At 73.0% G+C, this 55866-nt stretch carries 55 protein-coding genes (1 of these 55 only partly in view); 29 read left to right on the top strand and 26 right to left on the bottom strand.

All coding sequences use genetic code 11. The features are described 5' to 3' along the window. The 7 genes from ABZ815_RS33450 to ABZ815_RS33420 form a co-directional block, all read right to left on the bottom strand. Positions 1-1978 carry the 5' portion of a dynamin family protein gene (locus ABZ815_RS33450; RefSeq protein ID WP_357705082.1) on the bottom strand. The gene continues 830 nt to the left of window position 1, outside the view, so only the first 1978 of its 2808 coding nucleotides appear in the window; its start codon is at positions 1976-1978; the stop codon falls past the left edge of the window. A gap of 218 nt (positions 1979-2196) precedes the next feature. Then, positions 2197-3429 carry a uroporphyrinogen-III C-methyltransferase gene (gene cobA, locus ABZ815_RS33445; protein ID WP_357705080.1) on the bottom strand — a complete coding sequence of 411 codons (1233 nt, stop codon included), beginning with the start codon at positions 3427-3429 and terminating at the stop codon, positions 2197-2199. Between the two features lie 79 nt (positions 3430-3508). After that, entirely contained in the window at positions 3509-4522 is a 1014-nt protein-coding gene (speB, locus tag ABZ815_RS33440; protein ID WP_357705078.1) for an agmatinase, read from the bottom strand. A gap of 37 nt (positions 4523-4559) precedes the next feature. Further along, positions 4560-5627: a nicotinate-nucleotide--dimethylbenzimidazole phosphoribosyltransferase gene (gene cobT, locus ABZ815_RS33435; protein WP_357705076.1), complete on the bottom strand. Its 1068-nt coding sequence runs from the start codon at positions 5625-5627 to the stop codon at positions 4560-4562. A 13-nt stretch (positions 5628-5640) separates the two neighbouring features. Further along, complete coding sequence (locus ABZ815_RS33430) at positions 5641-6486, bottom strand: sirohydrochlorin chelatase (RefSeq protein ID WP_357705073.1); 846 nt, start codon at positions 6484-6486, stop codon at positions 5641-5643. Between the two features lie 67 nt (positions 6487-6553). Continuing rightward, a complete protein-coding gene (locus ABZ815_RS33425; RefSeq protein WP_357705071.1) occupies positions 6554-7729 on the bottom strand; it encodes an SAM-dependent methyltransferase in 1176 nt (391 codons plus the stop codon). An 81-nt stretch (positions 7730-7810) separates the two neighbouring features. Next, positions 7811-8914, bottom strand: coding sequence for a GNAT family N-acetyltransferase (locus tag ABZ815_RS33420; RefSeq protein WP_357705068.1), 1104 nt, complete (start codon positions 8912-8914; stop codon positions 7811-7813). Positions 8915-8989: 75 nt separating this feature from the next. On the opposite strand from ABZ815_RS33420, the gene ABZ815_RS33415 reads away from it, so the two are divergent. Further along, positions 8990-9397, top strand: coding sequence for a DUF2795 domain-containing protein (locus ABZ815_RS33415; protein ID WP_357705065.1), 408 nt, complete (start codon positions 8990-8992; stop codon positions 9395-9397). Between the two features lie 3 nt (positions 9398-9400). Further along, positions 9401-10411, top strand: coding sequence for a Vms1/Ankzf1 family peptidyl-tRNA hydrolase (locus ABZ815_RS33410; protein ID WP_357705064.1), 1011 nt, complete (start codon positions 9401-9403; stop codon positions 10409-10411). A 20-nt stretch (positions 10412-10431) separates the two neighbouring features. Here ABZ815_RS33410 and ABZ815_RS33405 read toward each other — a convergent pair whose 3' ends face one another. Genes ABZ815_RS33405 through ABZ815_RS33395 form a run of 3 tightly spaced genes read right to left on the bottom strand, consistent with a single transcriptional unit; the run spans position 10432 to position 13131 of the window. Then, complete coding sequence (locus ABZ815_RS33405) at positions 10432-11019, bottom strand: LUD domain-containing protein (RefSeq protein WP_357705062.1); 588 nt, start codon at positions 11017-11019, stop codon at positions 10432-10434. Then, positions 11006-12403, bottom strand: a complete 1398-nt coding sequence (locus ABZ815_RS33400; protein ID WP_357705060.1) for a lactate utilization protein B — start codon at positions 12401-12403, stop codon at positions 11006-11008. Before ABZ815_RS33400 ends, ABZ815_RS33405 begins: the two co-directional genes overlap by 14 nt. Next, on the bottom strand, positions 12400-13131 hold the full coding sequence (locus ABZ815_RS33395) for a (Fe-S)-binding protein (protein WP_357705058.1): 732 nt from the start codon (positions 13129-13131) through the stop codon (positions 12400-12402). The genes ABZ815_RS33400 and ABZ815_RS33395 overlap by 4 nt, the downstream gene beginning before the upstream one ends. A gap of 84 nt (positions 13132-13215) precedes the next feature. Here ABZ815_RS33395 and ABZ815_RS33390 point away from each other — a divergent pair, with 84 nt between their 5' ends. Continuing rightward, a complete protein-coding gene (locus tag ABZ815_RS33390) occupies positions 13216-13896 on the top strand; it encodes an FCD domain-containing protein (RefSeq protein WP_357705056.1) in 681 nt (226 codons plus the stop codon). Here the strand turns inward: ABZ815_RS33390 and ABZ815_RS33385 are convergent. Beyond that, on the bottom strand, positions 13890-15320 hold the full coding sequence (locus tag ABZ815_RS33385) for a sulfatase (protein ID WP_357705054.1): 1431 nt from the start codon (positions 15318-15320) through the stop codon (positions 13890-13892). The genes ABZ815_RS33390 and ABZ815_RS33385 overlap by 7 nt on opposite strands. A 74-nt stretch (positions 15321-15394) precedes the next feature. Between ABZ815_RS33385 and ABZ815_RS33380 the strand changes: the two genes are divergently transcribed. Next, the gene (locus ABZ815_RS33380; protein ID WP_357705051.1) at positions 15395-16396 is read left to right on the top strand and encodes an LLM class F420-dependent oxidoreductase; all 1002 of its coding nucleotides are present in this window, start codon (positions 15395-15397) and stop codon (positions 16394-16396) included. A gap of 30 nt (positions 16397-16426) precedes the next feature. On the opposite strand, the gene ABZ815_RS33375 is transcribed toward ABZ815_RS33380, so the two are convergent. Both ABZ815_RS33375 and ABZ815_RS33370 read right to left on the bottom strand, forming a co-directional pair. Further along, a complete protein-coding gene (locus ABZ815_RS33375; protein ID WP_357705049.1) occupies positions 16427-18367 on the bottom strand; it encodes an FtsX-like permease family protein in 1941 nt (646 codons plus the stop codon). After that, positions 18364-19041, bottom strand: a complete 678-nt coding sequence (locus ABZ815_RS33370) for an ABC transporter ATP-binding protein (RefSeq protein WP_357705046.1) — start codon at positions 19039-19041, stop codon at positions 18364-18366. The genes ABZ815_RS33375 and ABZ815_RS33370 overlap by 4 nt, the downstream gene beginning before the upstream one ends. Before the next feature lie 91 nt (positions 19042-19132). Between ABZ815_RS33370 and ABZ815_RS33365 the strand changes: the two genes are divergently transcribed. Beyond that, the gene (locus ABZ815_RS33365; RefSeq protein ID WP_357705044.1) at positions 19133-19780 is read left to right on the top strand and encodes a response regulator transcription factor; all 648 of its coding nucleotides are present in this window, start codon (positions 19133-19135) and stop codon (positions 19778-19780) included. Positions 19781-19826: 46 nt separating this feature from the next. Further along, positions 19827-20567, top strand: a complete 741-nt coding sequence (locus ABZ815_RS33360) for a DUF4328 domain-containing protein (protein ID WP_357705042.1) — start codon at positions 19827-19829, stop codon at positions 20565-20567. A 43-nt stretch (positions 20568-20610) separates the two neighbouring features. On the opposite strand, the gene dnaE is transcribed toward ABZ815_RS33360, so the two are convergent. From dnaE to ABZ815_RS33345, 3 genes are all read right to left on the bottom strand, one after another. Beyond that, complete coding sequence (gene dnaE, locus ABZ815_RS33355; protein WP_357705040.1) at positions 20611-24252, bottom strand: DNA polymerase III subunit alpha; 3642 nt, start codon at positions 24250-24252, stop codon at positions 20611-20613. Continuing rightward, complete coding sequence (locus ABZ815_RS33350; protein ID WP_357705037.1) at positions 24252-24518, bottom strand: DUF6504 family protein; 267 nt, start codon at positions 24516-24518, stop codon at positions 24252-24254. Before ABZ815_RS33350 ends, dnaE begins: the two co-directional genes overlap by 1 nt. An 81-nt stretch (positions 24519-24599) precedes the next feature. Beyond that, entirely contained in the window at positions 24600-25358 is a 759-nt protein-coding gene (locus ABZ815_RS33345; RefSeq protein ID WP_357705034.1) for a GntR family transcriptional regulator, read from the bottom strand. 112 nt (positions 25359-25470) lie between these two features. Here ABZ815_RS33345 and ABZ815_RS33340 point away from each other — a divergent pair, with 112 nt between their 5' ends. From ABZ815_RS33340 to ABZ815_RS33305, 8 genes are read left to right on the top strand one after another with little or no spacing between them, the layout of a single operon-like run. Next, positions 25471-26625: an ABC transporter substrate-binding protein gene (locus tag ABZ815_RS33340; protein ID WP_357705032.1), complete on the top strand. Its 1155-nt coding sequence runs from the start codon at positions 25471-25473 to the stop codon at positions 26623-26625. Continuing rightward, positions 26622-27446 carry an ABC transporter permease subunit gene (locus ABZ815_RS33335; RefSeq protein ID WP_357705030.1) on the top strand — a complete coding sequence of 275 codons (825 nt, stop codon included), beginning with the start codon at positions 26622-26624 and terminating at the stop codon, positions 27444-27446. Before ABZ815_RS33340 ends, ABZ815_RS33335 begins: the two co-directional genes overlap by 4 nt. After that, entirely contained in the window at positions 27434-28288 is an 855-nt protein-coding gene (locus ABZ815_RS33330; protein ID WP_357705028.1) for an ABC transporter permease subunit, read from the top strand. Before ABZ815_RS33335 ends, ABZ815_RS33330 begins: the two co-directional genes overlap by 13 nt. Further along, complete coding sequence (locus ABZ815_RS33325; protein WP_357705026.1) at positions 28285-29355, top strand: ABC transporter ATP-binding protein; 1071 nt, start codon at positions 28285-28287, stop codon at positions 29353-29355. The genes ABZ815_RS33330 and ABZ815_RS33325 overlap by 4 nt, the downstream gene beginning before the upstream one ends. Next, positions 29348-30043, top strand: a complete 696-nt coding sequence (locus ABZ815_RS33320) for an HAD family phosphatase (RefSeq protein WP_357705024.1) — start codon at positions 29348-29350, stop codon at positions 30041-30043. Before ABZ815_RS33325 ends, ABZ815_RS33320 begins: the two co-directional genes overlap by 8 nt. Before the next feature lie 54 nt (positions 30044-30097). Beyond that, positions 30098-31042: a hypothetical protein gene (locus tag ABZ815_RS33315; protein ID WP_357705021.1), complete on the top strand. Its 945-nt coding sequence runs from the start codon at positions 30098-30100 to the stop codon at positions 31040-31042. A 25-nt stretch (positions 31043-31067) separates the two neighbouring features. After that, positions 31068-32732 carry a serine/threonine-protein kinase gene (locus ABZ815_RS33310; RefSeq protein WP_357705020.1) on the top strand — a complete coding sequence of 555 codons (1665 nt, stop codon included), beginning with the start codon at positions 31068-31070 and terminating at the stop codon, positions 32730-32732. Between the two features lie 24 nt (positions 32733-32756). Then, positions 32757-32906: a hypothetical protein gene (locus ABZ815_RS33305; RefSeq protein ID WP_357705018.1), complete on the top strand. Its 150-nt coding sequence runs from the start codon at positions 32757-32759 to the stop codon at positions 32904-32906. A 141-nt stretch (positions 32907-33047) separates the two neighbouring features. On the opposite strand, the gene ABZ815_RS33300 is transcribed toward ABZ815_RS33305, so the two are convergent. Next, complete coding sequence (locus ABZ815_RS33300) at positions 33048-33635, bottom strand: TetR/AcrR family transcriptional regulator (protein ID WP_357705015.1); 588 nt, start codon at positions 33633-33635, stop codon at positions 33048-33050. A gap of 119 nt (positions 33636-33754) precedes the next feature. Here ABZ815_RS33300 and ABZ815_RS33295 point away from each other — a divergent pair, with 119 nt between their 5' ends. The 7 genes from ABZ815_RS33295 (at position 33755) to ABZ815_RS33265 (ending at position 40523) form a co-directional block, all read left to right on the top strand. After that, positions 33755-35272: an ABC-F family ATP-binding cassette domain-containing protein gene (locus ABZ815_RS33295; RefSeq protein ID WP_357705012.1), complete on the top strand. Its 1518-nt coding sequence runs from the start codon at positions 33755-33757 to the stop codon at positions 35270-35272. Continuing rightward, the gene (locus tag ABZ815_RS33290; protein WP_357705010.1) at positions 35266-36183 is read left to right on the top strand and encodes a virginiamycin B lyase; all 918 of its coding nucleotides are present in this window, start codon (positions 35266-35268) and stop codon (positions 36181-36183) included. Before ABZ815_RS33295 ends, ABZ815_RS33290 begins: the two co-directional genes overlap by 7 nt. A gap of 197 nt (positions 36184-36380) precedes the next feature. After that, complete coding sequence (locus tag ABZ815_RS33285; RefSeq protein WP_357705008.1) at positions 36381-37328, top strand: quinone oxidoreductase; 948 nt, start codon at positions 36381-36383, stop codon at positions 37326-37328. A gap of 17 nt (positions 37329-37345) precedes the next feature. After that, positions 37346-37966: a LysE family translocator gene (locus tag ABZ815_RS33280; RefSeq protein WP_357705006.1), complete on the top strand. Its 621-nt coding sequence runs from the start codon at positions 37346-37348 to the stop codon at positions 37964-37966. Between the two features lie 158 nt (positions 37967-38124). After that, on the top strand, positions 38125-38499 hold the full coding sequence (locus tag ABZ815_RS33275) for a hypothetical protein (RefSeq protein ID WP_357705004.1): 375 nt from the start codon (positions 38125-38127) through the stop codon (positions 38497-38499). A gap of 58 nt (positions 38500-38557) precedes the next feature. Then, complete coding sequence (locus tag ABZ815_RS33270; RefSeq protein ID WP_357705002.1) at positions 38558-39370, top strand: patatin-like phospholipase family protein; 813 nt, start codon at positions 38558-38560, stop codon at positions 39368-39370. Between the two features lie 40 nt (positions 39371-39410). After that, positions 39411-40523 carry a 1-acyl-sn-glycerol-3-phosphate acyltransferase gene (locus tag ABZ815_RS33265; protein ID WP_357704999.1) on the top strand — a complete coding sequence of 371 codons (1113 nt, stop codon included), beginning with the start codon at positions 39411-39413 and terminating at the stop codon, positions 40521-40523. Here the strand turns inward: ABZ815_RS33265 and ABZ815_RS33260 are convergent. After that, positions 40493-41992, bottom strand: a complete 1500-nt coding sequence (locus ABZ815_RS33260; RefSeq protein WP_357704997.1) for a cobyric acid synthase — start codon at positions 41990-41992, stop codon at positions 40493-40495. The genes ABZ815_RS33265 and ABZ815_RS33260 overlap by 31 nt on opposite strands. A gap of 136 nt (positions 41993-42128) precedes the next feature. Here ABZ815_RS33260 and ABZ815_RS33255 point away from each other — a divergent pair, with 136 nt between their 5' ends. After that, positions 42129-43451 carry an MFS transporter gene (locus ABZ815_RS33255; protein WP_357704995.1) on the top strand — a complete coding sequence of 441 codons (1323 nt, stop codon included), beginning with the start codon at positions 42129-42131 and terminating at the stop codon, positions 43449-43451. On the opposite strand, the gene ABZ815_RS33250 is transcribed toward ABZ815_RS33255, so the two are convergent. Continuing rightward, positions 43448-44323 carry a diacylglycerol kinase family protein gene (locus ABZ815_RS33250; RefSeq protein ID WP_357704992.1) on the bottom strand — a complete coding sequence of 292 codons (876 nt, stop codon included), beginning with the start codon at positions 44321-44323 and terminating at the stop codon, positions 43448-43450. The two genes, ABZ815_RS33255 and ABZ815_RS33250, sit on opposite strands and share 4 nt — an antisense overlap. Positions 44324-44387: 64 nt before the next feature. On the opposite strand from ABZ815_RS33250, the gene ABZ815_RS33245 reads away from it, so the two are divergent. Genes ABZ815_RS33245 through ABZ815_RS33235 form a run of 3 tightly spaced genes read left to right on the top strand, consistent with a single transcriptional unit; the run spans position 44388 to position 47357 of the window. Then, positions 44388-45950 (top strand): phospholipase D-like domain-containing protein, encoded by a 1563-nt coding sequence (locus ABZ815_RS33245; protein ID WP_357704989.1) that lies wholly within the window; start codon positions 44388-44390, stop codon positions 45948-45950. Continuing rightward, the gene (locus ABZ815_RS33240) at positions 45947-46672 is read left to right on the top strand and encodes a phosphatase PAP2 family protein (protein ID WP_357704987.1); all 726 of its coding nucleotides are present in this window, start codon (positions 45947-45949) and stop codon (positions 46670-46672) included. The genes ABZ815_RS33245 and ABZ815_RS33240 overlap by 4 nt, the downstream gene beginning before the upstream one ends. After that, positions 46659-47357 carry a phosphatase PAP2 family protein gene (locus ABZ815_RS33235; protein ID WP_357704985.1) on the top strand — a complete coding sequence of 233 codons (699 nt, stop codon included), beginning with the start codon at positions 46659-46661 and terminating at the stop codon, positions 47355-47357. Before ABZ815_RS33240 ends, ABZ815_RS33235 begins: the two co-directional genes overlap by 14 nt. Before the next feature lie 23 nt (positions 47358-47380). Here ABZ815_RS33235 and ABZ815_RS33230 read toward each other — a convergent pair whose 3' ends face one another. Continuing rightward, entirely contained in the window at positions 47381-48556 is a 1176-nt protein-coding gene (locus tag ABZ815_RS33230; RefSeq protein WP_357704983.1) for an acyl-CoA dehydrogenase family protein, read from the bottom strand. 116 nt (positions 48557-48672) lie between these two features. Here ABZ815_RS33230 and ABZ815_RS33225 point away from each other — a divergent pair, with 116 nt between their 5' ends. Further along, entirely contained in the window at positions 48673-49554 is an 882-nt protein-coding gene (locus ABZ815_RS33225) for a hypothetical protein (protein ID WP_357704981.1), read from the top strand. 25 nt (positions 49555-49579) lie between these two features. Here ABZ815_RS33225 and ABZ815_RS33220 read toward each other — a convergent pair whose 3' ends face one another. Continuing rightward, entirely contained in the window at positions 49580-50503 is a 924-nt protein-coding gene (locus ABZ815_RS33220) for a TIGR03620 family F420-dependent LLM class oxidoreductase (RefSeq protein ID WP_357704978.1), read from the bottom strand. 94 nt (positions 50504-50597) lie between these two features. Between ABZ815_RS33220 and ABZ815_RS33215 the strand changes: the two genes are divergently transcribed. Beyond that, the gene (locus tag ABZ815_RS33215; protein ID WP_357704975.1) at positions 50598-51143 is read left to right on the top strand and encodes a helix-turn-helix domain-containing protein; all 546 of its coding nucleotides are present in this window, start codon (positions 50598-50600) and stop codon (positions 51141-51143) included. Positions 51144-51198: 55 nt separating this feature from the next. On the opposite strand, the gene ABZ815_RS33210 is transcribed toward ABZ815_RS33215, so the two are convergent. Both ABZ815_RS33210 and ABZ815_RS33205 read right to left on the bottom strand, forming a co-directional pair. After that, positions 51199-51753 (bottom strand): TetR/AcrR family transcriptional regulator, encoded by a 555-nt coding sequence (locus ABZ815_RS33210; RefSeq protein ID WP_357704972.1) that lies wholly within the window; start codon positions 51751-51753, stop codon positions 51199-51201. Continuing rightward, a complete protein-coding gene (locus ABZ815_RS33205; RefSeq protein ID WP_357704970.1) occupies positions 51746-52084 on the bottom strand; it encodes a hypothetical protein in 339 nt (112 codons plus the stop codon). Before ABZ815_RS33205 ends, ABZ815_RS33210 begins: the two co-directional genes overlap by 8 nt. Positions 52085-52164: 80 nt before the next feature. Between ABZ815_RS33205 and ABZ815_RS33200 the strand changes: the two genes are divergently transcribed. Next, positions 52165-52629: an ATP-binding protein gene (locus ABZ815_RS33200; RefSeq protein WP_357704967.1), complete on the top strand. Its 465-nt coding sequence runs from the start codon at positions 52165-52167 to the stop codon at positions 52627-52629. A gap of 76 nt (positions 52630-52705) precedes the next feature. Here the strand turns inward: ABZ815_RS33200 and ABZ815_RS33195 are convergent, their stop codons facing one another. Together ABZ815_RS33195 and ABZ815_RS33190 are read right to left on the bottom strand one after the other, a co-directional pair. Then, positions 52706-53464, bottom strand: a complete 759-nt coding sequence (locus tag ABZ815_RS33195) for an SDR family oxidoreductase (protein WP_357704964.1) — start codon at positions 53462-53464, stop codon at positions 52706-52708. Further along, positions 53461-53913: a MarR family transcriptional regulator gene (locus ABZ815_RS33190; RefSeq protein ID WP_357704961.1), complete on the bottom strand. Its 453-nt coding sequence runs from the start codon at positions 53911-53913 to the stop codon at positions 53461-53463. The genes ABZ815_RS33195 and ABZ815_RS33190 overlap by 4 nt, the downstream gene beginning before the upstream one ends. A gap of 90 nt (positions 53914-54003) precedes the next feature. Between ABZ815_RS33190 and ABZ815_RS33185 the strand changes: the two genes are divergently transcribed. Beyond that, on the top strand, positions 54004-54978 hold the full coding sequence (locus ABZ815_RS33185; RefSeq protein ID WP_357704958.1) for a hypothetical protein: 975 nt from the start codon (positions 54004-54006) through the stop codon (positions 54976-54978). Here ABZ815_RS33185 and ABZ815_RS33180 read toward each other — a convergent pair. Beyond that, the coding region (locus ABZ815_RS33180; RefSeq protein ID WP_357704955.1) for a HupE/UreJ family protein at positions 54935-55866 on the bottom strand (932 nt) is incomplete at its 5' end. The genes ABZ815_RS33185 and ABZ815_RS33180 overlap by 44 nt on opposite strands.

Genomic DNA, 55866 nt, shown 5'->3' with positions numbered 1-55866 from the left:
GGCGCGCCTCGTCGACGGAGAGCTCGGCCAGCCAGAGGCGCAGGTCGGTGACCTCGCTGTCGGGCAGCCTGCCGTCGGTCACCGTCGCCTCGTGGATCACGAACCTGTCGATGTCGCCCAGGCCGTATTCGGTCAACATGCGGACGAAGTGCTTGAGCACGACGTCGGCCGAGCGCGGCTGCACCCGCGACAGCACGATGGCCAGGCGGGCGCCGCGCTCCTTGGCCAGGCGCAGGAGGTTCCAGGCGGGGGCGTCGGCGTAGCGGGCGGCGGTGGTCACGAAGATCCACAGGTCGGCGGCGTCGAGCATGCGGTGCGCGATCTCGTGGTGCTCCTCGACGACCGAGTCGATGTCGGGGGTGTCGAGCAGCGCTACGCCCTGCGGGAGCTTCTCGGTGGACACGACGACCAGGCCGTCCGTGCCGCTGTCGGGCGACGGCCGCTCCAGCCGTTCGAGGCCGGCGAGCAGCTCGCCCTCGGCGAACCAGCTCCTGTCGTCGGGGTGGCAGGCGAGGATCGGGGTGCCGGTGGTCGGGCGGCGCACTCCGGTGCGGGAGATGTTCCGCTCGGCCATGGAGTTGACCAGGGTGGACTTGCCCGCGCCGGTGGAGCCCGCGATCACGATCAGCGCGGGGGCGGTGTTGGTGCGCACCCTGGGCAGGACGTAGTTCTCCAGCTGGGCGAGCAGGTCGGCCCGTGCCTGCCTGGCCTCCTCGGCTCCTGGCAGGTCGAGGCTGAAGCGCAGGTCGGACACGCTTTCGCGCAACGCGCGCAGTGCCGCCGTCATGGCCTCGACGACCTCGGCGGGCAACTCCTCGACCCGCTGCCCTGCTTCCGCGCCCTGCGGATCTTCCGGCTCCGGCACGGCGTCCGCGTCGGCCGCCTCGTCGGTGTCGCTGTCGGTGTCGGCCTCGACGTCGAACTCCTCTTCCGCCAGGTCTCCCGGGTCGGTGGGGTAGTCGGCGTCGGCGGGGACATCGGTGGCGGCAGTGGCTTCGGTGGTGGCGGTGTCGCTGGGTTCGTCGTCGGCGGGGGTGTCGTCGAGGTCGCCGTCGTTGTCGTCAAGGGCGATCGCCTCGACGGGGACGTCCTCGCCTTCCGTAGAAGGCGCCGCTTCGGCTTCGGGAGCGGGGTCGGATCCCGCGTCGGCCTGAGTGGCGGGACCGGCGTCGGCGTCCTCGCCTTCGAGGTCGGTCGCCTCGGCGAGGGCGCCGGTGTCCACGTCAGCGTCGGGAGCGGTGTCGAGGTCGGGGTCGCTGTCAGAAGCAGCGCTCACCTCGGAGGGGACGGCCGCGTCGGGGACGGGGGCGACGTGGGGAAGGGGGTCGTCCGTGGTGGGCGGGCGGTCGTCGCCTGTGGTGTCCGTCTCGTCGTGCGTATCCCGTGGTGAGAACTCTTCGGGGTGTGGGTCGAGCGGAGCGTCGTTCGGGGGTGCGTCGTCGTCGCCAGAAGCCGCGTCGGCCGGGACGTGCTCGGGCTCGATGTCGGAAGGGGTGGCTCCGGTGTCATCCGCGTCGGCGTTCGGGCTCGCGGCCACCGGGTCAGGCTCCGCGTCCGGGGTCGGCTCGGGGGAGGCGGGCTGGTGGGAGGGGGCGGCGGGTTCTTGGGCGGCGCGTTCCCAGAAGGCGGGCGGCCTCGGGCGCGGGTCGTTGCCCTCGCGCGGCTCGGCAGGGCGGGCCGGGGTGAACAGGCTGGGCCGTTCGGCGGGACGCGCCGGAGTGAAGAGGCTGGGGCCGGTGGGCTGGCCGGTCTCCGTCTCGGCGGACGGCCGTTGCGGCGCCGAGGGCACCTGCCGCGTGAAGGGCCGCTGCGGCGCGGCCGGCTCCTGCGACGCCGAGGCCGGCGGCCCGGACGGGTGAGGCGGGGCGGCGGGCTCGTCGGCACGCGGCGGCCGCTGGAAGAGCGAGGGCCGGCCAGCGGAGGACGACGGCTCGTCCGCAGCGGACGGCAGCCGTTCGGCAGAGGACCGCGACGGCAACCCGGAGGAGGACCGCTCAGCGGAAGACCGCGACGGCAAACCCGAAGAGGACGACGGCCCTTCGGTGGGGGGAGGCGGCGGGGCCGCAGGAGGTTGGGGGGCCTCGGGGGACGAAGGGGCCGGGTTTCCGGGGTCGGGCAGGTCGTCGTCCGTCACCGGACGGAAGCTCAACGTCTGCTCCCCCAACGACTCGTGCCGCCCGTCATCCATGGCGGTGTTCACGGCAATCGCTCCGCTCGAACCATCTCGACCTCCTGGCCGACCCGCACGACGTCGCCGACGATGACGATCGCCGGAGGCCGTATCCCAGCCGCGGACACGCGGTCGGCCACGGTGGAAAGCGGTGCGATTACCGCCCGCTGGGTCGGAAGGGTACCGTCCTGTACCACCATTACGGGAGTCTCCGGCGCACGTCCGTCTCGAAGGAGCGCCTCGGCCACCTTCGGCAGCCGCTCGACGGCCATCATCAGCACCAGTGTGCCCTGGGAACGGGCCAGGCCGGGCCAGTCGACGGTGGAGGCCGGGTCGTCGGGCGCGACGTGCACGGAGATGACGTGGAACTCCTGGCTGACCCCGCGATGCGTCACCGGCACCCCGGCAGCGGCCGGGACCGCGACGGCGCTGGTGATGCCGGGCACGACGAGCACGGGGATGCCGGCCCGGGCGCAGGCGATCATCTCCTCGCCGCCGCGCCCGAACACGAACGGGTCGCCGCCCTTGAGCCGGACGACGAACTTGCCCTGCCTCGCCCGGTCGACCAGCAGCTCGTTGATCTTCTCCTGGGACAGCGACCTGCCGTAGGGCACCTTGGCGGCGTCGATCAGCTCGACGTCGGGGGCGAGCTCGTCGAGCAGCGCCCGGGGCGCGAGCCGGTCGGCGATGACCACGTCGGCCTGGGCGAGGAGCTGCCGCCCGCGCACGGTGATCAGGCCGGGGTCGCCGGGACCGCCGCCGACCAGGGCCACGCCGACGGGCTTGGTGCGGTTGCGCCGGGCGTCGACCGTGCCGTCGCGCAGCGCGTCGACGACCGCGTCGCGGATGCCCGCGGCCCTGCGCGGGTCGCCGCCCGCGGTGACGGCCACGCTGATCTCGTCGACCCGGCCGGAGGCCGGGGTCCAGGCGGCGGAGGCATCTTTGTCGTCGGCGCGCACGCACCACACGCGCTTGGCCTCCGCCTCGGCGGCGACCGCGGTGTTGACGGCCCTGTCGTCGGTGCACGCCTGCACGAGCCAGGCGCCGTCGCAGTCGCCGACCTCGTACGGCCGCGGGTGCCAGGTGACCCGGCCCGCCGCGATCAGGTCGTCGAGGGCAGGCGTGACGCCCGGGGACACGACGGTGACCTCCGCACCGGCCTCTAGCAGCGCGGGAACACGCCGCTGGGCGACGCGGCCGCCGCCCACGACGAGGACCCGGCGGCCGGAAAGCCGCAGGCCGAGGAGGTAGGGACCCATGGGGGGAATCTCCCGTTCGCGAAGGTTGTGTTCGGAGGTAAACCTACCGGCTCACCGTGCGTCGTTCGCTGCACACGGCTCAACGGCCGTCAAGAAGAGGCTGCGACGGGTCCCAGCGTGGCCCGCCCTGAGCGTCTTTGCGGCGTCTGGCCATGGCCGAGAGTGCCTCAAGAATAACGCGGTTCCCGAGGAACGCGGTGATGTCGGCGTGGTCGTACGGCGGCGAGACCTCCACCACCTCCATCCCGGCCACGGGCAGCTCGTAACAGATCCTGCGCACGGCGTCGAGGAGCTGCCTGGCCGACAGGCCACCGGGCTCGGGCGTGCCGGTGCCGGGGGCGTGCCCGGGGTCGCAGACGTCGATGTCCACGGACAGGAAGACCTGGTCGCACTCGTCGAGCGCGATCGTGAACGACTCCGTCAGGCACTCCTCCAGCCCGCGCGTCACGATCTCGGTCATCTCGTACGAGCGCATGCGCTGCGCCGCCATCCAGTCGAGCGTCTCGGGCTCGGGCCAGTAGCCGCGCAGCCCGATCTGCAGGAACCTGTCGCCCCGGATGGCGCCGGACTCGATGAGCCTCCGCATCGGCTGGCCGTGTCCGTGCAGGTGGCCGAACTCGATGTCGCCGGTGTCGGCGTGAGCGTCGAAGTGGATCATGGACGTGCGGCCCGGCTCGTACGCCCTGGCGGTGCCCCGGGCGTCCGGCAGCGCGACGGTGTGGTCGCCGCCGAGCACCACGGGCACGGCCCCGGAGGAGGCGATCCGGTGGACCGCGTCCTCGATGGCGGCCAGCGAGCCCTCGACGTCGCCGGAGTAGCACTCGACGTCGCCCGCGTCGAACACCCTCAGGTCGCGCAGGGCGTCGACGCGCAGGGCCAGGCTCGGACGGGACCCGTTGTGCGGCAGGTAGCAGGTCTGGCGCAGCGCCATCGGCCCGAACCTGGCGCCCGGCCGGTTGGAGGTGCCCCCGTCGAAGGGGGCGCCGATGATCACGACGTCGGCGCCGGCATGACTGGCCGGGTCCGCGAGGTCGCAGCGCTCGACGCCGAGGAACGTGATGTCGGGGCCGAACATGGGACCGTACCGGGACACTGCTCACCTCACGTGCTGTCTGACGTGTCCCCCATCATCACACGGGTTTCTCGGTGACCCCCGCCGAGTCGAACGTCGCCACGTCGTGCATCACCCGTACGGCCGCGCACACCAGCGGATGCGCGAGCAGGCCGCCGGTGCCCTCGCCGAGCCGCAGCTCCAGGTCCACCAGAGGGCGCAGCCCGAGGTGGTCGAGCGCGGCGGCGTGGCCGGGCTCGGCCGAGCGGTGACCGGCCACGCAGTGACCGCTGACGTGGGGGTCGAGCGCGGCGGCGGCCAGGGCGGCCGAGCCGGCGATGACGCCGTCGAGGATCACCGGCACCCGGTTCGCCGCGCCGCACAGCACGAAGCCCGCGATGGCCGCGTGCTCGAACCCGCCCACGGCGGCCAGCGCGCGCAGGGCGTCGCTCGGCCCGGTGCCGCCCGGCAGGCCGTTGACGCGCAGCGCCTCGCGGACGATGTCCACCTTGTGCGCGTACGTCTCGTCGTCGATCCCGGTGCCCCTGCCGGTCACCTCGGCCGGGTCCTTGCCGGTGAACACGGAGATCAGCGCGGCCGAGGCGGTGGTGTTGGCGATGCCCATGTCGCCGGTGATCAGGCAGCGGGCGCCCTTGTCGATCAGCTGCTGGGCCACCGCGATGCCCGCCTCCAGCGCCCTGACGGCCTGGTCGACGCTCATGGCGGGGCCGCGGGACAGGTCGGCGGTGCCGTACGCGACCTTGCGCTTGATCAGGTCGGGGGCGTCGGGCAGGTCGGCGGCGACGCCGACGTCCACGACCGTCACGGAGGCGCCCACCTGGGCGGCGAAGGCGTTGGCGACCGCGCCCCCGGCCAGGAAGTTGGCGACCATCTGCGTGGTGACCTCCTGCGGCCACGGGCTGACGCCGCGCGCGTGCACGCCGTGGTCGGCCGCGAAGATGGCCAGGGCGGCCGGCTCGGGCACGGGCGGCGGGCAGACGCCGGAGGCGCCCGCAAGGCGTACGGCCACCTCCTCCAGAGCCCCGAGCGCGCCGCGCGGCTTGGTGAGCCGGTCCTGGTGGGCACGGGCCTCGGCGAGCGCCTCGGGGTCGGCGGGACGGATGGCTGCCAGGGTCTCGGCGAGCACGGGACACCTCCACTTAGTGAACGAGCTGGAGCGCTTCCTCGTAGCGGTCGATCACGACGTCGGCCAGCGTCTCGCAGTCGCCGATCACCTCGGCGCAGCGGATGTCGAGGTCGGGGTGGCCCGCGCCGTAGGCCAGGGCCTGCGCCCACACGCGCTCCAGCAGACCGCCCGCGAACAGCAGGTACGGCACCACGATCACGCGCTTGGCGCCCAGCCGCCGGCAACGTTCGAGCCCGCCGGGCACGCCGGGCGGCGTCACGGAGACGAACGCGGTCTCGACGGTCATGTAGTCGTAGGCGTGCGTCTCCCAGAACAGCCGCGACACCCGGTGGACCTCGGCGTTGGCGACGGCGTCGGTCGAGCCCTCGCCGACCAGCACGACCGCAGTCTCACCCGGCTCGACCTGCCCGGGGGCTTCGTCGAAGGCCGGCGTGTCCACGGCGCGCAGCCGGGGCCGGGCGCCGACCAGCTCCAGGGGGCGCGGTCTGGCCATCTCGGCGGCGGCCTCGCCGAGCCGGTCGGCCAGCAGCGCCAGCACGCGCGGGTCGGGGCCGAGGGGACGGCCGTAGTCGTACATGAGGGTGGGGTGGCGCTGCTGTTCGAGCGCCATCGCGGCCGGGAACTCCTCGCCCACCCTGCTGAGACTGAGCGGCAGCGCGACGAGACGGTGGTGGCCGCGCGCCATCAGGGACGCCACGGAGTCGCTCAGGCGCGGCGTGGCGCGTTCCAGGTAGCCACCGGAGACGTCGACGGCCGTCTGGTCGAGGCGGCAGCGGAGCCGGTGGACGAACCTGCCGAACTCCGCGGCGTAGGCGTCATCGTTCGAGCCCTGCCCGATCAGCAGGAGCGGCGGCTTCATTGAGGGAATCTCCGGTGCGTAGACAAAGTCACGCGAGGATAACCGATACGTGCCCGTGGGGGACAGGTCACGCTGCGTGCACGGGCCTGGCGTGCACCACGAAGACGGGGTCGGCGGAGGTCAGGCGGTGCGACCCGGCGGCGCCGAGCGTCAGCCCGGACGCCTGGATCCGCGTGCCCTCGGCGCGGTAGCCGTGCTCGCGCAGCAGGGCGAGCACGGCCACGGCCCGCTCGACCGTGCCGAGCGCGCACACCAGCGCGCGGGGCCCGCGGGCGGCGCAGGCCGCGAGCACGTCGGCGCCGCCGCCGCCGACGTAGACGGCGTCGGGGTCGGGCAGCGGTTCGAGCGCGGCCGGCGCCTGTCCCCTGGTCAGAGCCACTTTGACGCCGTGGGCCAGCACGTTGGAACGCAGGCGGGCGCAGGCGGACTGGTCGCGTTCGACCGCCACGACGGCCGCGCCCAGCCTGGCGCACTCGACGGCGATCTCACCCTCGCCTGCGCCGACGTCCCAGACCAGGTCGCCGAGCCGGGGACCGAGCTTGGCCAGGACGAACGCCCGCACCTCGGCGGGCAGCCCCTTCCCGGACGGCAGCGCCCACTCCGGCGGCCCCGGCTGCGCCCCGGCCAGCCAGCCGGGCTCTCCCGGCCGGTGCAGCGGGTCGATGACGAGCACCACGTCGGGGTCCTTCCAGGGCCGGGTGGTGGCCTCGCCCATGCGGCTGTGCGTGACGCGCTGCTCGGGGCCGCCGAGGTCCTCGCAGACGATCAGGGCGCGCGGCGTGGTCGGCGCCAGCTCCCTGGCGATCTCGGCGGGGCCGACGCCGGGCGCGACGAGCAGCGCGACCTTGGGGTGGGCGCGGCAGGCGTTGACCACGCGGGCGAGCTGGCCTGGGCCGGAGGGGGCGACGACGAGGGCGTCCTCCCAGTTGAGCCCGGCGCAGGCGAAGGCGCGGCTGATCAGCGAGGTGGCCGGGAGCACGTCCGGCCGGAGGCCGTGCGCCCGTAACGTGCGGACGACTCCGAAGAAGCCGGGATCGCCCTCGGCGACCACGACGGCCGGCCCGCGGCCCTGTCCGAGGTGGCCGTCGAGGGCTTGCAGCAGGTCGCCGTCGTTCGCGGCCCGTCCTTCGACCCTGAGCCGGCCGAGAATGGCGGCGGGGCCGACGACGAGCTCCGCCTCACGCAGCCTGTCCGCGGCCCTGGCCGGCAGCTCGACCCCGTCCCAGCCGACAACCGTGATCATTCAGCCTCACCGTCCTCATCCCCAGGGTGACGGTTCACGCCGGGTTTCACCATGGGTCGGCGGGGCCAGTCCGCCGTGCCCTCAGGCCAGGTCGGACGGGAGGAGGCTGTAGACGACCAGGTCCTCGCCGCCGAGCGCGGCGCGGGCGACGCCCTCGCGGGTGAAGCCGGCCTTCTCCGCCACGCGCTGTGAGCCCGGGTTCGACACCGCCGCCCGCAGTTGCAGCCGGCGGAAGCCGTGGCGCTCGAACAGCCAGCGGGCGATGCCGGTCACGGCCTCGCCCGCGTAGCCGTGGCCGCGGGCCCAGGGGGCGGTCATGTAGCCGACCTCGGCCGTACGGTTGTGCCAGTCGAGGTCCCTGAGGTCCACGTTGGCCACGAAACGGGTGGTCGTGAACTCCTCCACGGCGAACGCGATGCCCGCGCCCCTCATCCGCATACGTTCGCAGATGTCGATGAAGCCGCGGGCGTGGTCCTCGGTGTAGTCGCGGGGGACGCCGGTCCTGGCCTGGGTGAGCGGGTCGGCGGCGGTGGCGGTCAGGTCGGGGACGTCGGCGAGATTGGGCTGCCTGAGCAGCAGCCGGGGCGTGCGCAGCTCGGTCTTCGGCAGGGCGGGCGCGGGCTCGCCGGAGTCCTCGCGCAGCCGTCCGAGGACGACCAGGTCGTGCGGGCCGTCCTCCTCCAGCACGGCGGCGCGCAGCACGCCTTCCCAGGTGAAGCCCGCTTTGAACGCGACGCGCAGGGAGGCCGGATTGTCCAGGTTCGCGGTCAGGTCGACCCTGCGCAGGGCGGTGGTGGCGAACACCCAGGCGGTCAGGGCGCGTACGGCCTCGGTCGCGTAGCCGCGGCCCCGGTACAGCGGGTGTACGCCGTAGCCGACCTCGGTCGTGCCCGCCGTCCAGGAGGTCTTGAACAGGCTGATGGCGCCCACGATGCGGTCGTCGGCCTCGGTCATGGCCAGGTGCAGGCCCTGCTGCGAGCGGTACAGCTCGTGCACGCCGTGCGTGAGCCACTGGCCGACGCCGGAGGGGTGGACGGGCGCGCCCGGCGGGAGGAAGCGGTCCCCGGGGCCGGACGCGGCCTCGACTGCGGCCTCGACCACGGACCTCACACGGTCGGCGTCACGGGGACCGAACGGCCGCAGCACGAGCCGTCCGGCGGCTATGCGCGCATCGGGATCGAACACGTGCGCACCCTACACACCCACGATGTTTGCCCACGAAAGCGGGGGTAGGGGCCGATCGAGAGGAGTGAGGGAACTATGGAACGTGGGAGCGACAAGCACGGTCCGCGCCTGGACGATCAGCAGAAACACGAGACCGAGGGCATGGTCCGCGGCGGCGGCAGCACGCACGCCGAGGAGTGGAAGGAGACCGAGTCCATGCCCGGGCCCGGCGAGGAGTCATTGCAGTCGTACCCCCCCGGACACGAGCCCGGCACCCCCCAAGGCATCACCCGGCGGGGCGTCGACATCCGCAGCGACCTGGCCAAGTGGCTCAGCGACACCCATTGGCCCGCGTCCAAGGACGATCTGGTCCAGCACGCCCAGGAGGTGGACGCGCCTGACCAGGTGACCGACATGGTGCAATCCCTTCCCGACCGCCGTTTTGTGAACATCGCCGACGTGGCCAAGGCCCTCGGGCTCGGCCTGGAAGAGCGGAGGTGGTGACCGGTGCGCCTCGACTTCATCCGGCCGCTGTACGAGCGGCGCGGCCCGTACGCCTCGGTCTATCTGGGCGCGCTCACCGAGCCGCAGCGGGAGACGCACTGGCACAGCGTGCGTGACCAGCTCGACGGGACCGACCCCGCCACCATCGACGCCCTGGAGGTGGCCGCCAACCGGCCGGCCCCCGGCCAGGCGCTGTTCGCCACGCACGGGGCCGTGGTGCTGGCCGAGCCGCTGGCGCGGCCGCCGTACGAGCTGGCGACCGTGTCGCCGCTGCCGCACGTCACGCCGATGCTGATGCAGCGCGGCGAGAACGTGCCGCACCTGCGGGTCATCGTGGACCACGCGGGGGCCGAGCTGTCGGTCTTCGGCGGCGGCGCGGCGCGCACGACCACCGTGGAGGCGGCCGACTGGCCGCTGCAGAAGACCGCCCAGGGCGGCTGGTCGCAGAAGCGGTACGAGCGGGGCGCCGAGGAGACGTGGGAGAAGAACGCGGTCGCCGTCGCCCGCGAGATCGACGAGCAGGTCCGCAGGATCGGCGCCGAGCTGATCATCGTGGCCGGCGAGCCGAAGTCGCGCTCCTACCTGCTGCAGCACCTCAGCACCAAGTCCGCCGACCGGGTGATGATGGTCGAGCACGGCAGCCGCTCCGACCACGGCCAGTTCGAGGAGGACGTCGAGCGCGCGCTGGACGACTGGCTCGACCGCCGCCGCGCCGAGCTGCTCGACCGCCACCGCGAGTCCTCGGGGCCGGCGGGCCTGTCCCAGGTCGCGCACGCCCTGCGCGAGGGCAGGGTGCACGCGGTGCTCATGCCCGGCCCGCTCGACCGGAACGTGTGGACCGGCGACGGCGGCACCCAGCTCGCCACCGACCCGGCCGAGCTGCGGCGCTGGGGCGTGGAGCACCCCGTCGAGGAGCGCGCCGACTCGGCCGTGGTCAGGGCGGCCGCCATGACGGACGCCGAGCTGTGGTTCACCGACGACGTGCACGACGTGGCGGCCGTGCTCAGATACTGACGATTTGCGAGGGCGGCCGCTCAGGTGCTGATGATCACTTCGAGCGTCCTGGGGCCGTGCACGCCCTCGACGCGGTTCAGCTCGATGTCGCTGGTCGCCGACGGGCCGCTGATCCAGGTGAGCGGGCGGGCCGGGTCGAGCCTGGCCACCGCCTCGGGCACGCCCGCCACGATCTGATCGGCGCGCACCACGCACACGTGGTGGTCGGGGACCAGCGTCTGCGCCCTGGCGCCCTGGCCCGGCCCGTGGTCGAGGACGATGGTCCCGGTCTCGGCGACGGCCACCGCGCAGGCGGTGAACACCCCGTCGGCGGCGTCCAGCGCGTCCCAGCGCCGGTCGGTCCCGGCCTCCGGGCTGCTCGGCGCCGCCCAGGCGAAGCCGTCCGGGACGATCATCCGGCGGCCCTCGGCCAGCTCGGCCAGCTTGCCGGGCACCTCCTCGTCGGGGAGCACGTGCACGACGGCCCGGTAGTCGCGCACCCGCTCGGCGAACAGGCCCACCACGTCGTCCACCTGCGGGCGGGTCCGGTAGTGCCGGGCGACCTCCACCTCGGGCGCGCCCGCGACCGCCTTCCTGACCTTGGCCAGGATCTCCTCACGCGCGCCCATCGTCACGCTCCCACCAGTCTCTAAAGGATTCTTCAGGGATGTCCGGCACGTCCCGGGTGTCGGTCCAGGCCGACAGCGGGCCGGGGAGCCGCCGTCTGGGAACCAGCCGGCGCAGCCGGCCGGCCAGCCGCTGCGCCCTGGCCAGCCGCGCCTGGTCGCCCAGCACCCAGCCGGCGACCTTCATGCCCGCGCGCTCGGCCGCCGCGTGCGGCGCCTTGGCCCGCAGGTCCACCAGCACCTCCGGGATGTCGATGGCCACCGGGCAGACCTCCAGGCAGGCCCCGCACAGGCTGGAGGCGAACGGCAGCGAGGCGTCCAGGTCCGAGGACATGCCCCTGAGCTGCGGGGTGAGGATGGCCCCGATCGGCCCGGGATAGACCGAGCCGTACGCGTGGCCGCCCGCGCGTTCGTAGACCGGGCAGACGTTCAGGCAGGCCGAGCAGCGGATGCAGCGCAGCGCCTGGCGGCCGACCTCGTCGGCGAGCACGTCGGTGCGGCCGTTGTCGAGCAGCACCAGGTGGAAGTCCTGGCCCTCGGTGGCACCGGTCCACGTGCTGGTGTACGGATTCATCCGCTCACCTGTGGAGCTGCGCGGAAGAAGCTGGAGGAAGACCTCCAGATCCTGCCAGGACGGCAGGAGCTTCTCGATGCCGACGACGCTGATGAGCGTCTCGGGGAGGGTCAGGCACATGCGGCCGTTGCCCTCCGACTCCAGCACGACCAGCGTGCCGGTTTCGGCGATCATGAAGTTGGCGCCGGAGACGGCGACCTTGCTCTTGAGGAAGCGTTCGCGCAGGTGGAGCCGGGCGGCCTCGGCCAGGGCGGGCGGCTCGTCGGTGAGGCCGGGGGGCGCGCCGGGCATGTGGTCGAGGAAGATCTCGCGGATCTCCGACCTGTTGCGGTGGATCGCGGGGACCAGGATGTGGCTGGGGAAGTCGTCCCCGAGCTGCACGATCAGCTCGGCCAGGTCCGTCTCGTACGCGGTGATCCCGCGCCGGGCCAGCGCCTCGTTGAGCCCGATCTCCTGGGTGGCCATCGACTTGACCTTGACCACCTCGGTCTCGCCGGTGGCCGCGACAAGGTCGCCGACGATGCGGTTGGCCTCGTCGGCGTCCCTGGCCCAGTGGACGGTGCCGCCCGCCCGCCGGACGGCCTCCTCAAGCTGGAGCAGGTAGCGGTCGAGGTGGCGGAGGGTGTGGTCCTTGACGGCCTTGCCGGCGGCGCGCAGCTCGGCCCAGTCGGGCAGCTCGCCGACGACGGCGGCGCGCTTGCCGCGAATGGTGTGAGTGGCTTTCCGGAGGTTGAACCGGAGTTGCGAGTCCTCCACGGCTTTCGCCGCATTTTTCGGGAAATTTCCGGGCATGCCGAGGAATGTTGCGCTCATGGGGTCTCTTCCGTGGCTGCGAGGATTTCCGCCAGGTGCATCGTCCTGACTCCCGTCTTCTGGCGGCTCAGGGTGCCGCCGATGTGCATCAGGCACGAGTTGTCGGCCGCGCAGATCACCTCGGCGCCCGTGTCGAGGATGCCGCGCACCTTGTCGGCCCCCATGGCGGCCGACACCGCCGGGTTCTTGACCGCGAACGTGCCGCCGAAGCCGCAGCACTCCTCCGCGCCGGGCAGCGGCACGAGCTCCAGGCCCCGGACCTTCCGCAGGAGCCGGGTGGGCCGATCGCCGAGATGCAGCCCGCGCAGCGAATGGCACGTCGGGTGATATGTCACCCGGTGCGGGAAATATGCGCCAACGTCGTCGACTTTCAGGACGTCCAGCAGGAACTCGCTCAGCTCGTACACCTTGGGCACGACCTCGGCCACGGCCGCCGCGCCCCTGCTGCCCGGCCGCACCAGCTTCGGGTACTGCTCGCGCACCATGGCCGCGCACGACCCGGACGGCGCCACGACGGCGTCGTACCCGGCGAACACCTCGGTGAACTTCCTGGCCAGCCGCACGCCCTCCGCCCGGTAACCGGTGTTGACGTGCATCTGCCCGCAGCACGTCTGGGCGACGGGGAAGTCCACGTCGCAGCCCAGCCTGCGCAGCAGCGACACGACGGCCTTGCCGGTGCCCGGGAAGAGCGTGTCGTTCACGCAGGTGATGAACAGGGCGACTCGCACGACTCTCCCAATGAATGGTCTGACCACTGTATGGTCAGACCATACCCAACCACACTGTTCCGGGCCAGCACCGGGGAGGCATCGGTGAAACGCACACGGGCGTTCGAGGACGTGCTCGCCCAGATCGAACGGCGCATCGCCGAGGACGGCCTGACCGTGGGCGACCGGCTGCCGGGCGAACGCCGGCTGGCCGAGCAACTGGGCGTCGGCCGCTCGTCCGTACGCGAGGCGCTGCGCGTCCTGGAGACCCTGGGCGTGGTGTCCTCGCAGGTGGGACGGGGACCGGACGCGGGGGCCGTGCTGACCTCGCGGCCCGACACCGCGCTGACCGACCTGCTCCGGCTCAACCTGGGCCTGGCCACCCTGGAGCAGCGCGAGGTCGTGGACGCCCGGCTGATGATCGAACGCTGGTCGGCCGCGCACGCGGCGGCGACCCGGGCCGGCACCCCGGCGCTGGACGCCGCGATCGAGGGCATGGACCGGGCGGGCACGGCCGAGGAGTTCGTGGAGCACGACACGGCCTTCCACTGCGCGATCGCGGACGCCTCGGGCAACCGGCTCATCGCCGCCATCATGCGCTCACTCCGGGACGCGATGCGCAGGAACGCCATAGAGGCGGTCGAACGCCTCGGCGACCCGTCCGTCCTGCGCGCCGACCACGAGCGCATCCGCGCGGCCATCGCGGCCGGCGACCCGGACGAGGCCCAGCAGGCGGTCACCGACCACCTGGCGCACGCCTACCCCGCCCTGTTCCCCGGTCACTGACGCAGGTCGGCCTCCCGGCACCCGGCGCCCGAGCAGGCCCGCATCGCCTGGAGCCGGGTGTCGAGCCCGAGCAGCAGCGCCGGGTCGGCGGTGGCCGCGAGGTTGTCGAGCTGGTACGGGTCGGCGGTCAGGTCGTAGAGCTGCCGCTCCCCCGTGTCGTACCTGACGTAGGTGTAGCGGTCGGTGCGCAGCGCCTGGTAGGAGGGCACCGGCGTCTGGGCCGCCGACGACCGGTTGACCGGCCTGTTGAACTCGACCAGCACGTTCCTGCGCCACTGGGCGGGCGGGCTGCCGCGCAGCAGCGGCACCAGCGAGCGCCCCTCGGTGAACGACGGCACGGCGGCCCCGCCCAGCGCGGCGATCGTCGGCGCGATGTCGACGGTCGCGCCGAGCTGCCCGATCGTCGAGCCCGGCTTGATCCCCGGCCCGCGCACCACGAACGGGACCTTGATCGCCTCCTCGAACGGCGTCGTCTTGCCCTGGGTGAGCCGATGCGTGCCGAGATGGAAGCCGTTGTCGGAGGTGAAGACGATGTAGGTGTTGTCGAGCTTGCCGGACGCGCGCAGCGTCTCGACCACCGATCGGACCAGGTCGTCCACGCCGAGCATCGAGCGCAGCCTCCGGCGGTGGCGCTCGTCGACCCGGTCGATGTCCTCCTGGCTCAGCGGGGGCAGGGAGCGCAGCCACAGCGGCTCCTTGCTCACGTCGACCTGGTTGAACGACGGCGTGCGCGGCGCGCCGACCTCGGGGAGGTCGGCGACGTGCCGGACCGCCGGGTTGGCCGGGTTGTGCGGGCCGATGGGCGTCAGGTAGAGGAAGAACGGGTCGTCGGAGCCGGTGATGAAGTCGCTCGCCTTGGCCGCCAGCACGTCGGACAGGTAGTCCTGCTCCGACCAGCCGTAGTCGTACAGGTCGCCGTTCTCGTTGAGACGGTAGCCGTACTCCTCGTAGAGCTTGCGGACCGGGACGTCCCATTCGTCCCAGCCGGGCGGCACGTACGCGGCGTCGGCGGTCGCGCCGGGATAGTGGTTCAGGAACTTGCCCATCAGCGCGGTGCGGTAGCCGGCCTGCTGCATCCACGTGCCGATCGTGGAACGTTCCAGATCCAGCGAATGGAAGCGGTCGAACCCCCCTTCGGGGGCGGTGTTGGTCAGGACGCCATGGCTGTGGACGTACTGGGACCGCAGGATCGACGTGCGCGAAGGGCAGCACCAGGAGTTCGTCACGAAGAAGTGGTCGAAGGAGGCGCCCTTGGCGACCAGCTCCGAGGTGATGGTCGGAAAGTAGGGCAGCACGCCGCTCTCCAGGTCGTCGGCCATCACGAACACGATGTTCGGCCGCGCGGCGCTCACGGCCATCGTCGGCTCGGCCGCCGGCGACAGCAGGAGCAGCAGGCAGAAGAGACGACAGAGACTCTTGAGCACAATGTCTGATCTCCCCGGAGGATCACGCATTGACACTGCGGCGTCGGTAATGGAACTTTATTCCGGAGGTGCGTATGAAGCTCGGCCTGAATCTCGGCTACTGGCAGCGCGGCGCCGACGACGCCACGGAGACCGTCCTGGCCGCCGAACGCCTCGGCTACGACTCGGTGTGGACCGCCGAGGCATACGGCAGCGACGTGTTCACGCCCCTGGCCTGGTACGGCGCGCGTACGAGCCGGATCAAGCTGGGCACGTCGGTGGCGCAGATCTCGGCCCGCCCGCCGGTCACCACCGCGATGACCGCGATGACGCTCGACCACCTGACCGGCGGGCGGCTGCTGCTCGGCCTCGGCGCCTCCGGCCCGCAGGTGGTGGAGGGCTGGTACGGGCAGCCGTTCGCCAGACCCCTGGCCAGGACCCGCGAGTACGTCGAGATCATGCGCCGCGTGTGGCGCCGCGAGGAGCCCGTGACCAGCGACGGCGAGCACTACCCGCTCCCCCTGGCGGGCGGCCTGGGCAAGCCGCTCAAGCTCATCACCCACCCGCTGCGCCCCGAGATCCCCGTCTACCTCGGCGCGGAGGGCCCGAAGAACGTCGCCCTGGCGGCCGAGATCGCGCAGGGCTGGCTGCCGCTGTTCGCCTTCCCCGGCCGGATCGAGGAGATGTACGGCGACGCGCTGGCGGCCCGGAGCCCCGGCTTCGAGATCGCCGCCATGGTGATGGTCGTCATCTCCGACGACGTCAGGGCCGCCCTCGACGGCGTCAAGATGATGCTGACGCTCTACATCGGCGGCATGGGCGCCAAGCAGCGCAACTTCCACGCCGACATCATCGGCCGCATGGGCTTCGCCGAAGCCGCCGAGCACATCCAGGCCCTCTACCTGGCCGGCCGCAAGGACGAGGCGTTCCGGGCGATCCCGGACGAGCTGGCCGACGGCATCTCGCTCGTCGGCCCGCCCGGCCGGATCAGGGAACGGCTCGACCTGTGGCACAAGAGCCCGGTCACCAGCCTGCTGGTCATGGGACCGCGCGACGAGCAGTCGCTGCGCACGGTCCGCGACCTCGTGCTCGGCTGAGCGGCCGGTTCGGACACCCGGTCCGGGTGGTCAGTCCGGGCGCGGCGCCGGGTCGTCGGTCACCGAGCGCAGCAGCGGCCTGCTCAGCGCGCCCGCGCCGATCACGCCCCCGAAGCCCGCGGCTACGCAGACCAGCAGCGTGACCACCCCGGTCGTGCTGATCCCGCCGATCATGAACGGTATCGCGCAGAACGCGCCCACCAGGATCGCGCCGCCGCCCATCACGGCCATCGGGATCAGCGTCTCGGCCCGCCGGGCCCGGTCCAGGACCTCCAGGGGCGTGCCGGCCAGCCGCAGCAGCGCGTACGTCTGCCGCCGGTCCAGCACCGACGACGCCGCGGTGATCCCCGCACTGGCGATCGCCACGAGGAACGACACCGACAGCACCACGATCGTGCCTACGCGCACGTCGGCGAGGATCTGCAGGCCGAAGCGCTGGTCGTCGGCCTTCGTCGTCGGGGTGTGCCCCGGCACGAGATCGCTCAGCACGGTGCGCGCCCGGTCGACCACGACGTCGTCGGCGCCGCTGCCGAGCGCCGCGACCACGGTGTGCTTGGTGGTCTTCACCGTGGCCGTGATGCCCGCCCGGCCGAGCCGGTCGCGGGCCTGGTCGGCCACCTTCGACACCTCGCCCACCGGCGCCGCGACGCTGAGCTGGGCGGGCCCGGTGTCCCCGCCGAACGCGCCGGGGCTGAGCAGGCCGAGGAACCCGGCCACGAAGCCGGTCAGGGCCACGCCGCTGACGGTCCGCCAGGCCGAGCGCGGATCGTCCACGAGCCTGCGGGCCGCCAGCAGCCGCGCGGGCCGGCGCGCGGTCCCGGCCGCGACCTTGCCGATGAGGCCGACCACCCACGGGCCGGCCAGGTTCAGGCACAGGAACGCCAGTCCGAGCGCCACGGCCACGATCGCCACGCTGGTCCCCCTGGTGAGCAGCGGGAACGCGGCCAGCACCGCGAGCAGCGCGAGGACGCGGACGAACCGCATGCCGGGCGGCGTCTCCCGCTTGGCCACGCCCAGCGGGCTGACCACGACCCGGCGCAGCCCGACCACCGCCGACACCCCCACCAGCAGCGGCACCGCGACCAGCACGCCGGCCAGGATCAGCAGGTTCGGGAACAGGTCCGCGACGAACCAGGTGCCGCCCTGGATCGGGATGCGCGCCAGCAGCGGCACGGCCGCCCCGAACGCGACGGCCCCGGCCAGCGCCCCGGCGAAGGCCACCAGCACGGCCTCGGCCACCGTCATGCCGATCACCTGGCCCGGCGTGGCGCCGACCAGCCTGAGCGCGGCCAGCCGCTGGTCGCGCCGGGCGACCGTGAGCCTGGCCGCCGCGCCGCCGAACACCAGCAGCGGCACGACCATGAGCACGCTGGCGATCAGCGCCAGCACCTGGTACGCGGTGGCGTCCTCGCTGGGCGTGCCCGCCAGGGTCGCGACCTTGACCGGCGGCTTGCCGAGGATCCAGTCGTCGCTGCGCTCGGCGGTCATCGCGGGCGAGTCCGGGGCGTGGCCGACGACCGCGACCAGCTCCTCGGGCTGGACCAGCGCCTCCGGGCCCAGCACGCCCTTCGGCGCCGGGTAGCGCTTGGCGAGCTGGTCGGCGGGCAGCCGGGCGGCCAGCTCGGACAGGGCGGGCGACAGCCACACCTCGCCGGGCGCGGGGAAGTGCGGCATGCCGGGCGGGGCGGGCGCCCCCGGCTTGAGCGCGGCCAGGTCGACGACGGTGATCGCCTGGTCCCCCACGTAGTCGAAGCGGCTCGCCTCGACGGCGACCGCCGCGTCCTTCTGGGCCGCCGCCACCGGGTTGCGCCAGGCGCTGCGGTCGGCCCTGGCGTCGAAGGCGACGTTCGCGGCGACGGCGAACAGCAGCAGCGCCGTGGCCACCGCGACCGCGCCGAAGGTGAGCCAGGTGCCCAGCATGCCCCTGCGCCCGCCGCCCTTGAGCAGCCGCCAGGTCAGGTCGAAGTTCACGCGGTCACCCCGTGGGCGAGCAGGCGGCCGTCGCGGACCTCGACCGTGCGGTCGCACCAGGCGGCCACGTTGGGGTCGTGCGTGACGACGATCAGGCAGGCCCCGTTGTGCCTGGTCGCCTCGGTGAGCAGGCGCATCGTGTCCTGGCCGGTCTGCTGGTCGAGCGCGCCGGTGGGCTCGTCGGCGAAGACCACGGCGGGCTTGCTCACCAGCGCCCTGGCGATGGCCACGCGCTGGGCCTGGCCGCCGGACAGCTCGCCGGGCCGCCGGGCCTCCATCTGGTGCAGGCCGAGCAGCGGGAACCACTCGCGCGCCTGCTGTACGGCCTGGGCGCGCGGCACGCCGCCCAGCATGAGCGGGAGCGCCACGTTCTCCTCGGCGGGCAGCTCCGGCAGGAGCTGGCCGAACTGGAAGACGAAGCCGAAGCGGGTGCGCCGCAGGGCGCTGCGCTGGCGTTCGCCCATCGCGTCGATGCGCTGGCCCAGCAGGTGGACCTCGCCGTCGTCCGGCTTCATGATCCCGGCCAGGCAGTGGAGGAGGGTCGACTTGCCGGAACCGCTCGGGCCCATGATGGCCACGGCCTCGGCCGCCCGTACCGTGATGTCCACGCCGCCCAGGGCGACCGTCTGCCCGAACCGCTTGGCCAGGGCTCGTCCAACAAGCACGTCGTTCATGGGCTCCAGCCTTCCGGGACAGGGGGTGCCGGCGGATCGGCCGTGCGTCCATTTCGGCCTCGGCCGAACGGCTGATCCTTAGAGTTGAGCCGTGACTATTCGGGTTCTCATCGCCGACGACCAGCAGCTGGTACGCACCGGCTTTCAAATGATCTTGGACGCTCAACCGGACATGGAGGTCGTGGCCGCCGTGGCCGACGGCGCCGAGGCCGTGGCCGAGGCCAGGCGGCTGCGGCCGGACGTGTGCCTGCTCGACATCAGGATGCCCAAGCTCGACGGGCTGGAGGTGACCCGCGTGCTGTCCGGGCCGGGCGTGGAGAACCCGATGCGGGTGGTCATCGTCACCACCTTCGACCTCGACGAGTACGTCTACGGCGCGCTGCGCGCCGGGGCCACCGGCTTCCTGCTCAAGGACAGCGGCCCCACGCTGCTCATCGAGGCGGTCAGGGCGGCCGCCGGCGGGGACGCGCTGGTGTCGCCGTCGGTCACCGTACGGCTGCTGCAGCACCTGACCCAGCCCAGGCGGGCGGCCGAGCCGCCGAACGGCGCGCTGACCGACCGCGAGCTGGACGTCGTGCGCCTGGTGGCCAGGGGACGCACCAACCAGGAGGTGGCCGCCGAGCTGTTCGTGTCGCTGTCGACGGTGAAAACGCACCTCGGCAGCATCCAGGCCAAACTCGGTGTCCGCAATCGAGTGGGAATCGCAGCTTGGGCGTGGGAATCCGGCGTGGTGAGCTGATTAACAGCGGTGCTCACGGGATACAAGTGAGTCAGAACCTCAGCGCATGGCCCGGGGGGAGAACATCGTGCGCTACGCCCAGGCACCGCCAACCAAAGCAGCTTCCGCCGTCTACGTGACGCTCACCGCGCAGGTCCTCTCCCTGGGCGCCCTCGTGGTCTTCGAGCGGTCCAGCGGCCGTCATCTCGCCGTCCAGCTCGCCGCGTTCGGCGGCCGTCCCCACGGGGCGCAGGCCGAGGCGGTCGTGGGGGCGGTGACGATGTTCGCGGTGCTGATGATGCTGGTCGCGGGCACCTCCGTCGCCGCCGCGGCCGCCTACGTGACCTGGCTGGTGCGCGCCCGCCAGGTCAAGGACCGTTCCAGCCCCACCGGGCCGGTCGCGGCCGCCTGGCTGATCCCCGTCGTCAACCTGGTCGCGCCCGCGCTGCTGGTCGACGACGTGTGGCAGCGGGCCAAGCCGCCGGCCGGGCGGCGCGGGCGGTGGCTCGCGCTGCTGACGGCGTGGTGGCTGAGCTGGCTGGCCATGCTGACGCTGATCACGGTCCGCCTGCCGCTGGAGTCCTCCTCCGACGGGCTGACCGGGGTGGGGTTGCTGGAGCTGGCCGGCGCGGTGACGGCGGCCCTGCTGTGCGCCGCCACCGTCCGCGAGGTCACCCGCGTCCAGCGGCTCGACGTGGCCGGACGGCTGCGCGAGGCGGTCGCCGAGGCGGCGCCCGGCCCCGAGGTCGTGACCCGCCTGACCACCCGGCCCGCCCAGGGCTCGACCCCGTTCGGCCACACCGGCTAGCCGTGGCGGCCACGCGGGCTCTGTCGGGTCAGAAGCTGCCGGGTCAGGCCGCCGTCGGGCCCGAGCTGCCTGGGCTGGCGTGCCAGAGCTGCCGGGGCGGGGCGGCGATGGCGGGGCCGAGGTCGGAGTAGGGCGAGAGCCGGAAGCCGTTGGCGTACTCGATCTTCCGTCCGCCGACGCCCTGCGACTGCTCCGGGGCCTGGTCGAGCAGGGCGCGGACCGCCTCGACGCCCTCCGCGCGCCACAGCGCGTCCAGGTCGGTCAGGTTCCAGCAGTCCACGGCGCGCATGGAGACCGCGCGGGCCCCCGTACGGCGGACCACTCCCCTGGCGAGCATGAGCCACGAGCCGAACACCGTCGCCGCGCACCTGCCCTGCACCGACTCGAAGAACGTCAGGTCGATCGGGCCCGTCGAGTCGTCGAGGGTGGTGAAGATGACCCGCTGCCCCGAGCGCACGGCGGGCGTCTGGGTGGCCACCTTCACCCCGGCGACCAGCACCTCCGCGCCGTTGCGCTGGGCGAGCAGGTCCTTGGAGCGCACGACCCCGAGCGCGTCGAGCAGCTCGTCGTGGAAGCTGATGACGTGCCGGCTGACGTCGATGCCCAGGATCTCCAGCTCGGCCTCGACCATCTCCGTCTCCGTCATCTCAGGCAGCTCGCCGGGCGGCAGGTGCTCGCCGAAGCCGAGCGGGAGCTGCGTGGACGGCTGCTCGGCCCGGGGGCGGGGCGCCGCCGCGGTGTAGCGCCTGGACCGGGGCGCGGCCGAGCGCACGCCGATCGACGACGCCCGTTCCAGCGCGCCCACCTGGGCGATCAGGTCACGCCGGGTCAGCTCTCCCGGACGCCAGCGGGGACCGCCCGGGCGCAGGCCGTGCAGCGCGTCGAGGCCGCCGACCTGGACGATGCGCTCGATGGTCGGACGCGAGGGCCGGGCCCGGTCCCAGAAGTCGGCCAGCGACGTGTACGGCTGCCCCGCCACCATGCGTTCGACCTCCGCCTCGCTCACCCCCTTGATCGCCGAGAACGGCACCCGCAGCGCGTAACCGCGGCCGATCTCCCCGATCCGGAACTCCTGCCGCACCGGACGCCGCTCCTCCCCCAGCTCCGACGGGCTCACCCGCAGCCGCAGCGGCGGACGCGGGCCGAGCCGCTCCACCCGCCAGTCCTTGCCGGACCCGTTGACGTCGAGCGGCAGGATCTCGACCCCGCACTGCCGGGCCTCGTCGATGATGACGCGCGACGGGTACATGCCGGGCTCGTGGGTGAGCACCCCGGCGAAGAACGCCGCCGCGTGGTGCCGCTTGAGCCAGGCCGACTGGTAGGTGGGCAGCGCGAACGCCGCCGCGTGCGCCTTGCAGAACCCGAACGCGCCGAACGCGTCGAGCACCTTCCAGGCCCGCTCCACCGCCGCGTCGCCGAACCCGTTGGCCCTGGCCAGCGGCACGAACGCCTTGCGCACCCGCTCCCGGCCCGCCGGCGTGTCCAGGGTGCGCCGCAACGTCTCGGCGAAGGACAGGTCGCGTCCCGTCATGACCGAGATGACCTTCAGCACCTGCTCGTGGAAGACGACCACGCCGTGCGTCTCCTTCAGCGCCTCGCGCAGCCGCTCGTGCGGGTAGTACGGCCGCCGCCACCCGTGCCTGGCCTCCAGGTACGGGGTGACCATGTCGGAGTTGACCGGCCCCGGCCGGAACAGGGAGATGTCCACGATCAGGTCGTGCATCCGGCGCGGCTCCAGCTTGGCCACCAGCTCGCGCTGGCCCGGCGACTCGATCTGGAAGCAGCCGAGCGTGCGGCTGGCGCAGATCATGTCGTAGGTCTCCTGGTCGTCGTGCGGGACGTACTCGACGCCGGGGTCGTCGCCGGTCTGCTCGTCCAGCCTGACCTCGATGTCGTCCACGCGTTTGACCTCGCTCAGCGCGTACGCCATGGCCGACTGCATGCGCACGCCCAGGACGTCCAGCTTGAGCAGGCCGGCCTCCTCCACGTCGTCCTTGTCGAACTGGGACATCGGGAACTCCAGCAGGCTGCGTTCCACCGGCGTCCTGTCGCGCAGGCCCGAGTTGCCGACCAGCACGCCGCACGGGTGCAGCGCGATGTGCCTGGGCAGCCCGTCGAGCCTCTCGGCCAGCCGGAACACCCGGTCGAGCCCGGCCTCGCCGAGCCGGCTCTCGCGCAGCTCGGGCAGGTCGGCCAGGGACGCGGTGATCTGCCTGGCCCTGATGTGCGGGAACGCCTTGGCGATGGCGTCGATCTCGTGCGGGGGCAGGCCCATCGCGCCGGCGACGTCCCTGATGGCGCTGCGCGCCCGGTAGGTCTCCATCATGGACACGCAGGCCACGCGGGCCTCGCCGTAGCGTTCGAAGACGGCCTTGTAGCAGTCGAGCCGGCGGGCCGACTCCACGTCCACGTCGATGTCGGGCAGGCCGACGCGTCCTTCCGACAGGAAGCGCTCCATGAGCAGGCCGTGTTCGAGCGGGTTCACCTCGCCGATGCCGATGAGGTAGTTGACCAGGCTGCCGGCGCCCGAGCCGCGGATGGCGCAGCGGATGTCCATGCCGCGGATCATGTCGGTGATGCCGGCCACGGCGATGAAGTACCCGGACAGGCGCTTGCGCTCGATGACGTCCAGCTCGGCCCGCAGGCGTTCCCTGGCCTGCGGCGAGCGGTCGAGGCCGCGCCTGACCAGGCCGTCCTCGACGCGGTTGCGCAGCAGCGGCACCGGGTCGCGGCCGATCTCGGGCAGGTTGAGGTCGGGCGGGTCGTTCCTGAGCGCGAGCAGCCGCAGCGGGTCCATCGAGCACGCCTCGGCCAGGCGCCTGGTGGTGAACAGCAGCCGGGCCACCCGTTCCCGGTCGGCGCCGCAGACCTTGGCCGCCACCTGCCACATCTCCTTGGTGCTCTTGAGGTAGGCGTGCGAGGTGGTGCGTTCCAGGTGCCGCGGGTGCAGCGGGACGAGCTGGCGGGCCGCGTCGAGCACGTCCCCGACCTGGTGGTCGGCCGGGTCGAGGTAGCGGGCGGCGTTGGTCAGCACGGCCGGCACGCCGGCGGACTCGGCCAGGCCGAGCATGCGGACGGCCGTGGTGGCGTCGCGGAAGCCGTACTGGTCGACCAGTTCGATCACCACGCCGGGGACGGCGGCGCGCCACAGGCCGAGCAGCGTCCTGGCGTGCTCGTCGCGGCGTTCGGCGATCGCGCGGCCGACGTCGGAGCGCGGCCCGAGCAGCACCACGAGCCCGTCCTCGGCACCGAACCCGTGGTCGCCGCCCTGCGGCCCGGCCCAGGCGCCGAGCAGCTCGCGGGTCACCTTGGGCGCGCCGCGCTCCCCGGCGGCGTGCGCGGCGGTGACCAGGCGGCACAGCCGTGACCAGCCGCCGGCGCGGGCCAGCACGGTGACCCGGTCCTCGGCGCCGGGACCGGTCCTCGGCCGCGGCGGTCGGAGGCCGGGCGCCGGGGTGGAGGCCGGGACGTCGAGCGCCAGGTTCACGCCGACCACGGGGGCGATCCCGGCGTCCGCGCACGCCTGGACGTGCTTGACCGCGCCGTAGAGCCCGTCGCGGTCGGTCAGCGCGAGGATGTCCATGCCGTGCTCGGACGCCCGGTCCACCAGGGCGCGCGGGAAGGCGGTGCCGTACCGCATGGAGTACGCCGAGGCCACGTGGAGGTGCGGGAACGGGGGCGCCATCAGTCCCACGCCCGCAGCAGCAGCCAGCCGTTCCCGGCGGTGTCGTAGCGCAGCTCGTACGAGCCGACCTCGCGCCCCGGGCTCGCCTCCACCCGCCAGAAGCGGCGCTCGCCGGGGTCGCCCTCGCCGGTCTTCCACCACTCGCGCGCCACGACCCAGTGGTCGAGCACGTTGCGGACGAGGTAGAGCCGGTCGCGCCAGACGAATTGGGTCGGCTCGCCGTCTCTGGTCCACACCTCTATCGGATCGCCATAGAGTCTGCTCAAGACGCTTCTCCCCGCGGCTCTGGTTCGTTTGCTGAGCCACCCGGGGGAAGACGGGCGTGCTTATGTATCGAACATATGTTCTTACGGCCCGAAGCGCAAGTCACCCGCCCGTCTTGTCAGGGGGTTGGCGCCGATCGAGTTGCGGATGCTGAAGGTGACGCTGCCCGCCCGGTACCTGTCGTCGGAGGACTCCACCGGCCGGCCCTCGTGGGTGGTGGTGACGCGGCGCTGGCGCAGGAGCGGGCTGCCGCGCCGCACGCCCAGCAGCCGGGCGTCCTCGGCCCCGGCGGGCACGGCGTCGATGAGGTGCTCGCCGTAGGCGAAGATCAGGCCGATGGAGTCGTACAGGGCCTCGGTGACGGACGCGCAGTCGGCGGGGAGCGCCTCGACGGCGGGGGCCACCCAGCCGGCGTAGACGGTCCGCTCGACGAGGACGGGCTCACCCTCCAGCGAGCGCAGGCGCAGCACCTCCAGCACCTCGCCCACACCCTCGCCCGCGCCGAGCCTGGCGGACTCGGGCGCGGTGGCGGACCGGCGGCGCTGGGAGACCACCTGGCCGCCGATGCGGTAGCCGTTGGCCCTGGCCCACTGGGCGAAGCTGTGCAGCTCGGCGAAGCTCTGGCTGCGCGCGTTGCCGAGCACGATGCGCCTGGCGCCCTGCCGCGACCCCACCAGCCCCTCGGCGACCAGCACGGCCACCGCCTGCCGCACGGTCCCGCGCGCCGCACGGTGGCGGGTGGCCAGCTCGGCCTCGCTCGGGAGCTGGGAGCCGACCGGGTACGCGCCCGTGAGGATGTCATCACGCAGCTCAGCGGCTATCCGTTCATAGCGCGCAACCATTCGCGACCCTCTCCATTCATGAAAGAGCAATGTTTATGCGACTTACTGGTGCTCGCTTGTTTGTACAAGTTCCCTTAGGTTCTTTCCACACCCCCCGGAGAGTGGAGGCGACGTGTTCACACCTCGCGCCCGTACGGCCGGCGTCATCGCGGCCCTTACCGTTGTCACCGCGGCGTGTGGCGCCGCCCCGAGCAGCCAGCAGACCACCAAGACGGCCGAAGGCGGGGCGAACGCGGCGACCGCCGCCTCGGCCGCCGACTTCGGCGGCTTCGACAAGCTCGTCGAGGCCGCCAAGAAGGAGGGCAACCTCCACGTCATCGCGCTGCCGCCCGACTGGGCCAACTACGGCGAGATCATCAAGTCGTTCGAGGCCAAGTACGGCATCAAGATCGAGAGCGAGACGCCCGACGCGGCCAGCGCGGACGAGATCAACGCCGTCAAGACCCGCAAGGGCCAGGACCGCGCCCCCGACGTGCTCGACCTCGGCCAGTCGTTCGCCATCAGCGGCGCCAAGGAAGGGCTGTTCGCGCCGTACAAGGTGCAGGCGTTCGACAAGATCCCCGAGGGCCAGAAGGAGCCGACCGGGCTCTGGACCAACGACTACGGCGGCTACGTCTCGATCGGCTGCGACGCCAAGAAGATCGCCAACTGCCCGACCAGCTACGCCGACCTGCTCAAGCCCGAGTACAAGGGCAAGGTCGCGATGAACGGCAACCCGACCAAGTCCGGCTCGGCCTTCGCCGGCGTGTACGCCGCCGCGATCGCGAGCGGCGGCTCCTTCGACGACATCCAGCCCGGCATCGACTTCTTCAAGAAGCTCAAGGACGCCGGCAACTACAACCCGGTCGAGACGACCCCGGCGACCATCGAGAAGGGCGAGACCCAGATCAGCATCGACTGGGACTACAACAACGCCGCCTACGCCCCCCAGATGTCCGCCAAGGGCCTCGACTGGAAGGTGAACGTGCCGACCGACGGCAAGTACTTCCAGATGTACGCCCAGGCCGTCAACAAGGACGCCCCGCACCCGGCGGCGGCCAGGCTGTGGCAGGAGTACCTGTACAGCGCCGAGGGCCAGAACCTCTACCTCAAGGGCTTCGCCCGTCCGGTGCTGCTGCCGTCCATGACCTCCGACGGCACGGTGGACAAGGCGCTGGCCGAGAAGCTGCCCCAGGTCGAGGGCACGCCCGAGTTCCCCACGCCCGAGCAGGTCGACGCGGCCAAGGCCAAGCTGGCCAGCGGCTGGGACGCCGCGATCTCGGGATGACCCGCTCGCGTTCCAGGGGCTGGGCGGGAGCCCTGCCCCTGCTGGCCTTCTTCGCCCTCGTCTTCGGCGTCCCGGCGGTCGCGCTGGTGGCGGGGGCCTTCACCGCGCAGGGACGGCCGAGCCTGGCCAACCTCGCGCAGAGCCTCCAGGGCGGCTATCTCGTCGCCATGGCCGGGAGCGTCAAGCTGTCGGCCGTGGTGGCGCTGGCCGGGGCCGTCCTCGGCACGTTCCTCGCCTACGCCGTGGTGACCTCGCGCTTCACGCTGCTGCGCGAGGCCGTGCTGACCGCCTCGGGCGTGCTGGCCAACTTCGGCGGGGTGCCGCTGGCGTTCTTCTGGATCGCCACGCTGGGCAACTCGGGCGTGATCAGCGGCCTGGTGGGACTGCCGTCGGGGTCGCTGTACACGTTCTGGGGGCTGGCGATCGTCTACCTGTACTTCGCGATCCCGCTGATGGTGCTGGTCATGGCGCCCGCGCTGGACGGGCTGAAGCCCCAGTGGCGCGAGGCCGCGGCCAACAGCGGCGCGACCGCCTGGCACTACTGGCGCTTCGTCGCGCTGCCGGTGCTCGCGCCCGCGATGCTGGGCGGGGTGGTGCTGCTGTTCGGGTCGGCGTTCTCGGCGTACGCGACCGCCAACGCCATGGTGGGCACCGTCGTGCCGCTGGTCACCCTGAAGATCGCCAGCGCGCTGACCGGTGACGTGCTGGTCGGCTACGAGAACATCGCGCTGGCGCTCAGCCTCGACATGATCGTGGTGGCCGGCCTGGTGATGGCGATCTACCTGCCGCTGCAGAGGAGGAGCTCCCGATGGCTGCGCTGACCGGGCTGGAGCCCGTCGCCGCGGCGGCGGCGAAACCGCCCGCACGGCCCCGCTGGTGGCGCGGCCTGGTGTTCGCCCTGGCCGCGGCCTACTTCCTGATCCCGCTCGGTGCCTCGCTCTGGTACACGATCCACAACCCCGCCACCGGGGTGTCGTTCTCCGCCTACGGCGAGCTGCTGACGGCCGAGGGCTTCGCCCGCTCGCTGCTGATGTCGCTGTCGCTGGCCGCCGCGACGATCGTGCTGGTCCTGCTGCTGGCGCTGCCGGCGATGCTGGCCGTACGGCTGTTCGCGCCGCGGCTGCGGCCGGTGATGGAGGTGCTGTGCACGCTGCCGCTGGTGGTGCCGCCGATCACGTTCGTGGCCGGGCTGACGACCTCGCTGCGTGACGGGGCCGATCTGCTGGCGCCGACGCCGTTCTGGGGCACGCTGATCGCGATCCAGGACCCGGGGTTCCCCGTCGTGCTCGTGCTCGCGTACGTCGTGCTGGTGCTGCCGTTCGTCTACCGCTCGCTGGACGCCGGGCTGCGCACCATGGACGTGCGCACGCTGGTCGAGGCCGCGCGGAACCTGGGCGCGTCCTGGCCGCACGTGCTGCTGCGGGTCGTGGTGCCGAACCTGCGCTCGGCCCTGGCCAGCGCGTCGTTCCTGACGCTCGCGCTGGTGCTCGGCGAGTACACGGTGGCCAGCCTGCTCGGGTACGAGCCGTTCGCGGTGTGGATCGTGACCGTCTCCGGTTCCAAGGGGCAGCTCTCCGTCGCGGTCTCCATCCTCAGCCTGCTGCTCATCTGGGCGTTGCTGCTCGCCGTCTCCACCGTCTTCAGTGGAAGGAAGAAATCATGACCGCTCAGGTGGAGTTCCGCGGGCTGCGCCGGGTGTTCGGCAGGACGGTCGCGCTCGACGGGTTCGACCTGACCATCGCCCCCGGCGAGTTCGTGGCCCTGCTCGGGCCCTCGGGCTGCGGCAAGACGACGGCGCTGCGCTGCGTGGCCGGGTTCGAGCGGCCCGACTCCGGCGCGGTGCTGCTGGACGGCAAGGACATCACGAACGTGCCGGCCAACAAGCGCGACGCCGGGATGGTCTTCCAGTCGTACTCGCTCTTCCCCAACCTCAACGCCCGCGACAACGTGGCCTTCGGCCTGCGCGTACGCAAGGCGCCCGCGGCCGTCCGGCACGCCAGGGCCGCCGAACTGCTCGAACTCGTCGGGCTCCCCACGCACGCCGACCGCTTCCCGCACGAGCTGTCCGGTGGCCAGCAGCAGCGCGTCGCCCTGGCCCGCGCGCTCGCGCTCGAACCGCGCGTGCTGCTGCTGGACGAGCCGCTGTCGGCCCTCGACGCCAAGGTGCGCGTGACGCTGCGCGAGGAGATCCGCCGCCTGCAGCTCGACCTCGGCATCACCACCGTCTTCGTCACCCACGACCAGGAGGAGGCCCTGTCGATCGCCGACCGGGTCGCGGTGCTGCGCGAGGGGCGGCTGGAGCAGTGCGGGCCGCCCGCCGAGGTCTACGACCGTCCGGCCACGCCGTTCGTCGCCGAGTTCGTCGGGGCCATGAACCACCTGGCCGGGCGGCTCTCCGGCGACGGCGTGACCGTGTTCGGCCAGCTCCTTCCCGTGGACGGCCCGGTGCCCGCCGAGCCCGACGTGGACGTGCTGATCCGCCCCGAGGCCGTACGGGTCACGCCCGACCCCGACGGGCGGGCCGAGGTGCTGGCGGCGTCCTTCCGGGGGGCCTCGGTGCGGCTGCGGCTGTCGCTGGAGGGCGGCGAGGTGCTGGCCGACGTCCCGGGGCACGAGGCGGCCCGGCTGGGCGCTGGGGCCCGGGTCACGGTCCGGCTGGTGGAGCGGCCGGTGCTGGTGGCCGCCCGTACGGTCACGGCGCCCGCGCCGGTGTTGTCGGCCGATGCCTGAGGCGCTGCCCGACGCGGTCCAGGTTGATGCCGTCCCTGCCGACGCTGTCCTGTTCGACGCTGTCCCTGCCGACGCTGTCCTGTTCGACGCTGTCCTGTTCGACATGGACGGCACGCTGGTGGACACCGAGGGGCTCTGGTGGCAGGCCGTGGCGGCGGTGGCCCGGTCGCTGGGGCGCTCGCTGACGTCGGACGACGCGCCGCACGTGGCGGGCCGCACGGTGGGCGACACTGCCGCGTACCTGGTGGACGGGACCGGCGCCGGATCCTCTGGCGAGGTGGCGGAGGCGCTCACCGAGGCGTTCACCGAGCGTGTCAGGGAGGGGCTGACGGTCCTGCCGGGGGCGCCGGGGCTGCTGGCCGGGCTGGCCGCGGCCGCCGTGCCGACCGCTCTGGTGACCGCCTCCCCCCGGAGTATCGCGGAGCTGGTGCTGCCCCGGCTCGGGCACGCGTTCGACCTGGTGATCACCGACGGGGACACCGCCCGCGGCAAGCCGCACCCGGACCCGTACCTGGAGGCGGCCCGCAGGCTGCGGGTGGCCCCGGCGCGGTGCGTGGCCGTCGAGGACAGCCCGGCGGGCGTGGCCGCGGCCACGGCCGCCGGCTGCCGCGTGCTGGTGGTGGACCCCGCACACGGGCTGGCCCGGGTGCGGGCCGCGCTGCTCGGCGCTCCCCCGCACGGGGGATGAGCACGCCTCCCACAGGGGAGGGACGGGCCCGCGGCCGTCGGCAGGATGCCGTTCATGAGCATTGTCAGGACGCCCGTCGTGGCGCTCGCGCTGGTGGTCCTCTACGGCGGCCTGCGCGTCTACTGGGAGCTCGGCCACATGCCGGCGCGGATGTCGCCGATCGGTCCCGATCTGATCGTGTTCACCGGCTGGGCGGCGGTGGGCCTGTGCGCGGCGGCCGCGGCGGCGCTGGTGGTCATGATGACCGTGCGCCCGGACGGCCCGCTCGGGTGGGCGCCGCCGGCGCTGGCGTGGGCGGTGGGCGGCGCGCTCATCGTGTCGGGGGCGCTGCTGCTGCTCGACGTGGTGTCCGCGGTCGTCCCCGGGCTCGGCATCCCGTTCTCGTGGACGGGGGCGCTCAGCAAGGCGGCCTGCGTGGGCTCGGGGGTGCTGCTCTGGCGGTCGGCCGCGGCCTACCGGCGGCGGGCCGCGGCGACCTGCGAGGCGTGCGGGCGCGGGCCGCGTGCGGCCAGGGCGCTCGGCCGTACGCCGGGGTGGGCCTTCGCGGCGGCCTACGTGTCCGTGGCCGGTTGCCTGGCGCGGATCGCGACGCAGGCGGCCGTGGGGTTCGACGCCGTGCCGTACCGGGCCGGGGCGGTGGCGTTCGAGGTGGAGTTCCTGCTGGCCGGGACACTGCTGCCGCTGGCGCTCGTCCACCGGTTCGGGCGGGTGTGGCCGCGATGGGTGCCGTGGCTGGCCGGGCGTCCGGTGCCGCGCCGGCTGGTGCTGTGGCCGGGCGCGGGGGTGTCCGGCGGGCTGCTGGCCTACTTCGGGGTGGCGCTGGGGCAGATGGCCGCCGAACGGCTCGGCGGGGGCGTGCCGTTCTCCGGGGGCGACCTGCCCGAGGCGTTCTTCTGGGTGGCCGTGCCCGGGTACGTGGTGTGGGGCGCCGGGATGGCCGTGGCGGCCTGGTCGTACGCGCGGCGTACGCGTACCGCCTGCGAGATCTGCGGCGGATAGCCGTCAATCGGTAAGCTGACCCGCCGTGAGCGGTGATATATCCCAGATCGGGCGCTACCGGCTGCTGAGCGTGCTCGGGCGAGGCGGCATGGGCACCGTCCACCTCGCCGAGGACCCGGCCGGGCAGCAGGTCGCCATCAAGGTGATCAATCCGGAACTCAGCCAGCACGAGCAGTTCAGGATGCGCTTCCGCCGGGAGGCCGACGCCGCTCGCCGCGTACGCAGGTTCTGCACCGCCGCGGTGATCGAGGCCGCGCTCGACGGCGACCTGCTCTACGTCGTCACCGAGTACGTGCCCGGCCCCAACCTGGAGGAGGCCGTACGCCGGTCGGGGCCGCTGCGCGGGTCCAGCCTCGACGCCCTGGCCGTCGGCGTGGCCACCGCGCTCACCGCCATCCACGGCGCCGGGGTGGTCCACCGCGACCTCAAGCCGTCGAACGTGCTGCTGTCCCCCGTCGGGCCGCGCGTGATCGACTTCGGCATCGCGCGGGCGCTCGACACGCTGGGCGGCGTCACCGGCACCGGCGAGCTGGTCGGCACGCCCCGGTACATGGCGCCCGAGGTGCTGCGCGGCGAGCCGGTCTCGCCCGCCTGCGACGTGTTCTCGTGGGGCTGCCTGATCGCGTTCGCGGCGAGCGGACGGGCGCCGTTCGGCGGCGACACGCTGCCCGCCATCGTCTACCAGGTGCTCAACACCGAGCCCGGCCTTGACGACGTCGACCCCGGCCTGCGCGAGCTGGTCGGGGCCGCGCTGCGCAAGGACCCGGCCATGCGGCCCACCGCGCAGCAGCTCCTCGACCACCTCGTGGGCCGCTCGGCGGCGCCCGCGCAGGCGGCACACACCGTGCAGGTGGCCTGGCAGCAGGCCACCACGCCGTTCACCGAGGTCGCGCCCCCGGCCAACACGGCGGCCGGAACGGCGGCGAAGCGGCGCGGCAGGCTGCTCGGAATCGGCGCGGCCGCCGCGGCGGTGCTCGTGGCGGGCTCGGTGGCCGCCTGGGCGATGCTCACCCCGGGCGGGCCCCCCGACGACCTGGGCGTCCTGTACCGCGAGGACTTCACGCAGACCTCCGGCGGCTGGCTCGGCACGTACGACCCCACCACCACGGGCAGCAAGGGCTACCGCACGGACGGCACGTACGGGCTCGACGTGGCGGACGGCCGCGAGGAGCAGCGGGCCAAGGCCCCGATCCCCTTCCTCGTCGCCACCCCCACGACCACGCCCGATCCCTCGGCCACGCCCACGCCGATGTTGCCGTCGTCGGTGGTCGTCGGCGTCACCGCCGAGATCCGGGAGTCCGCGGGCAACGGCGAGTACGGCGTCTACTGCCACGACTCCGACGACGACGACACCTACTACGAGTTCGGCCTCGACCTCCAGGGGAACGCGCGGATCCGCCGCGTGTACGACGGCGCGGGCGGCACGCTGACCCAGCCCGCCAAGGTGGCCAAGCCGGAGGGACGCGTGCGCATCGTGGCCTCGTGCGAGCAGCGCGGCGCGGCGGTGCGGCTGACGATGTGGGTGAACGACAAGCGGGTGGCGCAGGCCGACGACCCCAACGGGCTCGGCAACGGGCACGTCGGGCTGTTCGCGCGTACGCCCAAGGACAGCGAGTCGTCGCTGAAGCTGACCTTCGACGACTTCGAGCTGCGGGGGCAGAAGGAACCCCAGGCGGGCCCGCGTTCATGACGGCCATCGGGGTAGGGGATGCGGATGGCGAAGCTCATGGACCGGGTGCGCGCGTACCTGCGCAGCCCTGAAGGCAGGCAGAACGTTGAGAAGGCCAAGCGCATGGCCCGCGACCCGCAGAACCAGGAGAAGGCCCGGCGCTTCCTGAACCGATTCCGCACCCGCCCACACTGACGGCCCTCTCGGTCCGCCGCCGCTGACCGGCCCCTCCGGCCTCAGCCACTGACGGGCCCTGCCGCCCGCCGCCGCCGACCGGACGCTGCCGGTCGCCGCCGCTGACCGGACGCTGCCGGTCGCCGGCCTGATCGGGGACGCTCAGAGGACCCCGGCGCGGGCGGCGGCCAGGGCGGCGTCGGCGGCGCGGTCGGCGTCCCGCTCGCTCACCGGCTCGTGCGCCACGAACAGCCGGTAGTAGACCGGGGCGACGGCCACCCTGATCACCTCCCGCACGTCGACGACGTCGGGCAGCTCGCCACGGGCGATCGCCCGCCGGACCACCTCGGCCGACTGGTCGTGCCGCGCGGCGAAGAACTCGTGCAGGGCCCGCGCCGCCTGCGGGTCCTGGACGGCCGCCGCCACGAACGCCGACGACACCGGCCCCATCTCCGGGTCGGCGAACCCGCTGCGGACGAGCTGGACGACCCCCCGCAGGTCGCCCTCGACGCTGCCGGTGTCGGGGATCGGCCACGGCTCGTCCTTGGCCAGCTCCAAGGCGTCGGAGATCAGGCCCTCCACGCTGCCCCACCGCCGGTAGACGGTGGTCTTGTGCACGCCCGACCGCTCGGCCACGTTCTCGACCGTCAGGCCGCGGAACCCGTGGGCGGCCAGCTCGGCCAGGGTCGCCTGGCGCACGGCGTCGCGCACCCGCGCGCTGCGCCCTCCCGGACGCCTGCTCGTCTCCAAAAACTACTCCAGTTGCTTTTACGGCTCGACCTGTGCCAAACTAAAGCTACAACAGTTGCGATTGGAGTTCCATCCTGATCAACGTCCGCAAGCTCAGCAAGTCGTACGGCGACCGCGCCGTGCTCACCGAGGTGTCCCTGTCCGTGGGGCCCGGCGAGCGCGTGGCCGTCGTCGGCGAGAACGGCTCCGGCAAGTCCACGCTGCTCAGGCTGCTGGCGGGCGTCGAGCGGCCCGACGACGGCGAGATCACCGTCACCGGCGACGTCGGCCACCTCGGCCAGACCCTCGGCCTGCCGCTCGGCCACACCGTCCGGCAGGCGGTCGACCACGCGCTGGCCGGCCTGCGGGCCATGGAGCGGCGGCTGCGCGAGCTGGAGTCGTCGCTCACCGACGACGCCATGGACGAATACGGCGAGCTGCTGACCGCCTACGAGGCGCGCGGCGGCTACGAGGCCGACGCGCGCATCGACAGGGCCTTCCACGGCCTCGGCCTGGCCCAAGTCACCCGCGACCGGGTGCTGTCGAGCCTGTCGGGCGGCGAGCGCGCCCGGCTGGGGCTGGCCTGCGTGCTGGCCGCCGACCCCGCCACGCTGCTGCTCGACGAGCCGACCAACCACCTCGACGAGCCCGCGCTGACCTGGCTCGAAGAGCGGCTGCGCGGGCACCGGGGGCCAGTCGTCGTGGTCTCGCACGATCGGATCTTCCTCGACCGGGTGGCCACCGCCGTCCTGGAGGTCGAGGAGGGGGTCGTCACCCGCTTCGGCGGCGGCCACACCGGCTTCCTGGCCGCCAAGGCGGCGGCGCGGGCGCGGTGGGAGCAGGCGTACGCGGCCTGGCGCGAGGAGGTCCGGCAGGTGCGCGAGCACGCCGCCACCACCGCTCACCGCGTGGCGGCCGGGCGGGCCATGAAGGACAACAACAAGATGGCCTACGACCGCAACGCGGGCCGCGTCCAGAGCTCGGTGGCGGCCCGGGTGCGCAACGCCCACGAGCGCCTGCGCCGCCTGGAGGAGGACCCGGTCCCGCGTCCGCCGGCCCCGCTCCGCTTCCGGGCCGCCTTCCGCGGTCCCGCCCCGGCGGGCGACGGTCCCGGCACGCCCCGGCCACTGGTGGAGCTGCGCGACGTCCACGTCGGCGACCGGCTCCACGTCGAGTCGCTGACCGTCCGGCCGGGCGAGCGGGTGCTGGTGAGCGGGCCCAACGGCGCGGGCAAGTCGACGCTGTTGCGGATCATGGCCGAGCGCGCCGCGTGCCGGGCCGGCCACCTCCCCCAGGACGACGACTTCGACCCCGGCCTGCCCGTGCCGGCCGCGCTCGGCCACGACGGCTACGCCGACGAGCGTCGCGCGGCCCTGCTGGACACCGGCCTCTTCCCGCCGCACGTGCTCGGCCAGAAGGTGGGCGCGCTCTCGGTCGGCCAGCGGCGCCGGCTGTCGCTGGCCAGGCTGCTGATCCGGGAACACGACCTGCTGCTGCTCGACGAGCCGACCAACCACCTGTCGCCGACCCTGGCCGACGAGCTCGACCACGCGCTCGCCGCCTACCCCGGGGCGGTGGTCATGATCACCCACGACCGCGCGCTGAGACGGCATTTCTCAGGCACCGAGATCCGACTGACAGGGGGACACGTATGTTGACCATGATTCCCGAAGGCGCGCCCTACGGCGTGGCCACCGCCGCCGACGGCGCGCTCTGGTTCACGCTCGTGCACCAGGGCCGCGTCGGCAGGCTGGTGCCGGGGCGCGAGCCGGTGATCCACCAGCTCGACCCGGCCGACGGGCAGCCCGGCGTGATCGTGCCCGGCCACGACGGCGCGATGTGGTTCACCGAGGGCAAGGGCGGCCGGGTCTGCCGCATCACCGGCGACGGCCAGGTCACCGCGTACGCGGCCGACTCGCCGTACGGGATCGTCGCCGGGCCCGACGGGGCGATGTGGTTCACCCAGATGGGCAGCGGGCGCATCGGGCGCATCGGCGGCGCGGGCGAGCGGTCCGACTTCGACGTGCCGGTGGAGGGCGGGATGCCCGCCTTCATCACGGTGGGCAGCGACGACGCGCTCTGGTTCACGATCAACCAGGGCCACGCCGTCGGCCGGATCTCGTTGTCCGGGGAGGTCACCGTGCATCCGCTGCCGACCGAGGGGGCCGCCCCCGTGGGCATCACGCTGGGGCCGGACGGGGCGGTGTGGTTCGTGGAGATCGGCGCCGGGCAGGTCGGCCGGATCGATCCGGCCGGGAAGATCACCGAGTTCCCGTTGCCCGATCGCGCCTGCCGTCCGCACGCCATCGTGGCCGGTCCCGACGGCGCGCTCTGGTTCACCGAGTGGGCCACCGGGCGGCTCGGCCGCATCACGGTCGACGGCACGATCGAGGAGCACCCGCTGCCCTCGGTGCCGCCGTCCGCGTCCGCCGGAGAGGGCGCCCCGAGCCCCGCCGAGGGCAGCGAGCCGCACGGGCTGACGGTCGGGCCCGACGGAGCGATCTGGGTGGCCTTGGAGGCCGGCGCCCTGGCCCGCGTCACGCCCACCCCCGACTCGGCACCCCGGTGAGCCGCCCGTAGCGACGCGCCGCAACTGGCGGGCGCGCGGCGCGGAAGGGCGCGGGGCGCGGAAGGGCGCGGGGCGCGGAAGGGCGCGGGGCGCGGAAGGGCGCGGGGCGCGGAAGGGCGCGGGGCGCGGAAGGGCGCGGGGTGCGGTTTGGTGGGTCAGGGTGGCGGTGGGCGGGCGGGGCGGAGTTGACTGGGGGGATGCATGCCATCATCGTCTCCGCCCAGGGCGGTCCAGAGGTTCTCGAGTACGTCGAGCGTCCCGATCCGGTGCCGGGCGACGGGGAGGTCGTGGTCGACGTCGCGGCCAGCGGGGTCAACTTCATCGACATCTACCACCGTTCCGGCGCCTACCCGCTCTCCCTGCCGAGCCCGATCGGGTCCGAGGGGGCGGGCGTGGTCTCGGCCGTCGGCCCGGGGGTGCACGAGTTGGCCGTCGGCGACACCGTGGCCTGGGCCGGCGTGATGGGGAGCTACGCGGACAAGGCCGTGGTGCCGGCCGACCGGTTGGTGCCGGTGCCCGACGGCGTGTCCGCCGAGGTGGCGGCGGCGGCGATGCTCCAGGGCATGACCGCCCACTACCTCACCCACTCGACGTACGAGGTCAAGGAGGGCCACCAGGTCCTGGTGCACGCCGGGGCCGGCGGCATGGGCCAGTTGCTGATCCAGCTCGCCAAGCTGCGCGGCGCCAAGGTCTACAGCACGGTCTCCACGCCGGAGAAGGAGAAGCTGGCCCGCGAGGCGGGCGCCGACGAGGTGCTGCACTACGACGACTTCGCCGAGGCGTTGCGCGGCCGGATCCACGTGGTCTACGACGGCGTGGGCAAGACCACCTTCGACGGCGGTCTGGAGGCGCTGCGTCCGCGCGGCCTCATGGCCCTCTACGGCGCGGCCAGCGGCCCGGTCCCGCCGATCGACCCCCAGGTGCTCAACCGCAGCGGCTCGCTCTTCCTGACCAGGCCCACGCTCGTCCACTACGTCGCGGAGCGGGAGGAGCTGCTCTGGCGGGCCGCCGACCTGTTCGGCTGGATCTCCTCCGGGCAGCTCAGGATCAACGTGTCCGAGCGCTACCCGCTGGCCGAGGCGGGCCGGGCCCACGAGGACCTGGCCGCCCGGCGTACGACCGGAAAGTTGCTGTTGATTCCCTAGCGCTACGCTCACCCCTTGTGGACATCAGTGCGGCAGTTTGGTCCTTCGCTGCCGTCGTCGCGCTCCTGACGATCACGCCGGGGCTCGACACGGCTCTCACCCTGCGCACGTCGCTGCTCGTGGGCCGGCGTGCCGCCTGGGGGGTGGTGCTGGGCATCCAGCTCGGCACGCTCGTCTGGGGCGTGCTCACCGCGGCGGGGCTGTCGGCGCTGCTGGCGGCCTCGCGGCCGGCCTACGACGTCCTGCGCTGGGCGGGGGCGGCGTACCTGGTGTGGATGGGGGTGCGCATGCTCCTCGCCAAGGCGCGGGCCGGCGAGGAGGAGGACGGGCAGCACGCGTTCGGGTTCGGGAAGGGGTTCCGGCGCGGGCTGCTCACCAACCTGCTCAACCCCAAGGTCGGGGCGTTCTACGTGGCGATGTTGCCGCACTTCATCCCGGCCGGGGCGCCGCACGCGGCGATGGGGCTGCTGCTGGCCGGGGTGCACGCGGCCGAAGGGCTGCTGTGGAGCACGGTGCTGATCGGGTTCGCCTCGCTGATGAGCGACGTCCTGCGGTCGGCCCGCGTACGGCGGGTCCTCGACCGGGTGACCGGCGTGGTCATCGTCGGGTTCGGGATCCGGCTGGCCCTTCACGACTGACCCCGGGGCCGATCCGACAGCCGCTTTCCGGACGTTTCCAGAAACAGCAGTTTCCAGAAACCGGACTTTCCTTATATCTCTCGCAAATCTTTGAACTCATTTCGCATTCGCTCCCGTACGTCCCCACACAAGCAATTCCTTCCGGGACAAGGAGCGAAATGTTCACCACCCGCACCACCGTCGGCGCGTCGGTGCTCGCCGCCGCGTTCGTCCTCGCGGCCGTTCCCGCGAGCGCCCAGGCGCAGAGCCAGGCCCCCGCGGCCTCCGCCTGCCGCCAGATCGTCATCACGGGGTCCAACGTGGGCGTGCGCGAGTTCGCCTTCAACAACGGGCAGGTGCTGCAGACACGCAAGACCGGCAGCGTCCTCACCTCCTGCCAGTTCCTCAGAGGCAACGGCAGCAACGGGTACACCCCCAAATGCGGGGCCAGTGGTTACAACTGGTACCAGGTCAACATCAAACCCACGCGCGACGAGATCGGCCTCGTGGTCACGAAGGGGTACGTGCCCGCCACCTGCGCCCGCGTCCGATAGCGTCGCCGCCGGTTCCCTTCCAGGACACTGCGCCGGGAAATGGGGCAGGGTGAGGTGCGTGAAGACAGCGTTCGTGCTCGGTGGCGGTGGCGTGCTCGGTGCTCACGAGGTGGGCATGCTTCAGGCGCTCGACGACTTCGGCGTCCAGCCCGACCTGGTCGTCGGCACGTCGGTGGGCGCGCTCAACGGCGCGCTCATCGCCGCCGACCCGGCGCGGGCGGTCGACCGGCTGACCTCGCTGTGGCGGTCCGACATCGTGCGCACGGCGTTCGCCGGGTCGTGGGTGGCCCGGCTGTCCACGCTGGCCAGGACCGGCACCCACCTGCACCCCAACGGCCCCCTGCGGGACGTGCTGGCCGGGACGGTGCGCACGGAGCTGATCGAGGAGCTCGCGGTGCCGTTCCAGTGCGTGGCGGCCTCGGTCGAGCGGGCCGCGGCCCACTGGTTCACCAGCGGGCCGCTGGTGGAGGCGGTGCTGGCGTCGTGCGCGGTGCCGGGGCTGCTGCCGCCCGTGAAGATCGACGGGGAGCACTTCTTCGACGGCGGGCTGGTGCACAGCATCCCCGTCGGCCGGGCCGTGCAGCTCGGGGCCAGGCGGGTCTACGTGCTGCACGTCGGCCGGATCGAGCGGCCGCTGACCGCGCCCCGGCGGTTCTGGGAGGTGGGGATGGTGGCGTTCGAGATCGCGCGGCGCTACCGGTTCGCCGAGGAGATGGCCACGTTGCCGCCGGGGGTGGAGGTGCACGTGCTGCCTGCCGGGGTCGGTGAGCCGCTGTCGCCGTTGCGCTACCGGGACCTGTCCCAGATCTCCACCTACATCGACCGGGCGTACGAGGCTTCTTCTCGGTATCTGCGGACAATAGGAGGATGAAGACCCAACCTCAGGGGGGCTGACCCAAGGGAGGCAGCCGATGCTCCCGCCGCGGATCGTGCGTCGGATCATCCTCGCGCCGCTCGTGATCGTGGTCACCGTGCTCGTGCTGGTGACGCTGCCGTTGTGGCTCCTGGTCACGTTCGGGGCCTCCTTGCGGCTGCCGCCGCCGCAGCGCAGGGGGCTGCGGTTCGTCTGGTTCGGGGCGGCCTGGCTGACGCTGGAGTCGGCGGTGCTCATCGCCTGCCTCGGGCTGTGGCTGTCGGGGGCGTTCGGACGGGCCCGGCGCCAGGAGCGGCACTACGCGCTGATCCGCTGGTTCCTGTCGAAGGTCTACGCGGTGGCCGTGCGGATCTTCAGGCTGACCCTGGTCGTCGAGGAGCCGCCGCCGACCCCGCAGGAGCGCGCCGCCCGGCTGAGCCGCCCGGTCGTGGTGCTCTCCCGGCACGCCGGGCCGGGCGACTCCTTCCTGCTGATCTATCTCCTGCTGTCCCGGTACGAACGCCGCCCCCGGATCGTCATGAAGGCCGCCCTCCAGTACGACCCCTCGCTCGACGTCGTGGTCAACCGGCTGCCGAACGCCTTCGTGCCGCGCCGGTCCGGCCGCGAACGGGTGGTCGCGGAGATCCGGCGGCTGGCGACGACCATGGACGACCACGACGCGCTGGTGATCTTCCCGGAGGGCGGCAACTTCACCCCACGCCGGCGGCGGCTGGCGATCCGGCGGCTGGAGGAGAAGGGGCTGGCCGAGGAGGCGGAACGGGCACGCGGCATGGACCACCTGCTGCCGCCCCGGCCGAACGGCGCCATCGCCGCGATCACCGCCTGCCCGGAGGCCGACGTGATCTTCGTCGCCCACACCGGCCTGGACGACCTCGTCACGATCGGCGACGTGTGGCGCAGGCTGCCGTACGCGGCGCGGATCACGGCCAAGTGGTGGCGGGTGCCGGCGGCCGAGGTGCCCCGGGACCGGGAGAGCCAGGTCCGCTGGCTGTACTCCCACTGGGAGGAGATCGACGCCTGGATCACCGCCCAGCGTTCCACGCGGGACGGGGAAACGCCGCCGGACCGGGGAACGGCCCGGGATCAGGAGGCGCCACCGGATCAGGAAGTGGTGCCGGATCAGGGTGAGGGGGCGCCCGGCGGCAGGTAGGGGACCGGGGCGGGGCCGTCGCGCAGCAGGCCCAGCAGGGCGTCGGTGTCGAGGTGCTGCTCGATCAGGTCGCCCAGGGCGTCGAGGCGGGCCTCGCGCAGACGGGCGAAGTCGGTGTCCGGGGCGGGGACGAAGGCGCGCCCGGCCCGGTCGGCGACGTCGGCCAGGAACGCCCGCCGGAAGGCGTCGTTCTCCAGGGCGCCGTGCCAGGTGGTGCCCCACACGTCGCCGGCGCGGCAGCCGTCCAGGAAGGGTTCGCCGCCCTCGACCGTCGCCCGGCCGTGGTGGATCTCGTACGCGCTGACCGGCTCCCCGTAGGCCCGCCCGACCGGCCGTCCGAGCCGCTTGTCCGGCGCGAACTCGACCCGCACGGGCAGCAGCCCGAGCCCGTCCACCCGGCCCGCCCGCGACTCCACCTCGTCCACGATCTCCCGGCCGAGCATCTGGAACCCGCCGCAGATCCCCAGGACGGGCCCGCGCCGGGCGAGGAGGGCATCGGCCAGGCCGGTACGCCGCAGCCAGGCCAGGTCCTCGACCGTGGCCCGCGAGCCCGGCAGCACCACCAGGTCGGCGTCGTCCAGCTCGACCGGGTCGGTCACGAAGCGCACCACCACACCGGGCTCGGCGGCCAGCGCGTCCAGGTCGGTGAAGTTCGAGATGCGCGGCAGCCGGACGACCGCCACGCGCAACGTCTGCCTGCCCAGTGGCCGGCCGGTCGCGACCCGGCGGGAGTCCAGCGCGAGGGAGTCCTCGACGTCCAGCCAGAGGCCGTCGAGCCAGGGCAGCACGCCGTACACCGACCGGCCGGTGAGCTTCCTGAGCATGTCGAGGCCGGGTTCGAGCAGCTCGCGGGCGCCCCGGAACTTGTTCACGACGAAGCCGGAGACGAGGGCCTGGTCGGCCGCGTCCAGCAGCGCGACCGTGCCGTGGAAGGCGGCGAACACGCCACCCCTGTCGATGTCGCCGACCACGACGACGGGCAGTCCGGCGGCCCTGGCCAGGCCCATGTTGGCGATGTCGCCGCGGCGCAGGTTGATCTCGGCGGGGCTGCCGGCGCCCTCGCAGATCACCACGTCGTACCTGGCGCGCAGCCGTTCCAGGGAGGCGAGGGCGGTGGTCCGCAGGAGGTCCTTCAGCGCGCCGTACTCCATGGCGTCCACGTCGGCGACGGGCTCGCCCAGGAGCACGACCTGGCTGCGGCGGTCGCTGCCCGGCTTGAGCAGGACGGGGTTCATGTCGGCGACCGGTTCGAGCCCGGCGGCCTGGGCCTGCATGGCCTGGGCGCGGCCGATCTCGGCGCCGCCGGCGGTGACGTAGGAGTTCAGCGACATGTTCTGGGCCTTGAAGGGCGCCACGCGCACGCCCTGACGGGCCAGCCAGCGGCAGATCCCGGCGGTCACCACGCTCTTGCCCGCGTCGGAGGTGGTGCCGGCGACCAGCATCGCCCCGGTGAGCCGCGCAGCGTTCATGCAGATCACCGTACATGAGCCCCAAACTGCGAAATTTCCCAGAAAACGGCCATTTACGAATCGTGTGACTTCTGCCACTCTGTCTAGAACGTTCGCCTAGAACAGCATTCTAGATTTTCCTACTGGAAGGGTGAGCATGGTCAGGACGTTGGGATCGCCGCGTGCCGGCGCCATCGACGCGCAGACCCGGGCGCCGTTCGGCTGGGCGCCGCTGGTCGTGCTCTTCATCGTCGGACTCGTGGACCGGATCGAGTACAACCTGCTGTCGGGGGTGCTGCCGCTCGTCCAGAAGGAGTGGGGGTTCAGCGACACCGCCGCGGGCTCGATCCCCACCGCCGCGGCGCTCGCGGCCGCGATCGTCTCCCTGCCCGCGGGCTTCCTCGCCGACCGGTTCAGCCGTACGCGGATCATCGCGGTGGTCGTCCTCCTGTGGGCCGTCGCCACGCTCGGGTCGGGCCTGGCCACCGGCTTCGTGATGTTCTACCTGATGCGGGTGCTGCTCGCGGCGGCCGAGAACATCGACAACCCGGCGGCCGGCAGCCTGCTCGCCGACTACTACCCGCCGGTCAGCCGGGCCAAGGCGTACGGGCTGACCCGCGTCACGACCTATCTCGGCGGCGTCGGCACGCTGCTGGGCGGCGTGCTGGCCGAGGCGTACTCGTGGCGCACCGCGTTCCTGGTCATGGTGGTGCCCGGCGTGCTCACGGCGGTGCTCTGCTGGTTCCTGCGCGAGCCGGGCCGCGGCGACCTGGACCGGATGGTGGCCGGAGCCGCCGTCGAGCCGCCCGCAGCCCGGCCCGCGACGCCCAAGGCGCCCTTCTGGCAGCAGTTCGGGCAGGTCATCCGCATCCCGACGCTGCTGTTCGTGTGCGCCGGGCTGGGCCTGCTCACCCTCGGCCTGGCCGGCATCTTCTACTGGCTGCCCACCCTCATGGTCCGCGAGTACGGCGTCGGCGTCGGCGCCGCCGGCTCGCTGAGCGGCCTGATCACCATCGCGGGAACGCTGGCCGGCACCCTGGTCGGCTCCTGGCTGGGCCGCCGGTGGCACGGCACCCGCAAGGGCGGCAGGCTGCTGGCCGGCGGCGGCGGCATCACCGCGGGCGCGGCGGTGCTGGCCGGGGCGCTCGCCATGGACTCGATCGGCCCGATGACCGCGCTGGTCCTGCTGGCCTGCTCGCTGATGTCGATCGCGATCCCGAACATGACGGCCTGCCTGGCGGACGTCGTCCCGGCCGCGGCGCGCGGTCTCGGCTTCGCCGTGCTGCAACTGCTGATCACGGCGGCCGGGGCGTTCGGCTCGCTCGTCGTCGGCATCGCCTCCGACCGGTTCGGCTCGCTGATCGGCGGCATGTACCTGCTGGTCGTCCCCATGATCGTGGGCGGCCTCCTGACGCTCGGCGCCCGCGCCTCCTTCGAGCGCGACGCCGGGCGGGTCATGGACGCCGCCCGCGCGGGCTAGGGCAGGCAGACGGTCAGCGCCCCCGGGGCCACCTCGGCTTTGAGCTTGGTGGTGGCCTCGCGGTCGCCCCCGTCCAGTTCGTACGTCAGCGGCGACCCGAACCGGGCCGTCACCTTGCGCGCCCGGGTGATGCGCACGAACGGCGAGTCCTCCGACCGTCCGGCGGCCATCTTGCCCATCACCCTGGCCCACTGGATCGGCCCCTTGGCCGTGGACAGCCCGACCTCCAGCCAGCCGTCGTCCGGCCGGGCGTCGTCGAACGCCTCGATCCCGCCGGCGATCGTGCCCACGTTGCCGAGCAGCAGGCAGCTCGCCTCGCCCTCGAACCAGGTGACCCCGTCGACCTTGACCTTCATCGGCACCAGGGGCCCGCCGACGTGCCGGACGGCGGCCTTGACGTAGCTGAGCCTGCCGAACTTCCGCTTGGCCTTGCCGTCGGCCTCGGCGATCATCTCGGCCTCGAACCCGGCGCCGGCCATGACCGCGAAGTGCTCGCCGTTGAGCAGCCCGAGGTCCAGCTCGGCGCGGCGGCCCTCGAAGCCGATCCGTACGGACTCCTCCAGGTCGGTGGGGATGCCCAGGTTGCCGGCGAACAGGTTGGCCGTGCCGGCGGGCAGGATCGCCATCGGCACGCCGGAGCCGGCCATGGCGTCGGCGCACCGTTGCACCATGCCGTCACCGCCCCAGACGAACACCTGCTCCGCGCCCGCCTCCAGGGCCTTGCGCACCTTCTTGGGCGCCTTCTTGCTCTTGGGCACCTCGTGCCAGATCAGCTCTCCGACGTCCCGCTCGGTGAGCAGCACGCGCAGCCGGTCCAGCCCGGCGCCGAGGATCTTCTTCTGATGTGCGACAACTGCGATTGTGGGGGACACTCCTCCCGCACTACCCGTGGTTTGCGGGGTTATGAATGGCTTTCATGCGGGTAGCGGTGGCCGAATGCGCATCCAGGACTGGTTCCTCACCGAGGAGGAACGCGACAACCGGGCGACCGGGCTCGACGCCTGGTCCAGCGGCAACGAGGTACGCCCGCTCATCCACGGCGCCACGTACTTCGCCGAGCTGAACAGCCGCCTGGCGGCGCTGCGCAAGGACGACCTGCTGCTGTTCGCCGACTGGCGGGGCGACCCCGACGAGCGGCTGACCGACGACGGGCCCACGGTGAGCGCGGCCCTCGGCGCCGCGGCCGAGCGCGGCGTCATCGTCAGGGGCCTCATCTGGCGCTCCCACCTGGACCGCCTGCGCTTCAGCGCGGCCGAGAACCGGCACCTGGGCGAGAAGATCGAGAACGCGCACGGGCAGGCGATGCTCGACACGCGGACCAAACCGGGCGGCTCGCACCACCAGAAGTTCGTCATCCTCCGCCACGACCGCGACCCCTCGGCGGACGTGGCCTTCGTCGGCGGCATCGACCTGTGCCACAGCCGCCGCGACGACGCCGAGCATCTGGGCGACCCGCAGTCCTGCCCGATGCCCGACGTGTACGGCCCCCGCCCGCCCTGGCACGACATCCAGCTCGCCATCCACGGCCCGGCGGTCGCCGAGGTGGAGAAGACCTTCTGCGAACGCTGGGAGGACCCGGCCCCCGAGACCAGGGACCCGCTGCGCCGCCTGCGCGACCATCTGAGCAGGCTGGACGACGCTCCCCCGCTGCCCGACCCGGGACCGCCGCCCCCGCGCGCCGGCACGCACCACGTGCAGCTCCTGCGCACCTATCCGGCCCGGCACAGCGCGTACCCGTTCGCGCCGGACGGGGAGCGCAGCATCGCCCACGCCTACCACAAGGTGCTCGGCAGGGCCCGGTCGCTGGTGTACCTGGAGGACCAGTACCTGTGGTCCACGGACGTGATCGAGCCGTTCGCGCAGGCGCTGGAGCGCGAGCCGGAGCTACGGATGATCATCGTGGTCCCGCGCCACCCCGACCAGGACGGCTGGCTGGCCGGCCCGGCGAGCCTGATCGGCCGGGTCGAGGCGCTGAACCGGCTGACGAGCGCCGGCGGCGACCGCGTCGCGATCTACGACCTGGAGAACCATCAGGGCACCCCCGTCTACGTGCACGCCAAGGTGTGCGTGGTGGACGACGTGTGGGCCTCGGTCGGGTCGGACAACGTCAACCTGCGCTCGTGGACCTACGACTCGGAGCTGAGCTGCGCCGTCCTGGACGAGCGGGAGGACCCGAGGCCGCCGCACGGCGCCCTGAGGTTCGCCCGCGACCTGCGGCTGACGCTCATGTCCGAGCACCTGGACGAGGAGTCCGAAGCCGGCCGGGACGAGCTGTGCGACCCGGTCGCCGCGTTCGACGCCTTCGCCGGGTCGGCGGCCCGGCTGGAGGACTGGCACTCCTCCGGCTGCCGGGGACCGCGCCCGGCCGGCCGGTTACGCCCGCACCCCGCCCCCACGCTGTCCAGGGTCCGCAGGGCGATGGCCATGCCGCTCTACCGGTTCGCCGTCGACCCCGACGGCCGGCCGCCGGAGCTGCGGAGATCGCGGAGGTTCCGATGAAGACGTTCCTGCTCCACAGGCTGGGGCCGCGGATGACGGTCGCGGCGTTCGCCGTCGCGCTCATCATGATCCCGTTCTCCCTGCTGCTCGTCGTGGCCAAGATGCCGCTCAACGAGCTGGACGCCGGAGCGGCCCGCGAACTGCACGAGTACGCGCTCGCCCACCCCGGCGTGACCCGGGTGCTCATCGTCTGGACGGACCTGTTCGGCCCGTGGCCGTGGCGGATCGCGGTGGGCGCGTTCACGGTCTGGCTGCTGATGCACGGCAGGCGCAGGCTGGCGCTGTGGGCGATCACGACCGTGACCGCGGGCGGCCTGATCGGGCTCGGCCTCAAGATCCTCGTCGCGCGGGTGCGGCCGCACCTGCCCGACCCCGTCGCCCTGGCGCCCGGCGACTCCTTCCCCTCCGGCCACGCGGTCAACGTGACCCTCGGGGCCGGGGTCGTCACCCTGCTCCTGCTGCCGATGCTGCCCCGGTGGGGGCGGCGGCTCGCCTGGGTGCTGGCCTGGTTCGTGGTGGTCTCGGTGGGCTTCACCAGGATCGCCCTCGGCGTGCACTGGGTGAGCGACGTCGTGGCGGGGATCGTGCTGGGCGTGGCGGTGATCGCCGCGACCGCGGCGGCGTTCGAGACGTGGCGGCGTGACACGGGCCGCAGGCCCACCGCGCCGCTGTCGGAAGGTATGGAACCCGAACCGGTGAAGGTGCCCGATGAGCAAAGCTGAGCATGTCCGGTACTACGCGCTGTCGCTGGTGTTACCTCTGGTGCTGATGGGCGCCGTCTCGTACGGCATGGGGCTGCTCATCGTCGGCGTCCCCCAGCCCGGCGACGTGGCCGTGAGCAAGGAGTTCGCCTCGATCCGCACGTCGCTGTGGAACACGCTCACCGACTACGGCACCAGCCTGTCGGACACGCCCTACGTGGTGGCGTTCACGGCGGTGGCGGTGATCCTGTTCCGGCTGGTGTACAAGCGCTGGCGGGAGTCGTTCTTCATGATCGCCGCGGTCTGGGGCCAGTCGCTGGTCTTCCTGGCCACCACCGAGCCGGTCGGCCGCAGCCGCCCGCCGGTGCACCACCTCGACCCCGCGCCGCCGACCTCCAGCTTTCCGTCGGGACACGTCAGCGCCGCCGTCGCGTTCTACTGCGGGCTGGCGCTGGTGCTGACGACGCACGTACGCAACCGGGCGCTGCAGGTGGTGATCTGGACGATCGGGATCGCGGCCCCGCTGATCGTCGCCTTCTCCCGGCTCTACCGCGGCATGCACTTCTTCTCGGACGTGACCTGGGGGCTGCTGCTCGGGGTGTTCTGCGTGGTGGTGGCCGCGCGGTCGATCCTCTACCGGACCTGGGACACCCGGCAGGCGGCCGTGAAGGGCGACCGAAAGCGTCCCGCCTCCGTCCGCGACTAGCGCGGGCCTGCTCGCCGGCCGGGTCAGACGAAGGCCCCGATCCCCGTCACGGCCCGGCCGACGATCAGGGTGTTGATCTCCCTGGTCCCCTCGTAGGAGTAGATCGCCTCGGCGTCGGCGACGAACCTGGCGATGTCGTGGTCCAGCAGGATGCCGTTGCCCGCCAGCAGCTCCCGCGCCCACCCGACGACCTGGCGCATCTGCGTCGTGCAGTACGCCTTGGCCAGCGCCGAGTTCTCGTCCCGGTAGATCCCGGCGTCCTGGAGCTGCGCCAGGCGGACGACCATGCCGAAGCAGGCGGTGGCGTTGCCCAGCATCCTGACCAGCAGGTCCTGCACGAGCTGGAAGGAGCCGATCGGGCGGCCGAACTGCTCGCGCTCCTTGGCGTAGGCCAGGGCGATCTCATACGCGGCGATCATGATGCCGACCGCCTGCCAGGCGACCCCGCTGCGGGTGCGGCGCAGCACCCTGGCGGTGTCCCGGAAGGAGCCGGCCTCCTGCAACCGGTCGGACTCGGGGACGCGGCAGCCGCGCAGCGTGATGTCGGCGTTCTGGACCGTGCGCAGGGCCATCTTGTTCTCCATCTTCGTGGCGGTGAAGCCGGGGGCGCCCTTCTCCACCACGAAGCCCTTGACACGGCCGTCGTCGGCGTCGCGTGCCCAGACGACGACGAGGTCGGCGAACGTGCCGTTGCCGATCCAGCGCTTGGCGCCGTCGAGCACCCACGTGTCGCCCTCGCGCCTGGCCGTCGTGCGCAGGCCGCCGGCCACGTCGGAGCCGCCGGTCGGCTCGGTCAGCGCGAACGCGCCGATCTTCTCCATCCTGCTCATCGCGGGCAGCCAGCGCCGGCGCTGCTCGGCCGAGCCGCACTCGGCGATGCTGCCCATGGCCAGCCCGGTGTGCACGCCGAAGAACGTGGCCATCGAGGCGTCGGCGTGCGCCATCTCCAGGGCGAGGAAGCCGCTGAGCAGGCCGCTCGGCCGGGGCCCGGGGCACTCGGGGTGGGCCAGGCCCGCGACGCCGAGGCCGGCGTAGCCCTTCACCAGCTCGACGGGGAACTCCGCGCGCACCCAGCAGTCGTTCGCGACGGGCACGACCTTCTCCCGCAGGAAGGCGCGCACCCGCAGCAGGATCTCGCGCTCGTCGGCCGAGAGCAGGTTCTCGAACTCGTAGAAGTCCCCGGTCAGCAGCTCGGACATGACCTCGTGTCCTTCCTCGGGCCGGCGCGGCGGGCTCTGTCCCAGCGCCCTACCCTGCGCGCCGGAGGCCACACGGACGGTCAGCCGGGTACGCCGCGCCGCTTACCATACGGCCCATGACCACCCACGGATTCACGCTCACCGCGGAGGGCCCGTTCGACTTCGGCGCGACGCTGCGCTTCGTCGAGGACTGGCCGGCCACCAGCGCGCTGCCCTCCGACGGCCGGGCGCTGCGCTTCGCCTACTGCGCCGAGTCCGACTGGCTGCCGATCGGGGTGAGCGTGACCGCCGCTCCCGGCGGCGTCGCCGTCACCACCACCCGCGCCCCCGGCCCGGCGATCCGGGGCGAGATCGCGCGCATCCTCTCCCTCGACGTGGACGCCGGCGGCTTCGCCGAGCTGGGCGAGGCCGACCCGGTGCTCGGCGACGTGCAGCGGCACCGCCCGGGGCTGCGTCCGGTGTGCTTCTGGAGCCCGTGGGAGGCGGCCTGCTGGGCGGTGATCGTGCAACGCTCGTCGATGCTCGTCGCCTCGCGGATCAAGCAGCGCATCGCCGACCGCTACGGCGCGGCCGTCACCGTGGACGGGCAGGCGTACCAGGCGTTCCCGCCGCCGGTGAGCCTGGTGGACGCGGGCGGGCTCGGGCTGCCGGCGCAGAAGGAGGAGTGGCTGCGCGGGCTGGCCAGGGCGGCGCTCGACGGCGTGCTCACCACCGAGCACCTGCGCTCGCTCGCCCCCGAGGACGCCCTGGCCGAGCTGCGCGCGCTGCCCGGCGTGGGGCCGTTCTCGGCCGGTCTGATCCTGATCCGCGGGGCGGGCGCGCCCGACGCGTTCCCCGGCGACGAGCCCCGGTTGTTCGGGATCCTGCGCAAGGCGTACGGGCTGCCCGAGGACGCCCCGGCGAGCGCCTACCGCAGGATCGCCGAGTCGTGGCGGCCCTACCGGTCGTGGGCCTCGTTCCTGTTCCGCGCCACCGGCTACCGGGCCGCCGCGGACTGAACCCGCTGGCCGCCGAGCACGACGCTCACAGGGACGTCAGGGCGGCCAGTTCGCGCCACTCGGGCAGGGGCGGCTCACCGGGGCGGTCGGTGAGCACCTGGAGGCACACGTGGTCGGCGCCCGCGTCGAGGTGGGCCCGTACGCGCTTCTCGATCGCCTCCACGTCGCCGTGGGCCACGATCGCGTCCACCAGCCGGTCGCTGCCGTGCTCGATCTCGTCCTCGCCGAAGCCGAGCCTGCGCAGGCTGGCGGCCTGGTGAGGGGCGCCGGTGCGGTAGAAGAAGACGTGCTCGGCCGCCAGCTCACGGGCCCTGGCCGGGTCGGGGTGCAGCACGACGGCCTGCTCGACGGCCAACAGGGCGCCGGGGCCCATGGCCTGCCTGGCCCGCGCGGTGTGCTCGACCGGCACGAAGTACGTGTGCGCCCCGAGCGTGCGCCTGGCCGCCAGGTCCAGCATCTTCGGGCCGAGCGCGGCCAGCATGCGGCGCGGCGCGCGCTCCGGGGCCGGCGAGTTCAGCGGGACGGCGTCCATGGCGTCGAGGTAGCCGCCCATCGTGGTCACCGCCCGGCCGAGGCTGGGGATCGCGTAGCCGTCCATCTGGATCGGCCCGTCGCTGATGCGGTGGCCGCCGAGGCCCAGGACGTACCGGCCGGGGTGGGCCTCGTTGAGCGCCCGTTCGGCGGCGGCCATGCTGATCGGGTCGCGCAGGGCGATGTTGGCGATGCCGGCGGCCACCGTGATCCGCCTGGTCGCCGAGAGCAGCAGCCACGACTGGCTCACCGAGTCGCGGCCGAACCCCTCGCCGAACCACAGCGCGCCGTAACCCAGCTCCTCGATCTCGGCCGCGCCGTCGCGCAGCTCCCCGGCCGGACGGTCGTCGAAGGCGAACGTCCACAGGCCCACCTTGCCCAGGCGGGGGCCGTCGTCGTGGTGGGGGTTGTCGGTCATGGGTCACACCGTCCCGTCTATGCGGAGAGCCTCTCCGGTTACGTCGGGGACTATAATCGGAGATGTTCTCCGATTCAACCCGCGGGAGTGTCCAGTGCCGGCACGGGCGATGCGCGCCGATGCGCGCCGCAACTACGACCAGCTGGTGGCGGCGGCCATCGCCGTGGTCGCCGAGGAGGGGCCCGACGCCTCGCTCAACGAGATCGCCCGGCGGGCCGGCGTCGGGGCGGGCACGCTCTACCGGCACTTCCCCACGCGCGAGGCGCTGCTCGTGGCCGTGTTCGAGGGGCGGCTGGCCCGGCTGTGCGCACGGGCGGAGGAGGCGGGCGAGGAGCTGCCGCCCGGCGAGGCGCTGGTGGCCTGGCTGCGGTCGCTGGTCGCGCACGCGATGACCGACCGGGGGCTCGGCGCGCGGATGATGCTCACCCAGGACGGCGCGGGGGTCGACTGCTGGGCGATGTTGCGCGCCGCCGCCTCGCGGCTGCTGCGGCCCGCCCAGGAGGCGGGGGCCGTACGCGCGGACGTCGAGGTGTCCGACCTGGTGGAGCTGGCCGCGGGCATCGCCCAGGCCACCCCCGACCCGGCCCGCGCCGACCGCCTGCTCTCCCTCATCCTGGACGGCCTGCACCCCCGCCCCTGACCGCCCCTGACCGCGCCCGACCACCGCACGCCCGACCACCCCACGGCCATCCCGCTCAGCGGACAGCGGTCATGGACGCCGTGAACGCGGACATCCCGGCGGCCCAGGCGGCTTCGACGTCCGCGCCGGGCGGGAAGCGGCCGTCGAGTTCGAGCACGACCAGGCCGTGGGCCAGCCCCCAGACGGCACGCGCGGCGGCCTCGCCACGCACGATCCGCGCCAGCGGCGCCGCGGCCCGCTCCTCCACCCCGGCGGGCAGCAGGTCACGCGGCAGCGGCCCGGCGCTCATCAGGCGGTACAGATGCGGATGAGCCAACGCGTACGCCCGATAGGCCCGCCCGAGAGCCCCCAAGCCACCGCCGTCATCCTCGCCTCCATCACGTTCGGCGCGCTCGGCGCGTTCGAGGGCGACCGCCAGTTCGGCCAGGGCGATGGCGATGAGCTCGGCCTCCACGGCGGACTTGTCGGGAAAGTGCTTGTAAAGGGACGGCGCCCGGATCCCAAGCCGCGCGGCCAGCGCGCGCATCGTCAGCGCCTCCGCCCCGCCCGCCTCGACCAGCTCGCGCGCCGCCGCGACGATCTGCCCGGCGCGCGGCGACAGGTCAGCCACGCGCGCTCCTCGGCCCGTGACCGAGGAACCGGGCGACCGCGACGTACGTCATCCAGGCCAGCCCCGCGGTGAAGACCGGCACCCAGCCCAGCGGCGAGACCGAGTAACCGACCAGCACGGCCAGCGGGATCCACGGACGGTGAGCGAGGTCGTGCAGCACCGCCGGCCCGCGGAACCTGGTCGCGTACGGCGCCAGCACGAACAACGCCGAGCCGACCGGCGTGACGCCTCCGTACTTGGCCACCTCGAAGACGAGGAACGCGAGGCAGAAGGCGGCGAGCAGCGCCCACCCGGAACGGCCGGCCACCCGCCTGACGGTCACTGCGGTCATGATGTCCTCCTTGGCTAACGTCGTTAGCCACACTCTAGGCTAACGACGTTAGCCTGTCCAGGGAGCAATAGGGTGGAATCATGATCGATCGGGAGGTGGCCGTACTCATCGGCCTGCAGGCCTCCGGCAAGTCCACCTTCTACCGGCGCTGCCTGGCCGCCACGCACGCGCACGTGAGCAAGGACGACTTCCCCAACGCGCGCCGCCGTCAGCACCGCCAGCTCCGGCTGATCCGCGAGGCGCTGGAGGAGGACCGGAACGTGGCCGTGGACAACACCAACGCCTCGCCCGAGGAGTGGCAGCCGCTCATCGTGGCCGGCCGGGAGCACGGCGCGCGGGTGGTGGCCTACTGGTTCCCGCCCAATGTGAAGGTGTCCCTCCAGCGCAACGCCGAGCGCCTGGGCCGGGCGCGGGTCCCGGAGGTGGGCCTCTTCGCCACGCTCAGGCGACTGCGCCGCCCGCGCGCCTCCGACGGCTTCGACGCCGTCTACGCCGTGGAACTCGACGGCCGCGGCGGCTTCCTGGTCCGCAAACAGGAAGGCTGAGCGGCCGCGGCCCGGCATGCCAGGCGCGGGCCGGTCCTTCAGGCACGGGCCGGTCGGTCAGGCACGGGCCGGTCGGTCAGGTGCGGCGGGTGAAGGGGGCCCTGGCGAAGCGGTAGGCGATCTTGGCCGGGGTCAGCCACCGCACGTGGGCGCCGTTGCGGGCCCGGCCGACCACCCGTTCGGCCAGCCACGGCGCCACGGTCTCCACCGGGTCGGCGAGGATCGCGAAGATCCTGGCCGCCCGCGCCCGCTCGGCCTGCGAGTAGCCGTGCGTCAGCAGGTCGGTGACCACCATGCCGGGGCTGAGCAGGCCCGCCGTCACTCCCTCGGGAGCCTCCTTGGCCAGCGCCCGGGTCAGGTACGTCACGGCCCGCTTGGTGGCGCCGTAGACGCCGAGCCCTGGCACCGTGCGGCCGTCGCTCCCCAGCCCCTCCATGTTCCAGACGTGGCCGCCGCCCTGCGCCGCCATGCCCGCCACCGCGACCGCGCAGCCGTTGACCGTGCCCAGCAGGTTGACCTCCGTCACCGCGCGGGCCTCGTCGGCGGGCAGCCGCCACAGCGGGAGGCGGTCGTGGGAGATCCCGGCGTTGTTGACCCAGATGTCGACCCGCCCGTGCCGGCGTACGGCCTCGTCCCAGAGGTCCTGGAGGCGGGCGCGGTCGGCGACGTCGGCCACGACGGCGGGCACGCCGAGCTCGGCCCCCGCCTCGGCCACCCGGACGGGGTCGGTGCCGCACACCGTGACCCGGTGCCCCAGGGCGGTCAGCGACCGGGCGAGGCCGAACCCGAGCCCCCGGGTGCCGCCCGTGATCACGATCGACCGGGACGCGCTCATGCCTCGTGCTCCTTCCTGGCCGCCACGGTCGCCTCGATCGCGTCCGCGAGGAACCTGCCGACGACCTCCCGCTCCGCCGGGGTGAACGCGTCGATCGCCGCGGTGAGGTGGCGGACCAGCGGGGCGAAGAACGCCCCCGCCAGCTCGACGGCCTGCTCGTTCAGGACGACCTCGACCTTGCGGCGGTCGCCCTCGTCACGCCGCCGTACGACGTGACCGGCCTGTTCCAGCCGGCCGAGGAGGGCCGTCGTGGCGGGGGCACTGAGGTTCAGGGCGGCACCCAGCCCGCCCGGCGAGAGCGGCCGGCCGGCGCGGTGGGCGTCGAGGATGACCACCAGGGCGTTCATGTCGGTCCTGTGCAGCCGGTGCCCGACGGCGAAGCCCTCCACGAACCGGTCGCTCTCCACGTTGAGCCGGCGGATGAGGACCATCAGGTCATACGCCGTCATGTCACCCCTTATATTTCTATCGTGGAAGTATTCCATCATAGAAAGAAAACGTTAGCCGCGCTCCGTCCTGAGACGGTACTCGTCGCGGGGGTGGTCGCGAGCGCCGTCCTGACCGGCCTGATCTGGTTCCTCGGCCGGTGGCTGGACGACGTGGTGCTGCTGCCCGACCAGGGCGCGTCCTGGTACTACTGGAAGCTGCCCGAGCCCACCATGTGGACCAGGCTGTCGGCCTGGGCCGGTTACGCCGCCCACCAGATCGTGTCCTGGTGGCTCATCCACTACGCCCAGACCCGGGTCCGCCGCTACTCAGCCGGCCTCCACCCGGTCAACGTCGTCGCGCTGGCGGTCAACACCGGGTTCATCGCCCTGCACACGGCGCAGACCCACCTGTTCTACGACGGCCTGGCCCAGGACGTGTCGATCTACAGCTCCCAGGGCTCGGTCATCCTGCTGCTGGTGGTCGTCCTGATCATGGAGAACCGGCGGCGCGGCCTGTTCCTCGGCAAGCCCGCGCCCATCAAGCGGGAGATCGTCGACTTCGCCCGCCGCTACCACGGCTACCTGTTCAGCTGGGCGGCGGTCTACACGTTCTGGTACCACCCGGCCGAGTCCACGCCCGGCCACCTGATCGGCTTCTTCTACATGTTCCTGCTGCTGCTCCAGGGCAGCCTGTTCCTCACCAGGGCGCACACCAACCGCTACTGGACGGTGACGCTGGAGCTGGCCGTCGTCGTCCACGGCACCCTGGTGGCCGTCATGACCTCGGGCCCGGACGGGTTGTGGCCGATGTTCCTGTTCGGCTTCCTCGGCGTCTTCGTGATCACCCAGATGCACGGCCTGGGGCTGTCGCGCGCCGCGCGCTGGGCGCTGACCGGCTGCTACGCGGCGGCCCTGATCGTCGTCTACGCCCTGCGCGGCGACCTGGCCGGTACCAACGAGGCGATCAGGATCCCGGCCATCGAATACCTCCTGGTCGGCGTGCTGGCCCTGCTCGCCTGGGGGGCCCGTCGCCTGTGGGCGCTCAGAGCGGGAGCGGGATCCGGTCGAGGAACCAGTACAGGCTGACCGCCACGATGGACAGCGACACCGCGGCCGACGTCCAGCGGGCCGCGGCCGTCCGCCGCAGGAGCACCAGCAGCGGGAAGAGCACGGCGATGATCGCGAGCTGGGTCACCTCGATCCCGACGTTGAAGCTCAGCAGCGACAGCAGCAGCTCCCACGACCCGCTCTCGCGGATGTCGAGCGCGCCGGCGAACCCCAGGCCGTGCATCAGGCCGAAGGCGAAGACGACCGGCAGCCGCCAGGCGCCCGGCCGGTCGCGGCCCAGGAGGTTCGCGAGCGCGACGACGACGATCGAGGCGGCGATGACCGGCTCGACGACCGCGCCGGGCACGTTCACCACGCCCATCGCGGCCAGCAGGAACGTGATGCTGTGGGCGACCGTGAAGGCGGAGGCGGTGACCACGACGTCCCGCACCCCGCGGGCGCCGATGATCAGGGTGAGCAGGAAGAAGACGTGGTCCAGCCCTAGGACGAGGTGCTCGACGCCGAGCAGGAAGAACTCGCCGATCTGGCCGGTCGCGGCGCACTCCCCCACGCGCAGGGTCGGGCTCCCGGCGGTCAGGACGGCCGAGCCGCTGTCGCCGTCGAGGTCGTAGCGCAGGAGCGTCTGGGTGCTGTGGACGAACGACTCGGCGTCGGGGAACAGGGCGCTGGAGATCGTGGGCCCGCCCCCGTCCGGGCAGGCGTAGGCCAGGGTCAGCGTCGCGAAGGCGGCCTTGCCGCGCGGGTGCACGTCCGCCTGGCCCACCTGCCAGGGGACGCACGGCCGGTCGCCGCGGGCGACGGAGAAGCGGCGGGTGACGATCGTGCCGTACGCGCGGCCCACGGGCTCGGAGGGTGTGCCGCCGTCCAGGAACGTGAAGCCCGGCCCCCAGGCCAGCCACAGGGCCA

Origin of the sequence: Nonomuraea sp. NPDC047529, assembly GCF_040642995.1 — a bacterium.
GTDB lineage: Bacteria > Actinomycetota > Actinomycetes > Streptosporangiales > Streptosporangiaceae > Nonomuraea.
Note: the sequence above shows the minus strand (reverse complement) of the source record. Positions and strands in the feature narration are given on the sequence as shown.

Bases quoted from the DNA above. Each gene is read 5' to 3' on its own strand.
- ABZ815_RS33370 (WP_357705046.1), bottom strand. From the start codon at position 19,041: ATGAACGACGTGCTTGTTGGACGAGCCCTGGCCAAGCGGTTCGGGCAG.
- ABZ815_RS33240 (WP_357704987.1), top strand. From the start codon at position 45,947: ATGAAGACGTTCCTGCTCCACAGGCTGGGGCCGCGGATGACGGTCGCG.
- ABZ815_RS33220 (WP_357704978.1), bottom strand. From the start codon at position 50,503: ATGACCGACAACCCCCACCACGACGACGGCCCCCGCCTGGGCAAGGTG.
- ABZ815_RS33325 (WP_357705026.1), top strand. From the start codon at position 28,285: ATGACCGCTCAGGTGGAGTTCCGCGGGCTGCGCCGGGTGTTCGGCAGG.
- ABZ815_RS33405 (WP_357705062.1), bottom strand. From the start codon at position 11,019: ATGGGCGCGCGTGAGGAGATCCTGGCCAAGGTCAGGAAGGCGGTCGCG.
- ABZ815_RS33195 (WP_357704964.1), bottom strand. From the start codon at position 53,464: ATGAGCGCGTCCCGGTCGATCGTGATCACGGGCGGCACCCGGGGGCTC.
- ABZ815_RS33330 (WP_357705028.1), top strand. From the start codon at position 27,434: ATGGCTGCGCTGACCGGGCTGGAGCCCGTCGCCGCGGCGGCGGCGAAA.
- ABZ815_RS33425 (WP_357705071.1), bottom strand. From the start codon at position 7,729: ATGATCACGGTTGTCGGCTGGGACGGGGTCGAGCTGCCGGCCAGGGCC.
- ABZ815_RS33430 (WP_357705073.1), bottom strand. From the start codon at position 6,486: ATGAAGCCGCCGCTCCTGCTGATCGGGCAGGGCTCGAACGATGACGCC.
- ABZ815_RS33360 (WP_357705042.1), top strand. From the start codon at position 19,827: ATGGCCCGGGGGGAGAACATCGTGCGCTACGCCCAGGCACCGCCAACC.
- ABZ815_RS33335 (WP_357705030.1), top strand. From the start codon at position 26,622: ATGACCCGCTCGCGTTCCAGGGGCTGGGCGGGAGCCCTGCCCCTGCTG.
- ABZ815_RS33320 (WP_357705024.1), top strand. From the start codon at position 29,348: ATGCCTGAGGCGCTGCCCGACGCGGTCCAGGTTGATGCCGTCCCTGCC.
- cobA (WP_357705080.1), bottom strand. From the start codon at position 3,429: ATGGGTCCCTACCTCCTCGGCCTGCGGCTTTCCGGCCGCCGGGTCCTC.
- ABZ815_RS33205 (WP_357704970.1), bottom strand. From the start codon at position 52,084: ATGACCGCAGTGACCGTCAGGCGGGTGGCCGGCCGTTCCGGGTGGGCG.
- dnaE (WP_357705040.1), bottom strand. From the start codon at position 24,252: ATGGCGCCCCCGTTCCCGCACCTCCACGTGGCCTCGGCGTACTCCATG.
- ABZ815_RS33400 (WP_357705060.1), bottom strand. From the start codon at position 12,403: ATGAGCGCAACATTCCTCGGCATGCCCGGAAATTTCCCGAAAAATGCG.
- ABZ815_RS33285 (WP_357705008.1), top strand. From the start codon at position 36,381: ATGCATGCCATCATCGTCTCCGCCCAGGGCGGTCCAGAGGTTCTCGAG.
- ABZ815_RS33245 (WP_357704989.1), top strand. From the start codon at position 44,388: ATGCGCATCCAGGACTGGTTCCTCACCGAGGAGGAACGCGACAACCGG.
- ABZ815_RS33230 (WP_357704983.1), bottom strand. From the start codon at position 48,556: ATGTCCGAGCTGCTGACCGGGGACTTCTACGAGTTCGAGAACCTGCTC.
- ABZ815_RS33190 (WP_357704961.1), bottom strand. From the start codon at position 53,913: ATGACGGCGTATGACCTGATGGTCCTCATCCGCCGGCTCAACGTGGAG.
- ABZ815_RS33315 (WP_357705021.1), top strand. From the start codon at position 30,098: ATGAGCATTGTCAGGACGCCCGTCGTGGCGCTCGCGCTGGTGGTCCTC.
- ABZ815_RS33275 (WP_357705004.1), top strand. From the start codon at position 38,125: ATGTTCACCACCCGCACCACCGTCGGCGCGTCGGTGCTCGCCGCCGCG.
- ABZ815_RS33415 (WP_357705065.1), top strand. From the start codon at position 8,990: ATGGAACGTGGGAGCGACAAGCACGGTCCGCGCCTGGACGATCAGCAG.
- ABZ815_RS33265 (WP_357704999.1), top strand. From the start codon at position 39,411: ATGCTCCCGCCGCGGATCGTGCGTCGGATCATCCTCGCGCCGCTCGTG.
- ABZ815_RS33225 (WP_357704981.1), top strand. From the start codon at position 48,673: ATGACCACCCACGGATTCACGCTCACCGCGGAGGGCCCGTTCGACTTC.
- ABZ815_RS33255 (WP_357704995.1), top strand. From the start codon at position 42,129: ATGGTCAGGACGTTGGGATCGCCGCGTGCCGGCGCCATCGACGCGCAG.
- ABZ815_RS33290 (WP_357705010.1), top strand. From the start codon at position 35,266: ATGTTGACCATGATTCCCGAAGGCGCGCCCTACGGCGTGGCCACCGCC.
- ABZ815_RS33305 (WP_357705018.1), top strand. From the start codon at position 32,757: ATGGCGAAGCTCATGGACCGGGTGCGCGCGTACCTGCGCAGCCCTGAA.
- ABZ815_RS33380 (WP_357705051.1), top strand. From the start codon at position 15,395: ATGAAGCTCGGCCTGAATCTCGGCTACTGGCAGCGCGGCGCCGACGAC.
- ABZ815_RS33260 (WP_357704997.1), bottom strand. From the start codon at position 41,992: ATGAACGCTGCGCGGCTCACCGGGGCGATGCTGGTCGCCGGCACCACC.
- ABZ815_RS33235 (WP_357704985.1), top strand. From the start codon at position 46,659: ATGAGCAAAGCTGAGCATGTCCGGTACTACGCGCTGTCGCTGGTGTTA.
- ABZ815_RS33345 (WP_357705034.1), bottom strand. From the start codon at position 25,358: ATGGTTGCGCGCTATGAACGGATAGCCGCTGAGCTGCGTGATGACATC.
- ABZ815_RS33200 (WP_357704967.1), top strand. From the start codon at position 52,165: ATGATCGATCGGGAGGTGGCCGTACTCATCGGCCTGCAGGCCTCCGGC.